The organism is Streptomyces sp. NPDC002206 (genome assembly GCF_053593595.1).
The window spans coordinates 1-55924 of the sequence record NZ_JBSFCW010000023.1 but is presented as its reverse complement, the minus strand read 5'-3'; the positions used below and the strand labels follow the sequence as shown (position 1 = coordinate 55924).

At 67.9% G+C, this 55924-nt stretch carries 50 protein-coding genes and 8 pseudogenes (1 of these 58 cut by a window edge); 18 read left to right on the top strand and 40 right to left on the bottom strand.

What is annotated here, in order from left to right; translation table 11 throughout:
• Positions 1-16, top strand: the 3' end of a protein-coding gene (locus ACWCP8_RS30110) for a hypothetical protein (RefSeq protein WP_451119264.1). The gene continues 1127 nt to the left of window position 1, outside the view; only the last 16 of its 1143 coding nucleotides appear in the window; the start codon falls outside the window, past its left edge; it ends in the stop codon at positions 14-16.
• 804 nt (positions 17-820) lie between these two features.
• Here the strand turns inward: ACWCP8_RS30110 and ACWCP8_RS30105 are convergent.
• The 9 genes from ACWCP8_RS30105 to ACWCP8_RS30065 all read right to left on the bottom strand — a co-directional run bounded on the left by ACWCP8_RS30105 (position 821) and on the right by ACWCP8_RS30065 (position 9983).
• Positions 821-2428 carry an MFS transporter gene (locus ACWCP8_RS30105; RefSeq protein ID WP_451119262.1) on the bottom strand — a complete coding sequence of 536 codons (1608 nt, stop codon included), beginning with the start codon at positions 2426-2428 and terminating at the stop codon, positions 821-823.
• Positions 2429-2601: 173 nt separating this feature from the next.
• Positions 2602-3075: a MarR family winged helix-turn-helix transcriptional regulator gene (locus ACWCP8_RS30100; RefSeq protein ID WP_451119260.1), complete on the bottom strand. Its 474-nt coding sequence runs from the start codon at positions 3073-3075 to the stop codon at positions 2602-2604.
• A 394-nt stretch (positions 3076-3469) separates the two neighbouring features.
• Entirely contained in the window at positions 3470-4732 is a 1263-nt protein-coding gene (locus tag ACWCP8_RS30095) for a PP2C family protein-serine/threonine phosphatase (RefSeq protein WP_451119351.1), read from the bottom strand.
• Positions 4733-5029: 297 nt separating this feature from the next.
• Positions 5030-6319: a DUF4241 domain-containing protein gene (locus tag ACWCP8_RS30090; protein WP_451119258.1), complete on the bottom strand. Its 1290-nt coding sequence runs from the start codon at positions 6317-6319 to the stop codon at positions 5030-5032.
• 103 nt (positions 6320-6422) lie between these two features.
• A complete protein-coding gene (locus ACWCP8_RS30085; RefSeq protein WP_451119256.1) occupies positions 6423-8165 on the bottom strand; it encodes a complex I subunit 5 family protein in 1743 nt (580 codons plus the stop codon).
• Entirely contained in the window at positions 8162-8512 is a 351-nt protein-coding gene (locus ACWCP8_RS30080; protein ID WP_451119254.1) for a sodium:proton antiporter, read from the bottom strand. The genes ACWCP8_RS30085 and ACWCP8_RS30080 overlap by 4 nt, the downstream gene beginning before the upstream one ends.
• 19 nt (positions 8513-8531) lie before the next feature.
• A complete protein-coding gene (locus tag ACWCP8_RS30075) occupies positions 8532-9272 on the bottom strand; it encodes an MnhB domain-containing protein (protein WP_451119252.1) in 741 nt (246 codons plus the stop codon).
• On the bottom strand, positions 9269-9529 hold the full coding sequence (locus ACWCP8_RS30070) for a Na(+)/H(+) antiporter subunit B (RefSeq protein ID WP_356005064.1): 261 nt from the start codon (positions 9527-9529) through the stop codon (positions 9269-9271). The genes ACWCP8_RS30075 and ACWCP8_RS30070 overlap by 4 nt, the downstream gene beginning before the upstream one ends.
• Positions 9522-9983 (bottom strand): monovalent cation/H+ antiporter complex subunit F, encoded by a 462-nt coding sequence (locus tag ACWCP8_RS30065; protein WP_451119250.1) that lies wholly within the window; start codon positions 9981-9983, stop codon positions 9522-9524. The genes ACWCP8_RS30070 and ACWCP8_RS30065 overlap by 8 nt, the downstream gene beginning before the upstream one ends.
• 870 nt (positions 9984-10853) lie before the next feature.
• Between ACWCP8_RS30065 and ACWCP8_RS30060 the strand changes: the two genes are divergently transcribed.
• The 4 genes and pseudogenes from ACWCP8_RS30060 (at position 10854) to ACWCP8_RS30045 (ending at position 14772) form a co-directional block, all read left to right on the top strand.
• The gene (locus ACWCP8_RS30060) at positions 10854-11735 is read left to right on the top strand and encodes a hypothetical protein (RefSeq protein ID WP_451119248.1); all 882 of its coding nucleotides are present in this window, start codon (positions 10854-10856) and stop codon (positions 11733-11735) included.
• Positions 11736-11761: 26 nt separating this feature from the next.
• Positions 11762-12469, top strand: a pseudogene (locus ACWCP8_RS30055) (RNA-guided endonuclease TnpB family protein); the annotation flags it as partial.
• An 82-nt stretch (positions 12470-12551) separates the two neighbouring features.
• Positions 12552-13211 carry a DNA alkylation repair protein gene (locus ACWCP8_RS30050; RefSeq protein WP_451119349.1) on the top strand — a complete coding sequence of 220 codons (660 nt, stop codon included), beginning with the start codon at positions 12552-12554 and terminating at the stop codon, positions 13209-13211.
• A 1213-nt stretch (positions 13212-14424) separates the two neighbouring features.
• Positions 14425-14772, top strand: coding sequence for a hypothetical protein (locus ACWCP8_RS30045; protein WP_356005058.1), 348 nt, complete (start codon positions 14425-14427; stop codon positions 14770-14772).
• Between the two features lie 187 nt (positions 14773-14959).
• Here the strand turns inward: ACWCP8_RS30045 and ACWCP8_RS30040 are convergent, their stop codons facing one another.
• Positions 14960-15253, bottom strand: coding sequence for a hypothetical protein (locus tag ACWCP8_RS30040; protein WP_451119246.1), 294 nt, complete (start codon positions 15251-15253; stop codon positions 14960-14962).
• Between the two features lie 276 nt (positions 15254-15529).
• Here ACWCP8_RS30040 and ACWCP8_RS30035 point away from each other — a divergent pair, with 276 nt between their 5' ends.
• The gene (locus ACWCP8_RS30035) at positions 15530-16492 is read left to right on the top strand and encodes an SDR family NAD(P)-dependent oxidoreductase (RefSeq protein ID WP_451119244.1); all 963 of its coding nucleotides are present in this window, start codon (positions 15530-15532) and stop codon (positions 16490-16492) included.
• A gap of 286 nt (positions 16493-16778) precedes the next feature.
• Here the strand turns inward: ACWCP8_RS30035 and ACWCP8_RS30030 are convergent, their stop codons facing one another.
• The 12 genes and pseudogenes from ACWCP8_RS30030 to ACWCP8_RS29975 all read right to left on the bottom strand — a co-directional run.
• Positions 16779-17243 (bottom strand): hypothetical protein, encoded by a 465-nt coding sequence (locus tag ACWCP8_RS30030; protein ID WP_451119242.1) that lies wholly within the window; start codon positions 17241-17243, stop codon positions 16779-16781.
• 155 nt (positions 17244-17398) lie between these two features.
• Complete coding sequence (locus tag ACWCP8_RS30025; RefSeq protein WP_382843898.1) at positions 17399-17815, bottom strand: gas vesicle protein K; 417 nt, start codon at positions 17813-17815, stop codon at positions 17399-17401.
• A 70-nt stretch (positions 17816-17885) separates the two neighbouring features.
• A complete protein-coding gene (locus ACWCP8_RS30020; protein WP_451119240.1) occupies positions 17886-18071 on the bottom strand; it encodes a gas vesicle protein in 186 nt (61 codons plus the stop codon).
• Between the two features lie 32 nt (positions 18072-18103).
• Entirely contained in the window at positions 18104-18967 is an 864-nt protein-coding gene (locus tag ACWCP8_RS30015; protein WP_451119238.1) for a GvpL/GvpF family gas vesicle protein, read from the bottom strand.
• Positions 18964-19437 (bottom strand): gas vesicle protein, encoded by a 474-nt coding sequence (locus ACWCP8_RS30010; RefSeq protein ID WP_451119236.1) that lies wholly within the window; start codon positions 19435-19437, stop codon positions 18964-18966. The genes ACWCP8_RS30015 and ACWCP8_RS30010 overlap by 4 nt, the downstream gene beginning before the upstream one ends.
• A 57-nt stretch (positions 19438-19494) precedes the next feature.
• A complete protein-coding gene (locus ACWCP8_RS30005; RefSeq protein WP_451119234.1) occupies positions 19495-20652 on the bottom strand; it encodes an SRPBCC family protein in 1158 nt (385 codons plus the stop codon).
• Positions 20645-21241: a hypothetical protein gene (locus ACWCP8_RS30000; protein WP_356005043.1), complete on the bottom strand. Its 597-nt coding sequence runs from the start codon at positions 21239-21241 to the stop codon at positions 20645-20647. The genes ACWCP8_RS30005 and ACWCP8_RS30000 overlap by 8 nt, the downstream gene beginning before the upstream one ends.
• 24 nt (positions 21242-21265) lie before the next feature.
• Positions 21266-21523, bottom strand: coding sequence for a gas vesicle protein GvpG (locus ACWCP8_RS29995; protein WP_451119231.1), 258 nt, complete (start codon positions 21521-21523; stop codon positions 21266-21268).
• 21 nt (positions 21524-21544) lie between these two features.
• The gene (locus ACWCP8_RS29990; protein WP_451119229.1) at positions 21545-22258 is read right to left on the bottom strand and encodes a GvpL/GvpF family gas vesicle protein; all 714 of its coding nucleotides are present in this window, start codon (positions 22256-22258) and stop codon (positions 21545-21547) included.
• 3 nt (positions 22259-22261) lie between these two features.
• Positions 22262-22711, bottom strand: coding sequence for a gas vesicle structural protein GvpA (locus tag ACWCP8_RS29985; RefSeq protein ID WP_356005038.1), 450 nt, complete (start codon positions 22709-22711; stop codon positions 22262-22264).
• Between the two features lie 109 nt (positions 22712-22820).
• Positions 22821-23054, bottom strand: a complete 234-nt coding sequence (gene gvpO, locus ACWCP8_RS29980; protein ID WP_451119347.1) for a gas vesicle protein GvpO — start codon at positions 23052-23054, stop codon at positions 22821-22823.
• 626 nt (positions 23055-23680) lie between these two features.
• Positions 23681-24004 (bottom strand): annotated as a pseudogene (locus ACWCP8_RS29975) (IS110 family transposase); the annotation flags it as partial.
• A gap of 414 nt (positions 24005-24418) precedes the next feature.
• Between ACWCP8_RS29975 and ACWCP8_RS29970 the strand changes: the two are divergent.
• Positions 24419-25138 carry a DinB family protein gene (locus ACWCP8_RS29970; RefSeq protein WP_451119227.1) on the top strand — a complete coding sequence of 240 codons (720 nt, stop codon included), beginning with the start codon at positions 24419-24421 and terminating at the stop codon, positions 25136-25138.
• Between the two features lie 63 nt (positions 25139-25201).
• Here the strand turns inward: ACWCP8_RS29970 and ACWCP8_RS29965 are convergent, their stop codons facing one another.
• The 3 genes from ACWCP8_RS29965 to ACWCP8_RS29955 all read right to left on the bottom strand — a co-directional run bounded on the left by ACWCP8_RS29965 (position 25202) and on the right by ACWCP8_RS29955 (position 28310).
• Complete coding sequence (locus tag ACWCP8_RS29965; protein ID WP_451119225.1) at positions 25202-25810, bottom strand: TIGR03086 family metal-binding protein; 609 nt, start codon at positions 25808-25810, stop codon at positions 25202-25204.
• A 171-nt stretch (positions 25811-25981) separates the two neighbouring features.
• Complete coding sequence (locus ACWCP8_RS29960) at positions 25982-27148, bottom strand: IS630 family transposase (RefSeq protein ID WP_451119223.1); 1167 nt, start codon at positions 27146-27148, stop codon at positions 25982-25984.
• 91 nt (positions 27149-27239) lie between these two features.
• Positions 27240-28310 (bottom strand): protein kinase family protein, encoded by a 1071-nt coding sequence (locus ACWCP8_RS29955; RefSeq protein ID WP_352271267.1) that lies wholly within the window; start codon positions 28308-28310, stop codon positions 27240-27242.
• A gap of 725 nt (positions 28311-29035) precedes the next feature.
• On the opposite strand from ACWCP8_RS29955, the pseudogene ACWCP8_RS29950 reads away from it, so the two are divergent.
• Together ACWCP8_RS29950 and ACWCP8_RS29945 are read left to right on the top strand one after the other, a co-directional pair.
• Positions 29036-29632: pseudogene (locus ACWCP8_RS29950) on the top strand (IS110 family transposase); the annotation flags it as partial.
• Positions 29633-29672: 40 nt separating this feature from the next.
• A pseudogene (locus ACWCP8_RS29945) lies at positions 29673-29975 on the top strand (pyridine nucleotide-disulfide oxidoreductase); the annotation flags it as partial.
• A 27-nt stretch (positions 29976-30002) separates the two neighbouring features.
• Here ACWCP8_RS29945 and recA read toward each other — a convergent pair.
• The 6 genes and pseudogenes from recA to ACWCP8_RS29915 all read right to left on the bottom strand — a co-directional run bounded on the left by recA (position 30003) and on the right by ACWCP8_RS29915 (position 34119).
• On the bottom strand, positions 30003-31079 hold the full coding sequence (gene recA / locus ACWCP8_RS29940; RefSeq protein WP_451119221.1) for a recombinase RecA: 1077 nt from the start codon (positions 31077-31079) through the stop codon (positions 30003-30005).
• A 441-nt stretch (positions 31080-31520) separates the two neighbouring features.
• Positions 31521-31835, bottom strand: a complete 315-nt coding sequence (locus ACWCP8_RS29935; protein WP_451119219.1) for a hypothetical protein — start codon at positions 31833-31835, stop codon at positions 31521-31523.
• On the bottom strand, positions 31832-32305 hold the full coding sequence (locus ACWCP8_RS29930; protein ID WP_352271228.1) for a hypothetical protein: 474 nt from the start codon (positions 32303-32305) through the stop codon (positions 31832-31834). The genes ACWCP8_RS29935 and ACWCP8_RS29930 overlap by 4 nt, the downstream gene beginning before the upstream one ends.
• Positions 32302-32886, bottom strand: coding sequence for a hypothetical protein (locus tag ACWCP8_RS29925; RefSeq protein ID WP_451119217.1), 585 nt, complete (start codon positions 32884-32886; stop codon positions 32302-32304). The genes ACWCP8_RS29930 and ACWCP8_RS29925 overlap by 4 nt, the downstream gene beginning before the upstream one ends.
• A 50-nt stretch (positions 32887-32936) precedes the next feature.
• A pseudogene (locus tag ACWCP8_RS29920) lies at positions 32937-33376 on the bottom strand (helix-turn-helix domain-containing protein); the annotation flags it as partial.
• Between the two features lie 236 nt (positions 33377-33612).
• Entirely contained in the window at positions 33613-34119 is a 507-nt protein-coding gene (locus ACWCP8_RS29915) for an LLM class flavin-dependent oxidoreductase (protein ID WP_451119215.1), read from the bottom strand.
• A gap of 136 nt (positions 34120-34255) precedes the next feature.
• On the opposite strand from ACWCP8_RS29915, the gene frc reads away from it, so the two are divergent.
• The 4 genes and pseudogenes from frc to ACWCP8_RS29895 all read left to right on the top strand — a co-directional run bounded on the left by frc (position 34256) and on the right by ACWCP8_RS29895 (position 39473).
• Complete coding sequence (gene frc, locus ACWCP8_RS29910; protein ID WP_451119213.1) at positions 34256-35485, top strand: formyl-CoA transferase; 1230 nt, start codon at positions 34256-34258, stop codon at positions 35483-35485.
• Between the two features lie 204 nt (positions 35486-35689).
• Positions 35690-37981, top strand: coding sequence for an FdhF/YdeP family oxidoreductase (locus ACWCP8_RS29905; RefSeq protein WP_352271221.1), 2292 nt, complete (start codon positions 35690-35692; stop codon positions 37979-37981).
• Positions 37982-38094: 113 nt separating this feature from the next.
• Positions 38095-38439, top strand: a pseudogene (locus ACWCP8_RS29900) (beta-class carbonic anhydrase); the annotation flags it as partial.
• A gap of 197 nt (positions 38440-38636) precedes the next feature.
• A complete protein-coding gene (locus tag ACWCP8_RS29895; RefSeq protein ID WP_451119211.1) occupies positions 38637-39473 on the top strand; it encodes an acyl-CoA dehydrogenase family protein in 837 nt (278 codons plus the stop codon).
• 67 nt (positions 39474-39540) lie between these two features.
• Here ACWCP8_RS29895 and ACWCP8_RS29890 read toward each other — a convergent pair whose 3' ends face one another.
• Positions 39541-40125 (bottom strand): GntR family transcriptional regulator, encoded by a 585-nt coding sequence (locus ACWCP8_RS29890; protein WP_451119209.1) that lies wholly within the window; start codon positions 40123-40125, stop codon positions 39541-39543.
• 203 nt (positions 40126-40328) lie between these two features.
• Between ACWCP8_RS29890 and ACWCP8_RS29885 the strand changes: the two genes are divergently transcribed.
• A complete protein-coding gene (locus tag ACWCP8_RS29885) occupies positions 40329-41072 on the top strand; it encodes a 4Fe-4S binding protein (protein ID WP_451119207.1) in 744 nt (247 codons plus the stop codon).
• 16 nt (positions 41073-41088) lie between these two features.
• Here the strand turns inward: ACWCP8_RS29885 and ACWCP8_RS29880 are convergent, their stop codons facing one another.
• Positions 41089-42303 carry an RNA-guided endonuclease InsQ/TnpB family protein gene (locus tag ACWCP8_RS29880; RefSeq protein ID WP_451119205.1) on the bottom strand — a complete coding sequence of 405 codons (1215 nt, stop codon included), beginning with the start codon at positions 42301-42303 and terminating at the stop codon, positions 41089-41091.
• Positions 42304-42442: 139 nt separating this feature from the next.
• Between ACWCP8_RS29880 and ACWCP8_RS29875 the strand changes: the two are divergent.
• Positions 42443-43176 (top strand): annotated as a pseudogene (locus ACWCP8_RS29875) (molybdopterin-dependent oxidoreductase).
• On the opposite strand, the pseudogene ACWCP8_RS29870 reads toward ACWCP8_RS29875, so the two are convergent.
• Positions 43086-43782 (bottom strand): annotated as a pseudogene (locus ACWCP8_RS29870) (ISAzo13 family transposase); the annotation flags it as partial. The pseudogenes ACWCP8_RS29875 and ACWCP8_RS29870 overlap by 91 nt on opposite strands.
• A 73-nt stretch (positions 43783-43855) precedes the next feature.
• On the bottom strand, positions 43856-44143 hold the full coding sequence (locus ACWCP8_RS29865; protein ID WP_451119203.1) for a transposase: 288 nt from the start codon (positions 44141-44143) through the stop codon (positions 43856-43858).
• Positions 44144-44471: 328 nt separating this feature from the next.
• Here ACWCP8_RS29865 and ACWCP8_RS29860 point away from each other — a divergent pair, with 328 nt between their 5' ends.
• Entirely contained in the window at positions 44472-45875 is a 1404-nt protein-coding gene (locus tag ACWCP8_RS29860; RefSeq protein ID WP_451119201.1) for an OFA family MFS transporter, read from the top strand.
• Positions 45876-46083: 208 nt separating this feature from the next.
• Here ACWCP8_RS29860 and ACWCP8_RS29855 read toward each other — a convergent pair whose 3' ends face one another.
• The 4 genes from ACWCP8_RS29855 to ACWCP8_RS29840 form a co-directional block, all read right to left on the bottom strand.
• Entirely contained in the window at positions 46084-46779 is a 696-nt protein-coding gene (locus ACWCP8_RS29855; RefSeq protein WP_352272462.1) for a GntR family transcriptional regulator, read from the bottom strand.
• A 358-nt stretch (positions 46780-47137) separates the two neighbouring features.
• Complete coding sequence (moaA, locus tag ACWCP8_RS29850; RefSeq protein ID WP_451119198.1) at positions 47138-48127, bottom strand: GTP 3',8-cyclase MoaA; 990 nt, start codon at positions 48125-48127, stop codon at positions 47138-47140.
• Positions 48128-48250: 123 nt separating this feature from the next.
• Entirely contained in the window at positions 48251-49723 is a 1473-nt protein-coding gene (pntB, locus tag ACWCP8_RS29845) for a Re/Si-specific NAD(P)(+) transhydrogenase subunit beta (protein WP_451119196.1), read from the bottom strand.
• 6 nt (positions 49724-49729) lie between these two features.
• The gene (locus tag ACWCP8_RS29840) at positions 49730-51271 is read right to left on the bottom strand and encodes a Re/Si-specific NAD(P)(+) transhydrogenase subunit alpha (RefSeq protein ID WP_451119194.1); all 1542 of its coding nucleotides are present in this window, start codon (positions 51269-51271) and stop codon (positions 49730-49732) included.
• Between the two features lie 391 nt (positions 51272-51662).
• Between ACWCP8_RS29840 and ACWCP8_RS29835 the strand changes: the two genes are divergently transcribed.
• Entirely contained in the window at positions 51663-52676 is a 1014-nt protein-coding gene (locus ACWCP8_RS29835; RefSeq protein WP_352272469.1) for a 2-dehydropantoate 2-reductase, read from the top strand.
• A 394-nt stretch (positions 52677-53070) separates the two neighbouring features.
• Complete coding sequence (locus ACWCP8_RS29830; RefSeq protein ID WP_352272471.1) at positions 53071-54003, top strand: LysR family transcriptional regulator; 933 nt, start codon at positions 53071-53073, stop codon at positions 54001-54003.
• A gap of 16 nt (positions 54004-54019) precedes the next feature.
• On the opposite strand, the gene ACWCP8_RS29825 is transcribed toward ACWCP8_RS29830, so the two are convergent.
• Complete coding sequence (locus ACWCP8_RS29825; RefSeq protein ID WP_451119191.1) at positions 54020-55615, bottom strand: FadD7 family fatty acid--CoA ligase; 1596 nt, start codon at positions 55613-55615, stop codon at positions 54020-54022.
• Positions 55616-55924 lie beyond the last annotated feature (309 nt).

Sequence of the window (55924 nt, the reverse complement as noted above, 5' to 3'; positions counted from 1 at the left end):
CCTGCGGGCCGTCTAGCCCTTGAGGTGTCTCGTGGGGGTCGGTGATCCTGCGACCCCCACGGGATCGCGCCGGTGCACTTCGGCGTGTCAGGGCCAGACCAGGAGCAGGCGCTCCGCGAAGTCCTGCCACTCGTGCAGCGATTGGGAGCGGGAGGGTACTGACCTGGGGTTTCGCAGCGAGGTGTGAGTTGATCTGGGTTAACTCCTCTCCGTAGTTCTCACGAGTCAACGCTGTTTCCCAGATCCCACCACGTCGAGTGCGTCGCGATCCTTGAGCCAGCCGAGAAGGGCCGCTGACCTGCGGTTTCGCTGAGTGTGCATTATGTGCCCTGTGGGCGTCACGGGCGATATATTGACGCTGAAATGACGCTCTACGAGGTGTCCTGACGCTCGTCACCAGCGAGGCCATGCCGAGGGTCGAGGTCAGGGCGCCCGAGACGTCGAAGCGGCCGGGGTGCCTCTCGGACTCGCTGATGTACATCGATCTACCCGCGTGTGCCGGTCCGAGCCCAAGGGGCCCGGACCGGCACTGACGCCGTGACCCGTCCCTCCCCGGATCCTTGCGGGTACGACGCCCGCAAGAGGACGGATGCTCTCTCGAGGTACTCCTGCACCGGCTCGAACAGGCCGTAGGGCACGTACTCGGCGATCTCCCCGTGCGCGAGCAAGCCCCAAGGGGCGCGCTGGATTTGAACTACGGGTTCAAGGCTCCTCGCTCCGCTCGTCGCGCGCTGGCTAGGGCGGCCCCATACGAGTCGGTTTTCGCGATGAAGGTGTGGCTACCGCGCTTCTGTTGCGGCGTCTGTGACGGACCAAAACCTCATGATGCACCTCCCGTTCGGGCAGGGGATGACTGAGTGCTCCGGACGCCGACCGCGGCAAGTACGGCGCCTACGACACAGAGCGTGCCGGTGATGAGTACGGCGCTGTGCAGGCCGTTCATGAATGCGCGTCCGCTGCCTTCGATGACAGCCGCGCTGAGCTGTGCGGACATGCCGCTGGAGGACGGGGAGACTCCCATCGCCACCGCGTCCCTGGCCTCCCCAAGGCCTTCAGCCAAGGCCGGGGGAACTCCCGTACCGGTCAACTCCCCGGTGAGGGTGGAGCCCACCCGAGCGCTGATCAGGGAGACAAGTACGGAGGTGCCCAGCGCGCCGCCTATCTGCAGGGCGGTGGCTTGCAGGCCACCCGCCACGCCGGCGTCCTTCACCGGCGCGTTGCCGACGATGGCGTCGGAGGAGGCGGACAACACCATGCCGACGCCCAGGCCGAGCGCGACGAACGGCGGCCACATGGTGCTGTAGGAGGAGTGCGTGTCCCAACTGAGCATTCCGAAGGTGGCGCCGGCTTGCAGCAGCATGCCCAGAGGCATGGAGACCCGCGCCCCGAAGCGACCGGTCAGCGCGGCCCCCAGCGGGGAGGCGACCAGGGATGCAAGGCTCAGTGGAAGCGTGCGCACACCGGCTTCGACGGGGGAGAAGCCACGCAGGTTCTGGAGGTACAGCATCACGAAGAAGATCACGCCGAGCATGACGAAGAAGTTGAGCGCCGCGATGATCGTGCCGGTCGTCAGCGTCGGGTTGCGGAACAGCCGCATCGGCAGCAGCGGATGCTCGGTGCGGTTCTCGTACCAGCAGAAGACTATGAGGACCAAGGCGCCGGTGACGACGGCTGCGAGCGTGCCAGCAGACGCCCAGCCCCAGGTCTGACCCTTGACGACACCGAAGACCACGCAGAGCAGGCCGAGCGCCAGCAATACGACCCCTCGAATGTCGAAACGGTGGTGTCCGGTCGAGTTCTTGGTCTGGGGGAGTACGACCGCGCTGAAGACGAGCGCGATCAGGCCGATGGGGGCGTTGATATAGAAGACGGATTCCCAGCTGACGTGCTGGACGAGCAGACCTCCGACGATGGGACCGAGCGCCGTCGACACCGACGCGACCATCGCCCAGATGCCTACTGCCATGCCGAACTTCCGCGGCGGGAAGACGGCGCGCAGCATGCCCAACGTGTTGGGTACCAGCAGGGCACCGAAAAGTCCCTGGGCTGCCCGGAAGGCGATTACGCCCTCGATCGAGCCGGCGAGGCCGATGGCCACCGAGGCGATGGTGAAGCCGGCGACGCCGGTCATGTAGTACGTGCGTCGACCGAAGCGGTCTCCGAGCTTGCCGCCCATGATCAGCGCGGCCGCAAGGGCGAGCAGGTAAGCGTTGGTGACCCACTGCAGATCCGCAGTGGAGGCGCTGAGGCCACGACCGATCGCCGGGTTCGCGATCGCCACGACGGACGCGTCGAGCTGGACCATGAACAGGCCCAAGGCCACCGCCAGCAAGGTCAGCCAAGGATTGGACCGCAGACGGCTGGATACCGCCGCCTGCGAGGAGGAAGTTGCGGGCAGCGTGGAGTGACCCACAGGAGAGGACGGCATGGAGGTGCCTTGTCTTCGAGAGCGTTGGGCGGACATGGAGAGAAGAAGTCGAGGCGGCCGCGGGCCTGCCGAAGGCACCCGAGCGCCTCCCTCCGCGATGAGGAATCCCACCTGCACAGAGAGCAGCCGTGCACGCGGTCCGGTCGCGTCCTCCCAACGGAGGAATCAGGGGATTAAAGGGCTGCGGAGTGAAGGTGGCGCGTCAAAGACGTCAGCGCACCCGTGACCGAGCCAAGGGCACCGATCTCTCCGTCGGTGAGGGAGTGCAGCGCGCGGGCGATATGCGCTTCCTCGATCCGCCGCACCTCGGCGAGTTCGCACTGAGCCATCGCCGTGAGGTAGAGATGCGCGATCCGCTTGTCAGCGGCGTCCTGCTTGCGCTCGATCAGTCCCCGTTTGGTGAGCTGGGAGACCATGGCGCTCACATTATTGGGCTTCATCATGAGAGCCTCGGCGGCCTCGCGCACCGTCGCGCCCTCCTGCTGGGCGACGAACCGAAGAAGTGCAACCTGTCCCTCAGGCGGCTTGGGGGAGGGGAAATCCCGCACGACCCGCCGCTCCAGAGCCCGGTGCAGCGCAGGCAGGCACGCCGCGAGCACGGAGGCCACACGGTCGATGTCCTGGACAGATGCGCTGGGAGCAGGCATACAAAGAAAATATGTATGACGTCATAGGTATGTCAAATGCCCAGGGCTGGACCTGCCTGAATTGGAACTCCCCCCTGCGCTCGGGTGCGAGCGTTGCCATCAGGCGTCGGTCACCAGGCCACGCCCCCTGCAAGCTCTGGCAGAACTGCTGCGCCGGGTCGGCGTCGCTACCGTGGTGGATGCCATCGCCTACTGGTGGGGGAGCAGCGCCTGGGCGGATTCCATGGCTATCGGCTCTCAGCGGCTTCCAGGGCCGTCGTGGGGACGGTGGAGCTAACAGCGGGCCGTCCTCCGGCCTTCGGCTCCGGCACGTACTTGTAGATGGTGATCCGCGATACGTCATGGACATTGGCGGCCGGTGACCGGCGGTGAGAACTGTCGTCCTCCGCCGCTGTCACAGGCGGAGGACGACCAGGGCGGTGTCGTCGGTGGCACCGGCAGGTGGGGTCAGATCGGCCAGGAGGGCGTCGGCGAGAGTTTCGGGGTCGGCGCTCCGGTGGCGTGTGAGGGAGTCGGCAAGCCGCGTCAGGCCGGCATCGATGTCCTCACTGCGGCGTTCGATCAGCCCGTCGGTGTACAGCACAAGGGCGGCCCCCTCGGTGAACGCGGTCTCGGCCTGGGGGCGGGGGATGTGTTCGGGGCGGGCGCCGAGTGGGGGGTCGGTGGCCTGGTCGAGGAAGTCCACGGTGCCGTCGGGGTGCAGCAGGGCTGGTGGAAGGTGGCCGGCGCTGCTGTAGGCGATGGTGCGGTTGGTGCCGTCAATGACGGACAAGACGGCTGTTGTCGATTCCGCGCCGTCGACCGAGCGGGCGTACAGGCCGAGGGCTTCCAGGGCCTGGGCGGGGCCGTTGGCGACGCGGGAAGCGGCGCTGAGGGCGCTGCGTAGCTGGCCCATGACGCAGGCAGCGGCCAGGCCGCAGCCGACGACGTCGCCGACGGCCACCGCGATGCGGTCGCCAGGCAGCTCGACGAGGTCGTACCAGTCCCCGCACACGTTCAGCCCCCCGACCGCCGGGCGGTAGCGCACTGCTGCGCGGTGATGCCTCACAGGCCCGGGGGCGGGGAGCATCGCCTCTTGCAGCCTCAGTGCGACTTCGTGTTCGCAGGCGTGGGCCTCGCGCAGCCGTTCGTTGACCCCCTGCAGCTCCCCGGCCCGGGTGTACAGCTCGGCTTCCAGTACCGTCGGCCGGTCACCGGTGCCTCGGTCAGGGCGGGTCCGGATCAGCTCGGTGATGTCCTCCTCCCGGTGCAGCAGCAACGCCACCCGCCCGTCCGGGCCGAAGACGGGGACGTTGACCGGACTCCAGTACCGCTCCTCCCACACCCCGGGCCGGTCCGGGTACTCCACGTCGTAGCGGTGGAGCGTCATGGCGTCGCGCTCCCCGGTGGCAGCCACCCACCGCAGCGATGCCTGCAGCTTGCGCATGCCGGTCACGGCGGGATCCTTGGGGTCGTCGGGGAAGGCATCAGAGAGGTGGCGGCCCACCACCTGGTCACGGGTACGTCCCATGCTGCTCAGGAACGCCTCATTGACGTCGACGTACACCAGGTCCGTGGTGAACAGGGCCACCGCGCTCGGCAGCGCCTGGAATACCGCCTCGTAGTCGAATCCGGATGCGTTCACGATGCCCCCTGCCCGCGACGCCACGTCGATCATGTGCTCTTTCACGATAAGCACCAGCGGCGCTCCGGGCAGGTCAGCACTCCAGGGCACCGCAGCCGCCGGGCGGTGGAAATGGCAGTACCTGTACGGCATCGACACCCAGGGCAAGGCGATGCTCGCGCACACCAGCGACTGCCGACTCACCGCCAGCCGCCCCGGGCCCGCCACCGGCGAACAGGCACACGTCACCGCGTACGGGAGGCCGGTTGTGTTCCGCGCCGGCACCTCGTCGGGGACAGGTCCGGCCTGGCGGTACGGGACGCTGGGTCCCGGGGCCACGCGTAGGTCACGTCAGGCAACGGCGGTAGCTCCGCTCTCCGGGAGCAGCTCGGGCATCCCCTCCACCAGCACCACGACCCCGACCACCTCGCCGGCCTCGGAACGACCGACCCAGACGGGATAGGTACCGTCCCCTGTCGTCGCGAAGGCCGCCAGCTCGCCGCCGGAAGCCTGGTCCCGGGTGCGCAGCAGGTACATGGAGTCGTTGATGTCCTCGTACACGTCCGGGTCCAGGTCCGGGTCTCCCTGGATCAGCCCTTTCTCGAAGAGCGCGAGGAGCGGCTCCCAGGCCCCGGCGTCAGCGAAGCAGCCCGTGGCACCGTCGGTGTCGAAGCCGAAGATTTCTTTCTCCTGGAGCAAGCGGGGGTCGTCGTCGGCCCGGAGGGCCATCTCCCAGGTCGCGGCGGGGATGTCGTTGATGAGCACGCGGACGGCCATGGTGTCCGTACGCGTGACCTGGCTCCCCTCCCACTCGCAATGGTAGGTGTGGCGGGCCTGCGCCTCGTCCAGTACGTACTCCCCTGGCGGGACCGGGACCGTGATGTGCGGCCCCTTGCCGTCGTCGCTGTCCGGGCCGGAGACGGCCAGCAGCCCGCTGGGCACGCGCAGAGCTCCGATCCGACGCGGCTCCACGACCGTCATCTCGGGGTGGTACCCGTCGGTCACACGCACGCCGGGCCGGAACAGCTCAGTGATCGGCCCGGGCTGCGCGGGGCGGGGCGGACGCCAGCAGGTGGCGGGCGCCAGGCCGCTACTGTCGTTGGCCGCCTCGGTGATCACGAAGACCGGCGGTTCCGTGAGCCCATGGACCTGGGCCGAGAGCAGCGGCCACTCCCCGAAGACAGGCCGGTCCGTCCAGCGCTCGTCGTCGCGGACCCTGGGCACGGTGACGTACGAGCCCCCGCCCTTGCCCTGGGGCTCTTCCGTCCGCCGGCCCCTCCCGTCCGGGAAGAGCTCCACGGTGACGCGCGGACACGCCTCGTCGAATTCCGCCATCTCCGGGCCGGTGTAGCTCCAGCCGACGGTGTACCGGCGCAGCAGCCGCGCTGGGTCGTCCAGCAGCCGCATGTCCAGGTCGTAGGTACGGCGGCCCTGAGCGTCGTAGACCCACAGCCCGACATAGTGGTCCCGCCAGGAAACGAGCCGGACCTCCAGTGGAGCCTCCCGGCCCGCCGCCCGGTACACCACCACGTACGGAAGCCCGGCGGCATCCCGCTCACGAGCCTCCCCCACTGATATCGGCCGCCAGGGCAAGCGGGCCTCCAGGTCCCACGCCTGCGCGTACTCCACCTCGACCACCATTGCCGCTCCCCGCTCCCGCTCGCTTACGTGCTGAGCTGCAACGTAACCGCCGTCTGTGACAACGGCCCTACCGAGCCGGGCAGCGGCGCCCAGAGCGAAGGGGTCACCCTGTAAGGATGCCGGGCAGCGAGAGCGCGCCGATGAGGGTTGTGCCGGCCAGGAGCCAGACCACGTAGTCGCCGATGTGCCCCGAGTGCATGCGCCGAAGCGGTGTTGTCCAGCAGTGAGCCTCCTGACGGGCGGGGCCATGTACGGCCGCTGCGGCCAAGCCCACGGCGAGTGCAGCGGAGACGAACCCGAGGATCGTCCCGGCCGGAGTCCAGCGAGGTGCATGATGGGCGCCGAACGCGTCGCCCACGGACGTGGCAAGCCATGGCGCCAGACCGGCCGCGACAGCTCCGACGAGCAGCGCGGTGGGGACCGCGGTCATCGTCACGGGCACCCGGCCGATACGGCCCTTGGTCTCCGGCTCCTCGTCCTCACCCTTCGTCTCGGGTGCCGGTTCGGCCTCGGGTCGCTTCCCGGCGCCGAGGAACACCCGTGCGGCGACCCGGAGCACCGCTCCCGCGGTGACTGCGGATACGGCCACGAACACAACGGCGAGGAGTCCGCCCGCAGCTTCTTCCGTGACCGCTTTGCCGAGGCCCGTGCCAAATGGGGGCAGCCCGGACAGAGCCAGCGCACCGGTCGCGAACAGGACGCCGACCCATCGCAACTCTTTTGCCCGACCGTACAGTTCGTGTTCGTCGACACTCCCGTACCGGTCGAGGAGGATGCCCACGCAAGCGAACAGGGCGGCCTTCGCCCCTGCGTGACCCAGGATGTAGACCGCGATCCCGCCGGTTGCCTCGGGGCGCAGGAGGCCGATTCCGATGAGGAAGAGCCCGGTGTGGGCGACCGTGGAATAGGCGAGGAGCCGCTTCACGTGCCGTTGCTGCCAGCACATCACCGCGCCGATCAGCGCGGTCAGCACGCCGAGCGTCACCAGGGCGCGTTCAGCGTCCGGTGCGGGGATGCCGCCGGGCCCGGCGAAGATCGTGTAGTACACCCGCCACACGCCGTACGCGCCGAGTTCGACCATGACTCCGGACAGCAGCATGCAGACCGGGGTCGGCGCGACGGCGTGTGCGTCGGGCAGCCAGAAGTGAAACGGGACGGCGGCCGCCTTGGTGAGGAGACCCGTCAGCACCAGGACGAAGGCGCACAGGGTCAGTGCGTCGGGCCCACCGTGTGCGTCGAGCCGCTGTCCGATCTGCCGCATACCGAGCTCACCGGTGCGGGCGTACAGAAGGACGATCCCGGTCAACGTGGTGTACGCGCCGAGGGAGTTGATTACCCCGAACGTGAGCGCGCCCTGCACGGCCTTCGCTTCTTCCACGCGATAGCCGGTCAGGGCGTACGCCACGACGCTCATGAGTTCGAAGAAGACGAAGGCGTTGAAGAGGTCACCCGTGAGCGCGAAGCCGCACATGCCCGCCTGGAAGAGCAGCACGAGAGCCGGAAAGGAGCCTGCGTGCCGGTGCGGTGGCTCGTCGAAGTAGCGCCAGGAGTAGACGAGTACCGCGACGACCAGGACGGAGACGAGCGCCGCCAGGCCCACCCCGGGAACATCGCCGACCAGGACGATGCCCACACCCTCGCCGTCGCTCGGGCGCCAGCCGCCGACCCATTCGACAGCATTCGGCGAGGCGTCGATGAGGAGCGCCATGGCCAGACCGGAGGTGGCCACTGCCACGGTGCAGCCGATCGACTCGGCGGCGATGCGTGGCAGACGCCGTCCGGCGGCCACCAGCACGGCGGCTCCCATCAGCGGCAGTGCGACGACCAGGGGCAGCAGATGGCTCATCCGCGCAGCTCGGTCAATTCGTCGGGGTTCACCGTGCCGTGTCGTTTGGCGACTTGTATCACCAGGGCCAGCAGGAGAGCGGTCACGGTGGCGCCGACCACCACGTCGGTCAGGGCCAGTGCCTGCACGACGGGGTCCACGAGCGGTCTCGATCCAGGCTTCACGTCGGAGAAGACGGGCGCGGTGCCGCCGTCGCGATAGCCCACGGCGAGCAGCAGCACGTAGGTGGAGGACTGGCAGACCGCCAGGCAGCCCACCGCATGAACGAGGTGGCGGCTGGTGGCGAGGCCGTAACACCCGACCAGGAAAATCCAGCCGGCGACCAGATACGGCAATACCGACATCATGACGTGCTCATCCCCCCACTCATTTTTTGCCTTCCTCCTCGATCTCCACGGCCTGGTCGAGGAAGCGGGCGAGCAGCACCACCACGGCGCACGCCACTTCCATGCCGACGGCCATGTTCAACAAGGGCACGGATCCGCCCGAGGCGAGCGTGTTGAATGTTCCGTACGGCATCAGCGTGTTGGCCAGAAACGAAGAACCCGCGATGAGACCCGCCAGGCCCAGCACGAGATACGTCGCTTCGCCCACCGCGTCGCCGACCTCGTACACGCTGACCGGGCGGATCCGCTCCAGGGCGCGGTAGTCGGCCCCGATGTAGAGCAGGTGGAGCGCGGTCGCCACGATGACCCCGCCCTGGAACCCGCCGCCCGGGCTGAGCTGGCCGTGTGCGACGACATAGAGCCCGACGACGAGGGCGACGGGCAACAGGATCAGTGCGTACCGTCTAACGGGGAACGCAACATGGACCGGCGCGGGAGGCACCTGACGCTCCTCGCGGGTCTGTCGCAGCAGCACCACGGTTCCGAGCACTGCTGCGAAGAGGATGGTCTCCTCGCCCAGGGTGTCGAAGGCTCGCTGGTCGAAGTTGACGGCCGAGATCACATTGGCGGTGCGGTGGGCGAGCGCCGCCCCGACGGCACGGTCGCCGTAGGGGTGGCTGTCACCGCCGAAGCCCGGCAGCTGCAGACAGGCTGCCCCGAACATGGCGGCGAAGCCCAGGCAGCCCACGGCCAGGATCCACATCCGTAGTCTGCGGCTCATCGGCCGCCTTCGTTACGCTGCCCGCGGCGGCGCACCTTCCGGACGGACAGAAGGATCAGCAGCGGGGTCAGTGCCGAGCCCACCGCCAGCTGTGACAGGGCGACGTCCGGCGCCTGGAGGACGGTGAACAGCACCGCGAGCGCCAGGCCGAGCACCGAGAGAACCAGAGCCTGACGGGCCGGGTCACGGACCGCCACGGCGGCGGTCGCGGTGGTCGCGACCAGGAACAGAGAGATCACGATGAGGCCGTCAGTCACGTCGGGCCTCGCTCGGCTCCAGGTAGGCGCCGGACAGCGTACGCGAGGAAATCACGTTTCCGGCGACGAGCAGAACTCCGACGACTACGAGCTTCACTGCCGCACGCCCCGGGCCGGCGGCCACGCACGACGCGATCACGACCGGCACGGTGGCGGCGACCGCCAGCACGGTCGGCAGCTGTGCCTTTGGCGGGGCCTCGCTCAGTTCGTCGGCGAGGAGCCGTGCGTACACGAGCGTGCCGACCGGGCCCAGCACGGCGAGGACCAGAGCGAGATCGGTGTAGGCGGGGCGGCCGTAGCCCTGGGCAAGCAGCAGCATGACCAGACAGACCACCGAGGTGCCGAAGTTCTGGGCGACGACCCTGCGCCCGAGCGGTCCGGTCGCCACACCCCACACGACCGGGAAGAGACCTGCCACCAGGAGTACGGATGCGCAGGCGAGCCATGCGTTCACCAGCCGCTCACAGCCCGGCGTGCCGCGACGGCCGCGAGTGCCCCCAGCAGTGCACATCCGAGACCGGCGAACACCTCCAGCGATTCGATCCTGCTGATGAGCACCAACCAAAGTGCTGACAGCGACACTTGCCATACGAGGATTTCGGCGACCAGGCTACCCAGCCGTCTCCCCGTCATGCGAGCGCCGGAGGGCGGGCCGCCGCAGGAAACTCTGTGATGCGCAAGGTGTCTCCTCGAGGTCGTCGTGCATCGCTCGTGCTCATCCGGTGCCCGGTGGGGCTTCAGACATTCCCCGGCCGTAACGGAAACAACTGGAAGCAAAGCAGTTCCAGGCGGAGGGAAGCGAAGGAACGCCCATGCCTACGCCTCGGATCGGGGATGAAAAGACCTGTCTGGCCCTGCGACGCGAGGAGAAGGCAGCCAGGATCACCAACAGCGCAGCGGCTTCCTGACAGGTGCGGTCGCTGCCGGGCCGGCAAGGCAAGTGGGTAAAAGAAGTCGTCTTATTTGGTCAGTCGGCCTGTAGCAGCTCCCGCACGCGCGCAGGGCTGATGCGTTCTCAGGTAGTGAGATGAAGGATTTCGCCGGATCCGGGTAGGCCGTCGTTGACATGCCCGGCCGAGAGTGGCTCACCGACCGCCTGCCCCTCTCGTGCCCGCGCTTTCGGTGTCGGCTTTCCCTGGAAGGCGCCGCCGGAACGCGGCCGTGTCGCGCCCAGCCGAGGCGTGGTGCACGGCGCCTATGAACTGGTCCCGTTGAGCGGCCTTCGGGGCACGGTACCCTCTCGCACGTCGCGCGCTGTCGCTGCAGGACACACCGACCGCATAGGGATGTAAGACAGGGATGCGAGCAGAAAGGTTGGGACTCCATGGCTGAACGTGCCGTCGTGCGCCGGATCGGCGCCGCTGTCGTGTCCCTGGCCGCGCTCGGGACGGCGGCGGGGCCGGTGTGGGCGCAGCCTCAGCCGGCGTCGGGGGATCAGACTGCCTTACGTGCCGAGGTTGCCATGGCGGCCGTCGCGGGCAGCACCCGGAGGGTGGCCGGCGGACTGCCGCCCACCGGCCACCGGAGCCAGCCGCCGCAACGGCCCGGGACCACCACCCGCGTGTTGCCCAGCACCGCGGTCCGCGGCGTCGACCTGGCGCACCCTGGCAAGGCCCTTTTCGTCGGTGTGTCCCAGTCGTCGCTGGCCGACTACACCCCCGAGCCGCCGGCCGACTACACCCCCGTCACCGATACGGTCAAGGGCAGGGTGGGGCACACCGTCGTGGTACGGCTCGGTGTGGCGAATCTGGGCCCCGGTCTCCCCGACGGCGATCCCGGCGGCACCTTCGCGGTGGTGCCGCCAGCCGGGACCACGATCACGTCCATTCCCTGGGAAGGGGACGACGACCACCGGAGATACTCATGCCAGCCGCCGCAGGACAAGGACAACTACTTCTTCCTGTGTGACCTCTCGGAGTGGGGTGTCCCATGGCCCAGCAGGTCCCCGGTCACCATCGGTTTCCACATCCGCATCGACAAGCGGATCCCCGGCGCCAAGGGCTCCATCACCGTGTACGGTCCGAATGACCCTGTGCCCGGCAACAACCGCGCTGTGATCCCCGTCGAGGCCGCACCCGCGCCGCTTTGGCGGTGGCAGCATCCGCTCTGGCGCTGGCAGGATTGGGCGCTAGCGGCGGGGGTACTGGCCCTTGTGGCCCCGGCGGGCAGATGGTTCGTCAGGAGACGGCGGGAGGACGGGTCCTGATAGGGCTTGGTCAGGTTCGTACGCGGCGGCGTTTGATCTGCATGCTGTGCGACGACCACACCGTCAAGCCGCTCCCCGCCACGGACGCGGCGGTCGGTGTCGATGTCGGTCTGAACCACCTCCTGACGCTCTCCACCGGTGAGAAGATCGCTAACCCGAGGCATGAGCGCACGGACCGTGCCCGGCTGGCGAAGGCCCAACGCGCCCTTGCGCGCAAGGCCAAGGGTGACGGCGCCAACCGCAGGAAGGCCCGGCTGAAGGTCGCGAAGATCCACGCCCGGATCGCCGACCGGCGCCGTGACGGCCTGCACAAGCTGACCACTCGGCTCGTTCGTGAAAACCAAACGATCGTGATCGAGGACCTGACCGTGCGAAACATGGTCAAGAACCGGAGCCTGGCCCGCGCCATCAGCGACGCGGCATGGGCCGAGTTCCGCAGCCTGCTGGAGTACAAAGCCCAGTGGCACGGGCGGGAAGTGATCGCGGTCGACCGCTTCTTCCCCTCCTCCAAGCTGTGCTCCGTCTGCGGCACCTTGCAGGACAAGATGCCGCTGCACGTCCGTACCTGGACGTGCGCCTGCGGCACGACCCACGACCGGGACGTGAACGCCGCACGCAACCTGCTGGCCGCCGGACGGGCGGTGTCGGCCTGTGGAGCTGGTGTAATACCTCAACGGAGAACTCCGGGCGGGCAGTCGGCGATGAAACAGGAAGTCTCACGGCGCGAGCCGTAAGAATCTCCCTCCCTCAGGAGGGAGAGCGCCAAAGTCTGAATCTCGCACGTGATGATGACAGGAGGCTGGGGTGGCCGAGACGATGGTGGCCGAGGTGATGGCCGAGCTGGCCGAGCTCGAGGACCCGAAGACACGCGAGGTGAACGAGAAACACGGTGACGATCACGGTGTGAACCTCAGCAGGCTGCGCGCGCTCGCGAAGCAGCTGAAGACGCAGCAGGAACTCGCGTGCCGGCTCTGGGAGACGGATGACACCGCGGCGAGACTGCTGGCCATCCTGATCTGCCGCCCGAAGGCGTTCGAGCGTGACGAGTTGGACGTCATGTTGCGCGAGGCGCGCACACCGAAGGTGCACGACTGGCTCGTGAACTACGTGGTGAAGAAGAGCCCGCACTCCGAAGAGCTGCGCCTGGCCTGGTCCGCCGATCCGGATCCAGTGGTCGCGAGTGCCGGCTGGGCGCTGACCACCGAACGCGTGGCGAAGAAGCCCGAGGGCCTTGACCTCGCAGGACTGCTCGACGTCGTCGAGGCGGAAATGAAAGATGCCCCGGATCGCCTGCAGTGGGCGATGAACCACTGCCTGGCTCAGATCGGGATCGAGCACGTCGAGCACCGCACCCGTGCAATCGACATCGGTGAGCGCCTGGAGGTGCTCAAGGACTACCCGACTTCCCCGGGCTGCACGTCTCCGTTCGCGCCCATCTGGATCACCGAGATGGTGCGCCGACAGCACGAAAAGTAGGCAGTTCGCGCTCACGCTCGTGCCGCTACTTTCTCAGAACGCGACACCCGAAACGAATCGGCCGTGAAGGGCCTCACGTCGGCTACGACCGGAGAGCACGCCTGGCCTGCCCGAGTCGGTTGAAGCGACCCGGCCGCTCGCCGTGGTGCAGACGTGTGACCAAGCGTCGAGACGGTTGGTCCGTAAGTCGAGGATCCTTGAGGCGAGTCACTCGGGAGACCTCTCCGTGGGACAAGACGCTTTTTGCGAGGAACGCACCGAGGAAGACCTCCCCGTAGAGGCGTAGAGGGTCGGGATCGAGGGCGGTTGCGCACGGCCGAGAGGGAACTCCTCAAACGCGCTGCGCGGCTGACCAGCCTCGGGGCGGAGCCCCGATCGACGGCATACTCGTCGGCCGCCGGGGTACTCGCGCCACACGCCACCCCCAGTGCGAGGAAGCGAGAACGCCGTGAGCGAGCACCGCCCGAAAGCCCCTGGGAACAGCGGGGGGCCGACACCGAAGCCGATACCGAGGGACCTTCCCGATCAGCAGGTCACTGCCGACGAGGATCCCTGGGACGTCCCAGGCACCTCGATTCACTCCACCGCCGACGAGCAGCCCGACCCGGAGATCCCTGATACGGACGAGGCCGGCACCGGCCGGAGGGGCGCCCCGCACTCCGGCAATCGTCCGGGGCATCCCGTGCCCGACGAATCGTCTGCCTGACGCTCCGCGCGCCGCGGAAGCCCCGGCAGGTGACGCTGGGCGGAACGCCCGCGACTGTTGACAGGAGTCCGGCTGCCCGAGAGGACACGTAATGGGTGTGGGCACCTGGGTCAGCGACTGGCCCGTCTACCGACAGCTGACCGGCTCCGACCCGCTGACGCGTGGTAGGGCGGCCATATCCACGCACGTAGCAGCTCAGGCTGCGCACCAGCACCGCCGAACGGGCGCGGCAACGGCCGAGAGCCTGGCGACCGAGGCTGCCGAATGACGCCTCGGCATGGTTGCAGAGACCTGCGCGAAGGCTGCGCGGGCACGCTCATGCGTACCGCCCGCGCCCCTGACCCTGGCGGGAGCCGCGACCGCGGCGCTGGCCGGCGGCCGCACCGGTCGGCCGGCGTGGTTGGTGGGCTCGCACTGCTCGCGGGTTCGGTCTGCACCCGCTTCGGGGCCTCCGCGGAGGCCCCGAGGTACACCGTCGTACCTCAGCAGAAAGGAGAGTGACCCCCGATGGTCACTGTGTCTCTCACCGGAGCGTCCAAGGAGGACGCTGCCATCGTCTTCGATGTCCTGCGGACGGCGTTCCCTACCGATCGTCCCCCCGACGCCGTGCCCCAGGAGCAGCCGGGGGACCACCCTGCCGTGTGGACCTCGCAGTTCGAGCCGACGCAGGACCGCATCCCGACCGGGTCGACCCCACCACTGGAGAGTTCGCCCACCGCCACTTTGCAGGGCGGCCATGTCGCCGTGGACCAGCTGTGCGACGCCCTGAGCGCCGCGTTCGCCGTACACAAGCAGGGCACGGCGTCGGGGGACCAGGAACAGGAGGTCGACCTGCAGCTTCGGACGAAACGGTAGTGACACAGTGACCGCGCCTCGCGGCCCCATGCCCGCCTGAGCTCCCGCGGCCCGGCCTAATCATCAGTCGCCCGGACCCCGCGCTGCTTGACATCTATAGGGGCATCAAGCGTGCCTACGTTTTGCACGGCACCGCCGTCGTCGCAGCCGTCCGACTATGGCTCCGGGGCTGAGCGAATCCGCTGTCTCAGTCCCCGAGGAACCACAGGTACAGGTGCTGTCCGTCGAGAACCGTCCGGCCCAACTCCAGAATCTCGCGCGCAAGCTCATCGGTGACCACACCCGGAGGTAGCTGCGGTATCTCTTCCAGCAGGGTGGACACCTGCCGACTGTTGAAAACGGTGTCCGCGTACGGCAAGAGGTGCCCCAGCATCGGAAAGACCGACTGGTCGAGACCGGCCAGCTCCGGACCCCAGACCACACCATGCTCAGCGCGAGCTGCGATCGTGCCGTCTTCGCTACGGACCTGGAGGTTAATCATGGTCAGAGCTTATGGCCTCATGATCCGCCGGACAGGCCCCTGGCGCGTTTGGAGGACCGCAACCAAGCGGGGGAGGGGCTGAACCCGTTGTTCTGGCCGCGCCGCAGTGCGGGAGCGCGGGTCGAATTCCGGATGGTTCCGCCCGGGCAAGTCCGGTACCGGGATAGCCAGCGTCGGTGATGGTGGTGATCCGGCACAGACGCAGCGGCTGGACCCGGATGTTCGCCGTCATCGGCCCTTGACCTAGAGCGCGGTCCAGCATCTAGCGTCTCCGTCATGACGACACCTCAGCACAAGATCGGATCAGGCTTCGGTGCCCGGAGCACCGCGGACGACGTCCTGAGCGGGATCGACTTGTCCGGCAGCACCGCGATCGTCACCGGTGGCTACTCGGGACTTGGTCTGGAGACAACCCGCGCCCTGGCGGGTGCCGGAGCCCGCGTCGTGGTCCCCGCCCGGCGACGGGCGGCCGCTCAGGAGGCGCTCGAGGGCATCGACGGCGTCGAGACCGACGACCTCGACTTGTCCGACCTCGAAAGCGTCCGCGGTTTCGCCGAGCGGTTCCTGGCCTCGGGTCGCAAGGTCGACATCGTGATCAACAACGCTGGGGTCATGGCCTGCCCCGAGACGCGGGTCGGCCCGGGGTGGGAGGCGCAGTTCGCCACCAACCACCTCGGTCACTACGCGCTGATCAACCATCTCTGGCCGGCGATCGCCCGCGGTGGCGCGCGTGTGGTCGCCGTGTCCTCCGGCGCCCATGGCATCACCGGCGTGCGCTGGGACGACGTGCAGTTCGAGCGTGGTTACGACAGATGGCAGGCGTACGGGCAGGCGAAGACGGCCAACGTGCTGTTCGCCATGCAGCTCGATGTGCTCGGCCGCGACGCCGGAGTCAGAGCGTTCGCGCTGCATCCGGGCAGCATCCTCACCCCGCTGCAGCGCCACCTTGCGAAGGCGGAGATGGTCGACGCGGGCTGGATCGACGAGAACGGCAACCCGACCGATCCCACCTTCAAGACGCCCGAGCAGGGCGCGGCGACGCAGGTATGGGCGGCGACCTCCCCCCAGCTGGCGGGCATGGGCGGCGTGTACTGCGAGGACTGCGACATAGCCGAGCCGGCCGGCAACGGCTCGGAAGGCGGCGTGCACGCACACGCGACCGACCCCGAGCAGGCCGCGCGCCTGTGGGCGCTGTCGGCCGACCTCACGGGCGTCGACGCTTTCGCGGCGGCAACCTAGCCCCGGACGTCGCAGGTCACCGTTTCAGGTCTGTGGCCAGCCGGCCCCGGGCCGGTCGCACCATACGAATCAACGACCCGCGAGGTACGGGCCTGCTGTCCCTCAGCCAGAAGGCGCGGGCGGGGCGCGACAACGGTTCCTGGACCATTCTGGGTCCAGGAGGATGGTGTCAATTCCGTTGCGTTCGCACGGGTGTACTGCTGCCTTCTCCGCGCACAGGACGCCCCCGTCTCGGCCGCACGCTGTGCGGTGAAACGGGGGCCGTCTGTGGTTCAGAGGGTTCTATTCAGAAACGGCCTCCGGTGAGGCGAGTCACCGGCCCCAATTTCTGCTTGGCTGTGCGGCGCCCGGCGGCGAAGGCGACGCCTGCGACGGTGGCACCGGCGCCCGCTGCAACGGCGTTGCGATGCTTGACCGCAGTCCATATCGTGAGCGCCCCTGCGGTGACCATGCCGCCGACGGATGCGGCGGCGCGCCTGCCGCTCTTCACCCCGGCGGTCGCGGCCCGGCTCACCTGCTGGGTGGCCGTTGAGATGGACCTTGTGCCGGCGGCGGTCGCCTCCTGCGCGTCGGAGGCCGACGATTTCGCGGCTTCGGCGGCGCGGGCGCTGCCCTCTTTTGCACGCCCACCCGCCGCGGTGGTCTTCTTGCCGGCTGCACGGGTCGTGCGACCCGCACCAGCTCCGGTGGGAGACGACGCGGAGTTGGACTTGCTTGTTGCCTTCTCGGAATTCGTGGCCTCTTCAGTCATGGTTCTCGCGTTTCCTTTCCTTGTCTGACTAAACGTTCTGATGCACTGGGTGTCATTCCTCGCCGGTGTCGGGACGTGCTCGTCTGCGCAGATGTCCTGGCGAAGCGCTTTGTCTCCGGCTGGATTGCTGACGTCTACGCACAACCATGAGTTTCTCATCCGCCGTCCCGAGGAAGCAGTGAGCCCAACGGCCCCAGGTCCAGGTTGAGATCATCCATAGTGAGTTCGTAACGGTCGCACAGCTCGGACATTCGGTCCTGGAGGATCATCAGCGTCATTCCGATCCGTTCTTCCTGGTTCTCGTTGAGATCGCCCTGGTCGACGCGGTGGAGGGCAGTGCGTTCCATGAGCTGCCGGAGCAGTTCGACAATGGTCAGCACCAGTTTCATAAGGTCGCGTTCCACGGTCTCCGGGTTCGTCTTGAGCCGTTGGGCGATGCCTCCGTCCGTCTCCGCGCTCGCAGGTGCCGGGGTCAGCTCGAATGCGCGTGCCGCAGCCATGGCGACGTCCTCCAGCGCGGTCCCGCATGCTTGTTTGCGCGACCGAATCGGCATGCTCTGCCCGTGGGTCATGATGTTGCTCCTCGTCCTGAGCGCGAAAATCGCACGATTGCTTCGGTTGGTCGCGCGGGGAGGCGGGGGATTACCACGGTGCGGGGCTGTCCACGGAAATCGAGCGGATCACGGCGCGCAGATTGATATGGACCAGATCCACGTCCGCCACGGACAGCACCAGATCCCCCGTGAGTACGGCACCCCCGGTGAGCAGACGGTCCAACAGGTCGATCAGGGCGACCTGACGGACCGCCAGGGCGTCTGTGGGATCCAAGGGCGCGGTTGTGCGGTCGAGTGGATTGGCGGTCATGTCCGGCCCTGGTATTCCGTCGTGACCGCACCTACGAAGGAGTACGGAGCCCACGGGCCCGTCAGTTCGAAGCGCACACCGGGCACCTCGCCGTTTGCCTGGGCTACGGCTGCCCGGAACTCCGCTTCTGATCGGACCGGCACCAAATAGGCGTCGTTCGCTATGTTCTCGCCGGCTCCAGAGGCCAGCTCCCCCTGCTGCGGCCGGTGAGACACGCGCGAAGAAGCCAGGCGGGTGAGGTGTTCGGCGATTCGAGATGCCGCCGCTGCGGCTGCCCTGTACGCGTCCTGCCGGCCGCGCCGCTGTGCCTGGCGGCGGCGGAGATATGCCTGCCCGGGTCCCTGCAAGGCTGAACCGGGCTTCTCCGCGCCGGGCTGCTCCGACGCTGCCGAGGAAGGGTCGGCGTACACCTTCACCCCGAGCTCCACGTGCCCCTCCAACCAGGAGAGGAGCCCGTGGAGTTCCTCGCTGCGCGCTTCAAGCATCGATGCGACGCGGCTGTCGTCGAGGTAGACCGTGGCCAGTCGCATGGGCAGGACAGCTGTGCTCCGCGAAGCGGCCTCCACCACTGCGTCGTGGGTGCGTGCAATCACTTCGAGGCGTTCGAGGTCTTCCAGCTGTGCTGTGAGGCCCTCGGTGCCGAAAGTCGCCTCTGGCACGGAAGAGACCACCGCCGCCAGGCCGGCCGCGCACACGGTGTGCGGGCTCCTGCCGCCCAGACCGGCAAGGGAAGCAATCGCTTCCTCCGCAGCGCTGCCGACTCGGCTGACGGCGTAGACGTACGAGATCAATGCCTCCGGGGGGCTGCCCGGTTCGTTGGGATCCACAGTGCTGGGCGCGAGATGAGGCGTTGTGGTCACTGCTCCTCCCTCCCGTCAGGACGAGGGCTGCTGGGAGATTTCTCCGCCGTTGCTGATTCGGCGAGAAGACCCTTGCCACTGCTGCCCGACGATGGCAATCCGACCGCGGTCCGTAGCTCGGCGAGTTCCGCCCGCAACAGTGCGTTCTCGTCGGCGAGAGAGCCGGCCGTGCCTCCGGTCGACCCGCTTGCTTCGTCGCGAAGGGGGCGGGCCCTTGAGGACAGCGACGGATCGTGCTCCCACCAGTCGATGCCCATCTCTTTGGCCTTGTCCACCGAAGCTACGAGGAGCCGCAACTTGATGGTCAGCAGCTCGATGTCGAGCAGATTGATCTGAATGTCACCGGCGATGACCACGCCCTTGTCCAGGACGCGTTCGAGAATGTCTGCCAGGTTGGCGGACGAACCCTGCTGGCTGTACGGGGAAGCCCCGCCTGGGGAGCCCAGTCGAGGGGCCAGTGATTCGGACACGTGTCTTCTGCCTTCCCTGTGGGGTGCGCCGGCGTCGGATTCGGAGCGCAGGAGGTCTCAGCTACGGACGCGACGCCGTTCGTCGTCGCGCGTCACGCCCTCGTCGTCGTGGGAGTAGTCCTCGCCCGTCTCGTCGTCGCCGTCGAGCGGCTCGTCCTCGTCCTCGTTCTCGTCGACGTACTCGTCGTCGGGGACGTCTTCGGCGCTGGACTCCTCGTCGGGCTCTTCGGACTCCTCGTCCTCGTAGGCCTCCGGTTCCTCGTCGTCGTAGGCCTCGGGTTCGTCGTCGTCCTCGTCGCCTTCGGTAAAGGCGTCGTCGTCAGCAGGGTCGGAAGCATCGTCGGACTGGGCGGAGTCGTCGTCGGCCACTCGCTCCTCTTCCTCCACGGCCTCCTCGTGCCCGACCGTCACCTCGCCGTCGTGGATCTCTCCACGCCAGCCATCGGTGGCTTCACCTCGCATCATGATGAACTTGCGGTAGAGCTTGAGGTCGAGACGGGCGCGGCGTCCCTGAGCCCGCCAGATGTTGCCGGTCTTCTCGAACAGGCCCTTGGGGAAGTACTCCAACACGAGAAGCACGCGCGTGAGGTTGTCGGTCAGACGGTGGAAGGTCACGACGCCCTTGACGGTCCCCTTGGCGCCCTCAGTGGTCCAGGTGATGCGCTCATCAGGGATCTGTTCGGTGACGTTCGCCTTCCAGCTGCGGGTCGACTTTGCGACCTTCACCTTCCAGTTGCTGGAGGTGTCGTCGGCCTTGTCGACACTCACCACGCCCTTGGCGAAGGTGCTGAACTCCTGGAACTGCGTCCACTGGTCGTACGCCTCGCGGACCGGCACGCCCACGTCGATGTCCTCGACGATCGTCACGCTCTTGGACTTGCCGCCACCGCTCTTTCGCCCCTTGCCGAACAGACTCTTCACCTTGTCCTTGAGCGTGTCCTTGAGATGCGAGGCACCGACGGTCAGGGCGGCCTGCCCGGGGGACTTGCCCTCGCTCAGGGCCTTTCCGCCCTTGGCGAGGCTGCCGGCGAGCCCGCCCAGTCCCTCCTGCGGGTTCGCGAGCTTGGCAACGCCCGAGCCCAGCGAGTGACCGAGGCTGGTGACCGCGTGCGCCGCGCGTGCCTGCGCGTACTCCTGGAGCGCTTCCTTCAGTTCCTCTGCGGCTGGTGACTTCGTCACCTGATCCTTGATGGTCTTGAACGTGGAGTCAGTCACGGCCGCCTCCACGTTCGCTCGTCCGGCGAGCCGAACCGGTGGAGGTCCGGGCCCCCTTCGAAGCGGCCTTGCGTCCACCGGAAGCAGCCGTCTTGCCTGCCGCCCCCGTGCTCGACCGTGCTGCACCGGACGTCTTGCTCACAGCTCGCTTGGTGCTTCGCTCAGCGGGTGCGCTGCGCCGACGAGCCGGCTTCTTCTCGGCCGCTTCGTCATCGGGGGATGTTGTGTCGCGCTGCTCGTCCTCGTCGCTCGCCTCATCTTCCGCAACGTCGTCGTCGTGATCGGAGGGACGGGCATCGTTGAGAGCAAGGGTGCGCTCATGCAGCGAGTCCGTCATGCCGGACACGCGGTGGGTGAGCGCAGATGTTGCCGCCGACTTGGTGGCATCGAGGAGCTCGGTGCGCACCTGGTCGTTGAGTACGCCCCACACAGGTGACTTGCTCACCACTCGGCTCAGCTCTCTGAGATCCAGCGGGATCTTCTTCCCTGCCAAGAACATTCCGAAGCCGATGGCCATCTTGGCCTTCTTGGTCCTGCCGAGCAGGTAACCACCTACGAGGGCCAGACCTATCTTTCCGCTGTTGTTCATCTGTGGTGCCTTCCTGCGTCGTGGTCAGGATTCGAGGCCGAGCCTCTGGCGCTCGGCCATGATCTGCTCCAGTCGGTCCAGCAGTTCGTCCTCTCGCCGGTCGAATGTGTCCTCGCTGACGCGCCCTTCCAGCAGATCCTTTTCCAGCTGGGCGAGTTCATCCCGTACGGGCGCGGGGTCGTAGTACTCGCGCTCGGCGGCCAGGACCAATTGGTCGACCACCCAGACCGTGCCGTGGACGGGGGCGAGGGGGAACGTCACGATCTGCGTGATGAGGCCCATGCTCGGTGCGCTCCTCGCGGGTCAGACGAAGCTGTACGGGGGCAGCGGGCCGTTCAGCTTCAGGTGGTAGGCGTCTCCGAGCCGCTCGGCCTCGCCGTGCACGGCCTCCGAGAACGCCGCTGCGTCGTCACGCTTGAGCAGGAAGGAGATGTTCAGGAAACTGCCCTTGGGGGGATCGGCGGGGGACACCCGAAGAGCGGACGCGGCGAGCCGTGACGTCAGGGCCCTGTTCGCCTCCTCCTCCCGGGCCGAGACCTCGCCGGCTATCAGTTCGCCCAGGGCCATGCGGTCCTCATGGGCCGCAGAGCCGTTTCGGGTCAGCTCGTTGAGCTTGCGTATCCGCTCCGAGCCGGACACGATCTCCCGCAGCAGGTCGTCTTCATCGCGTGAGGCCTTGAGGTTGTACTCGATGCAGCAATCGAGCTCTTCGAGCCGCTGGGCGTACGGATCGTGCTGCTCGCGCAGCGCGGTCAGCACCGCGTCGTCACTCGGCCCCACGATTCCGAACCGCATGGGCAGAGCGGCGCCCTCCGCCAACAGCTGCTCCAGGACGCCCTGGTGGGCCAGAACGTCTCGGCGCTTGGCGCGCAGGCCCTCCGGGGCGTCGCTCACCACGGCGGCGAGCGTCTTGAACGCGACCGAGCGCAGCGGCGCCGCAGGCTCGCCCACGCCCTTCAGGGTGTCTAGGTGCAGCGGATGGTCGGCCTTGGTGATGGCGTACAGATAGGTGGGCACGAGTCAGTCCTCCTTGCTGCGGCTGGTACGTCGGCTGGTGGAGGAGGAGGTCTTGCGCGCGGGTCGCGTCTCCTCCTCCTTCTCCTCGTCGGAGCCGCGGCTGCCTCGGCCGAACGACTCCCCGAACGCCTCGACGGCGCCGGTCAATGCACCCTTGGACTTCCCCTTGGCGCCGCTCTCCGTCGCTTCGCCGACGATGTCCGTCAGCTGACTGGGAGCCTTACGGCCGGACTCCAGGTCCAGTCGGTTGCATGCTTCCGCGAACCGGAGGTACGTGTCGACGCTGGCGACGACGACCCTCACGTCGATCTTGAGGATCTCGATGCCCACGAGGGACACCCGGACGAAGGCGTCGATCACGAGCCCTCGGTCGAGTATGAGTTCGAGAACGTCATAGAGATTGCCCGAGCCGCTTCCGCCGCTCGACGCGTTTGTCTGCTGAACGACACTCATGTTCTGCTTCCTTTCCGGTGTACTCCTTGAGACCTCGTAAGAGGACAGGACCCAGGCGTCGCCGGTGGACTGCGCGCAGTGGAGGCATGACCGAGGCCTCCGGTGGCCCTCAACTGTCGATGTGGCCGCGCGAGTAGCGGCGGGTGCGTTCGTAGCCGGTGAGCTCACCGCCGCTGTCCATCCGGACGCGGTAGGAGGCCATGACACTGGTTGTGTCCGGTACGCGCTCGATTTCCACCACCTCGACCTCGGCTGTCCAGCCGTCGTCTGTGGCATTCATGGCCGAGACGGAGGAGGCTTCGCGCCCAAGCAGCTCAGCAAGCTGATCGGCCGCTCGGCGCATGGCCCGTACGACAGATATCCGCTCCTGATCGCCGGACTTGCTGCTTGTGCCTTCCTGAGTCGTCATGTTCTTGTCCGCCGCCTGTCCTATCTGTTTCGTGCCTGAGTCGAGTCCGCTCGTGTTGCGCGCTGCATTTCGCGTGCCCGGTGACCGCGTACCTATGCAGTCGGGAGAGGAATCTGCCGAAATCCGGTCCCGTAAAGTCCCCTGCCAGCAGGCCGCATGACGCAGGAAGACGCCGGTCGGGCCACGTCATCGGCATACGTGTGACGATCCGGGAATCCTGGCAAAGAAGTTGCCGCTCGGGCGCCCGAGCGGCATGAAGGAAGGGGCTGGAGACCTCGCCGTGTCGCCAGGTCGGGTCCTGCAAGTAGGGCTTTCTGCTTGCGTCGCGGCGCGATGATCCGGGTGCGGGGCGAGGGAAGAAATAATTCGGGCTATCCGTGTGCGGTGATGGAATCGCCGTTGCCGGTCGCGGTAATGGGCAGGCTTTCTGTGGGCCGGCGGCGGTTGATCGGCGGGACTCGATGGTGGGCGCCGACTGTGGGCTGAGGCGGCGGTCAGCACCTGGAGCGCGCTCCGGGCGGCGGTGGCCTCCTGGCTCGCCCGGTGCCGGGAGCGCGGGGTGCACGAACGGCGGCGACCTTGGCGTCGGTCTTGCCCTCGCCGCGGTAGCTCTCGGAGGCGCGGTGGATGGCCCGGCCGGAGATGTAGTGCACCGACTGCTCGTGGTTGAACAGGATCGTGATGGCCAGGGCGGCGCCGCCGTCGGCCAGGTCGATGCCCCAGGTCACCTCGTCTCCCAGAGCCAGGACATCGGCGAGGAGTTCGAGAAGTTCAGGCTCGCCGTTGGCGACGCGTCGTGACAGCAGCCGACGGCCGCTCTCGTCGATCGCGACGTAGTGGTGGTGAGTCTTACCTGCGTCGATGCCGGCCCAGATCATGGCCATGTGGTGCCTCCGTGCGGTGTGCTGCTGGTTCCTGCCACGGACGACCTCGCTGTCGATTCCCTACTCAGCGATCATTCGCAATTCCTAATTGGCAGCCGAGTCGTCGTGGGGTGCCGGGCGGTCAATCAGTGGAAGCCACAAGCGGCAGAGCCTTTTGAGCCACACCCGGCACCCCTGGGCGGGTCAACCATACGAAGGGCTCACCACATCCCGCAGAACAACGTAGGGAGCCTTTTCCAACCCCAGCTTGAGCAGGTCACGTGGAGGGTGAGGAGGGTCTGGACGAGTGTGGTGATGCGGGAGGTGCTGCACCGCTTCGTGAGCGAGGAAATCGGTCGCGCCCCGTGAGGTGAGTCGTTAACCTCCGCCGGAGCGCAGTGAGGTACGACACACGACCGCGAAGGGGAGCCGTTCATGGAGATCGAGGGCGTACGGACCGACCGGCTGGGCCTGCTGCTCGACCAGTTCGACAAGGCCAGGGAGATGGCTGGGGTGCGGCTGGCGGGGCTCGGCGACGAGGAGTATCTGTGGGAGCCGGTGCCCGGCTGCTGGTCGCTCCGGCGGCGCGCCGAGGCGACGACGCCGCGGGCGTTCGGGCCAGGCGAGTGGTTGCTGGACCTGGGCGCCGCGGACATCCCGGCGAGCGAGTACGCGGAGGTCGCCCGGCAGGCGGCCGGCGGCCTGTCGGTGGAGAAGATCGCCGAGGACTGGAGCGTGACCGTCGAGCGCGTCAAGCAGATCTTGGCCCACACCGGCGAACCGGAGCCGGACGAGACGCCGGTCACGACCATCGCGTGGCGGCTGGGCCACCTGCACTACGAGTTCGCGGGCACCTGGGAGTGGACCTTCGGCGAACGACGGCAGGACCCGAAGCAGATGATCGACTTCTCCCCCTCGGCGGCCTTGACCCTGGAGCGCTTCTGGCCGGTGGTCGACCGCTGGCGCGCCGACGTCGGCGCCCTCACCGAGGACCAGCTCGACACGGTCGGCCTCTCGCAGTACCCGTACGGCTCCCACCCCGAGGAACCGTTCATTTCCGTGCTGTGGGGGGCCAACCTCGAATTCATCCACCACATGGCCGAGATCGCGTTGCTCCGCGACCTGCGGCGGGCGCGCTTCACCACTCCCCGGTAGGCCCGGGCGCGCCAAACACCACCCACGTCTCCGGGATGGTGCACACCGGATGCAGTTGCAGAACTATCGCGTGGGTCGGGTCCATCGGGGGTCCCTGCCGGTCAGGCCCAGTGCGCGGTCGAACAGGGGCGCATCGGCCTCTTGCGGCACCTCGTCGGCGAGAAGGCGCAAGCCGCGCATACGGGGTGCCTCACGTGCGTAGGTGTCGAACGCGGCACTGGTCAAGGACGCGGGGATATTGATGGGCTGCCCGGTGGCTACTGCCGTGTCCCAGGCGTGGATGGCGAATTCGGCGATGAGGATCCCGGCGAGCGCGGTGGCCGCCATGGGCGGTCCGCCAACGCTCGCCTCCCCTTCCCACGCCGCTGGTGCGGACCAGGCACTCACTGCCAGCTCCGCCTTTTCAGCCATCAGCCCAGCCCAGTCGGACTCCGGTTGTCCGGCGAGAAAAGGCATCGGGTCGGCAGTCGGCAGGCTGGGATCCGGTGCCGCCCGGGTGCCCGCGTCCCTCGTCATCAAGAGCATCATGGCGATGTGATTCACAAGGTCTCCCACCGTGAATTCCGAACATGGGGTTGGATCTTGGTACTGGTCCACCGACACACCGCTGACTACGTCAAGGGCCAGATCGATGCTCTGCGCCAACAAGTCCACTTCGGTCGATTGCCTCATGCGGCGTTTCCTCCTTCGTGTGCCCCAGGCCGGGGCGAACGGTCCTAATGAGATGGTCTGTCGGACGATGTTGTATGTGGTGATCGCACGTTGGGCTGTGTATGGCGCGTCGTCCAAACGGCTTGTGGGCGGACGCTAAGTGGTCGCGTTCGGAATTGCTTCGGGGGTTGATCAAGCTGTCAGTGCGGTGGAGGATTCTTCCTGGTGATCGGCGGTGTGTCGGTCGAGCCTGGCCAGCAGACCGTCCAGGTCGGAGGTGGTGAACCTCCACTGGAACGGCTGTGCCGTGGCGTTGTAGCGGTCTTCGAATGCCCCAAGCCGGTCCCCGACCTGGGCAAGGTCGGTGAAGTCGTTGGGCGAGACGACCTTGCGCTGCACGACGGAGAAGTAGATCTCCACTTGGTTGAGCCACGAGGCGTGCACCGGGGTGTGGACCATCACCGCGTTCGGGTACGAGGCCGACAACCGGGCGGCGGCCTTCTGCCCGCGGTGGGACGAGCCGTTGTCCACGATCCAGAACACGCGCTTCGCGCTGGCGTACGGCTCCTGGTTCATGACCTGGGCGACCAGGTTCATGAACGGGTCGATGCCGGACCTGGGTTCGGTGCGGCCGGACATCTTTGCGCGGTGGACGTCGTAGGCGGCCAGGTAGGTCAGTGCCCCGCCGCGGCCGTAGGTGTGGTTCACCCGCATCGCTCTTGCCTGGCCCGGGGCGAGCGTGGGGTGGCAGCGGCAGCGGGCCTGAATGGAGGTCTTCTCGTCCGCGCTGATGACGTATTCGTCCGCGCCGAGCGGCTCGCCGTCCCAGCTGCGGGCGTAGAGGTCCAGGACGCGGGCCGCCTTGGATCGGAAGTCGGGGTCGGTGATGAAGACCCAGGAGCGGTGCTGCCAGGGTTTGATCGCGTCTTGGTCGAGCCAGCGGCGCACGGTGGAGGCCGACACCGACGCGGCGATGCCCCGCGACATGGGCTCGCGGGCCAGTTCCGGGCACGACCAGCGCGACAGCGGCGCGCCGGTCTCGGCGGGAAGCTGGCAGGCCAACGCTTTGACCTGCGCGGCTTGCGGGGGTGTGAAGACGGGGGGCCGGCCAGTGCGCTGACGGTCGAGCAGGCCGCGCAGACCCAGGTCGGCGAACCGGCCCCGCCATGTGCGCACGGTGTCGACGTGCACTCCCGCCTCGACGGCAATACGCGCGTTGGGCCTGCTCCGAGCCGCCAGGAGCACGATCCGCGCCCGCACCCGGTCCCGGTACTCGGACCTGTGACCGTATGCGGCCTTCTTCAGTCGGTGCCGCTCGGCGGCGGTCAGGACTATGGGGCGCGCGGCGGCAACAGGCAAGGCAGGCAGGCCGATCGGCAGAAGTAGATCAGGGCGGCCATAGCCTGCCGCATCCGGTCCGACGCTGACGTCTAATGTCCGCCCAGGCCCGTCAGACGATGGAAGAGCTGCCCAAAGTGCCGATCCGGCCGATCTCCTCCATCGGATACGGGGTCTGCCTGCTCTCGAGTTGGAACTTGCGGTAGAAGTCTGTCATCACCGCGGCGAGCGGGGCGTGGCGGGTGAGGATCGCCGCGACCTGCGGCGGAATTCCTTTCGGGTGCTCTCCTTGGGCGCATGCGCGCACGAACGCACCGCGGTCTTCCCCCCTGTAGCCGTACAGAGCGGTGATGAGCCAGATCACCAGATGTGTGACGGAGTAGCAACGGTCATAGGTCTGGTGTTCGGCGAAGAAGTCGGCCTCTTCCTTGGACAGGTCGAACCGGGAGGAGATTGCGAGGCCGTAGTCCGCAAAGAACAGACGCTCACCGTCGGTCAGAATGTTCTGGAAGTGGGCATCGAAGTGCAGGAGACCGTGGGCGTTCATGAACGAGGTCCCGGCCTGCAATTGCCTCACGACCATGGCGCAGGCTCTCTCGGTCGCCTCGTCACCGGCTTTGACCTGGACGCCCAGCCAGTCGTGCAGGTTCTGCGGGATGTACTCCAGGAACAGTGCGATGCTTGCCGAGGAATCTCGCAGAGCCTCGATCCGGCGGCGCACCTCGGATCCGCCTCCCCAGTAGGTGACAGCCTTCTCCACGTCGGCCAGTTCCTCGGGGAGCGACTGCCCGGGGTGCGGCAGGACCCGCGAGTGGTACATCAATGGGAAGCCCTCATAGTCCTGTGCGAGCACCCAGTTCGTCGTCATGGTGTGCACGGCCAGCTCCCTCCAGGCTCCAAAGCCCGGCCCCCCGATGACCCCGACACCGAAATGGGAGAAGGCAGGTAGCTCGAAGAGGTTCGCCGTGGACCGGACGTTCTCCGGCTGCCTTTCCAGATCGCTCAGCGGCACCCGCTTGACGAAGACCGGGGTTCCACCGATGTCCAGCAGCGCCGATGTCCCGCCGATACCGGATCCCATTGGCTCAGCCGCATCCACGAGGTCGCGCAGTTCAAGATCACTGCACCGGGCCAACGCTGCGGAGACGGCACTGTGAGCCGCCAGACGCGCATCGCGCGACATGTCAACGGTCTCGACGACTGCCTCCACGTGGGCATCAACCTCTCTGAAACACCTGGGCGTCTCCGACAAGCACGTACGCGCGACGCACAGCCTTGCGGTTCGACTCTTGGCACGTGCAGCGGGCATCAAGGATCCGTTTTGCGAACACAGATCCGAACCCCCTTTCGGCTGCACTGTACGTGAAGACGACAAAGAGATCGGGCGAACGCGATGCCTCGGCAAACCACCACTGCTCAGCGGCTCGGAACTGGGCTGTCTTGCAGTGGTCGAGCTTCATCGCACTGTCCTTCGACGCTGACCGGTGAACACACCCGTCAGGCCCAGCGGGGCCAACCCCCGAAGAACTTCCGGAGCCGACCACTAAGCTTGGCTTTAAGGTCGTCGACTGTTCTTTCGGGTGTCTGTCCACGGCCGGGTCCTGGCCCTTGTTGAGAACCTTCACCACGATGTCCCGGTCGGGCGCCACAACCCCAGGTCCGCCATCTTGTGACTGGCATCCAGGACGCTTACCTATCCCCGCTGCACTCGTCACCAGCCGTCGTGATCTCGCGTGCGGCATTGGGCCGTCCTCGCTGGATTGCGTCGACGACGGCCTGGCGCTCACCCATGCCAGGACCACGCACTGGTCGCACCGAGAAGGTGAACCGCCGACTTGTATGGGGGTAGCGGGACGCGGTCGGGTTGGCCGCTCGTAGTGTGCCGTAGGACGCCGGACCGGGTGACTCGTGAACCGTCTGCCGCTCTTCGGGGCTGGCTCTCCCGGGGTATGTCGCCGGTCAGGTGTCCGTCCGCGGTCTGACTCAACAGAGGCGTGTCCCGGCCGGTTGGTTCCGGAAGTCGGCGTGTCGGCCGTGGATGCCCTGTCGTCCGACCGTGAGGAACACTGTCCCGTGATACTGCTTGGTGTTGACCCCCACAAGTCCACCCACACCGCCACCGCCGTCGAGCCGGAATCAAACCAGCAGGTCGGGACGATGCGGATCGAGGCAAGCCTGACGGACTACCGGCGGCTCCTGGCCTGGGCCAAGCGGTGGCCGCAGCGGAAGTGGGCGGTGGAGAACGCCAACGGATTGGGCCGGCATCTCGCTCAGTGGCTCATCGCCCGCGGCGAGAGTGTCGTCGACGTGCCTGCCGCGGCGACCAGTCGGGTGCGCGAACTCTCCCGCGGTGGGCGGCGCAAGAACGACCAGATCGACGCCGCGGCCGCGGCCACCGTCGCCTATCTGCAGGGAGACGGACGGGATGTGAAGTCGGTCTTCGTCAACGTCTTCGGCGGCATCCCCGCCTGCGACGCGGTCGCGGCCGGCATCGTGCAGGCCCTGGGCGAGGCATGGCGTGGAGGCAACGCAGCCGAACCACCTGGCCGTGTATGTCACGGGATGGGTCAAGCGGGTGCCGATCGGTCTGATCGGGCACGCCAAGGGCGACGCCAACGAGACGGTGGCCTGGCTGCTGGAGGACCACATGGCGGGCCGTCTGGCCGCTCCCGACCAGCCGGATCCTGACGCGGTCGTCGATTTCCTTGCCGAGCGCGGTGTCCGCCGCGTCACGCGAAAGGGCTGGTATCGCACGGACGCGCACGAGCAGGTCCACGGCACGGAACAGGGACGCGAGCGGATCAAGGTCGTGGAGCGTGCCGCGATGCTGGACGCGTCGGAAGCCTGACCTCCGGCCGGGCCGCGCCCATGCCTGTCAGGCGGCGCTTCCCGTCGAGGTCCGGGCGGTATCAGGGACCGGGACGGTGCCCGTGCCCTCGGCGACCGCGGCCATCGCCGATACCCCGATTCCGAGCTTCTCGAGGATCTTCTTCTCGATCTCGTTGGCGAGGTCGGGGTTGTCCTTGAGGAAGTTGCGGGCGTTCTCCTTGCCCTGGCCGAGCTGGTCGCCCTCGTACGTGTACCAGGCGCCGGCCTTGCGGACGAATCCATGCTCCACGCCCATGTCGATCACACCGCCCTCGCGGCTGATGCCCTGGCCGTAGAGGATGTCGAACTCCGCCTGTTTGAACGGCGGCGCGACCTTGTTCTTGACGACCTTTACGCGGGTACGGTTGCCGACTGCGTCGGTCCCCTCCTTCAGCGTCTCGATACGCCGGATGTCCAGACGCACCGAGGCATAGAACTTCAGCGCCCGGCCACCGGTCGTGGTTTCCGGTGAACCGAACATCACACCGATCTTCTCGCGCAGCTGGTTGATGAAGATCGCCGTCGTCTTCGTCTGGCTGAGCGCGCTGGTGATCTTACGGAGCGCCTGGCTCATCAGACGGGCCTGCAGACCCATGTGGGAGTCGCCCATCGCGCCCTCGATCTCGGCGCGTGGCACCAGGGCCGCGACGGAGTCGATCACGATCAAGTCGATCGCGCCGGAGCGGATCAGGATGTCGACGATCTCCAGCGCCTGTTCACCGTTGTCCGGCTGGGACAGGATGAGGTTGTCGGTGTCGACGCCGAGCTTTTTGGCGTACTCCGGGTCCAGCGCGTGCTCGGCGTCGATGAACGCCACCGCGCCGCCGGCCTTCTGTGCGTTCGCTACTGCGTGCAACGTCAGCGTCGTCTTGCCGGAGGATTCCGGCCCGTACACCTCCACGACACGGCCGCGCGGCAGACCGCCCACACCGAGCGCCACGTCCAGCGCGGTCGACCCGGTAGGGATCACCTCGATGGGCTCGTTGGGCCGCTCGCCGAGGCGCATGACCGCGCCCTTGCCAAACTTCCGCTCGATCTGTGCGAGCGCGGTGTCCAGCGCCTTCTCGTGATCGGTTCCTGCCATGAGCTTCACCCGGTCCGATTGAGTGGCACGCCGCACGTCGGAGAACGTGAGCGTCTGGTGCCGACAACGGACGTGTCGGATATCCCAAAAAACGAACATCCGATCGATTTTCGTGTCCAGTGAAAGGTACCAAACCGAGGGAAGCGGGACGGGTCGCGCGCCGGACCGCTCCGGACGCAGAGCGCGCCGCCCGCTTCCCCTCGCTGAACCATGGCGTCGTCGAATGTCGTCACTGCTTCCGAGAGTGCGTTCCGCCGGCTTCGTGACGTACGAGACCTCGCTGCGGCTGGCCTCCTCGTTGGCCTGGGGCGTACTCAGGTGGCCGTGCCGATCACGAGGCCGCAGTCACGTAGCCCTGCTGTCTGTCGGTAACAGTGAACGGCAAGCGTCCCAGACCGCATGGCAGTGCCGTCGGGCCGAGGTCTGCGAAGGCCGGTGCGGCTATCGGGGGTAGAAACCGGTGATGCGGTAGAGCTGTTGGTGGTAATGGATTCTGAAGCCCGTGACCCACTGCTCGGACAGGTCATCCACGACGATTAGTCGCGGGTCGGTGCGCACGGTGGGGCGGTGCAGGGGCATGGCCACCGGCACTGGGCGCTCGCCGAACGGGGACCGGGCGTGGAAGGCAGGGGTGGTCACCATGTGCCCCACGAGGGGACCGGTCGGGTGGTACTCGGCCGGCAGCTGTTGCAGGAGGCCGTCTAGTTCGATCGTGACGGTGCGGTGGCGCTGACCGGGGGAGGGGGGCGAGTTCATAGGGCCACTGCCAGGTGGCCCGTGGGCGGGAGGCCGTAGCGCATCCAGGATCTGAGGGCACTGGCGGTGTGGATCTGGCCGGTACCCGTGGCCCGGTAGCCGTCGAAGACCCAACGGGTCACTTGCAGGAAGGTGCCGTGGCCGGTGCGGAGATCGAGTTCAAGGTTGAGGAAGACAGGGCGCTTGGAGATGGCGAAGCCTTGCCAGGGGCGCTCCCAGCGCAACAGCGTGCCGAACTGCGGGTCGCTCCAGACGATGAGGCGCCGTGCGCGGTGAGCGGCACGGCAGTCTAGGATCCACAAGTCGGTGTGTGCTTCCCGGCCGGTGACCTCGGCGGGGGGAGGCGGGCGGGCCTGTACCTCAGCCCGCTTGCCGCAATGCAGTTGGCAGTCGGCGCGGCGGTTGCCGAGGGAGATCTCGGTGACCACGCCCCATCCCTTGATCTCCTTGTGCCATGCAGACCCGGTCACAGGGTATCTGCGTAGCACAGGAGTTCGGCGTCGTCCTCGTCCAGGCCGAGGGCCTGCGGCCCGATTTCTGTGAGCAGGTCGGCGACGGTGAAGATGCCGGGAAGGTTGTCGATGCCGGCGACCAGGCGGTCGTAGCGTTTGACCAGGGCGAGGATGCGGTTTCCGCGGAGTCGGTGCTTCTTCGCTCCCTGGGTGGGCTCCTTGGCCTGCTGGTCGAGTCGGTCGGCCTCCCTGAAGTCGCGTTCGGCAAGAGGTGGCAGGACGTCGATGATGCGGTCGAGGTCTTGCAGTACGAGCTGCCGTGCGGTCTTCTCGGTCAGTTCGCCGCCTTCGCCGAGTACGACCTTCGCGACGACGTTGTCGTCGGTGGCGCCGGCGCGTGGGCCGGGAACGCTCACGCCGTCCGGGTCGGCAGGGGTGGTGCCGCAGTCGGGGCCTTGGGGGGCGGGTTCGGTGTGCGGGGGGCCAGGTGGTCCGGCCAAGGCGGCGACTCGGATCTCTTTGGAGACCTTGTTGAAGCAGGTGGTGCACATCGACTTCACCGCGCGGTCGAACACCGCGTGGTACTCGGCCGACAGCACCTTGACCTTCGATCGGACGATTCCCTGGAGCCGGGCGAACTGCTCACTAAGGAGACTTCCTCCTCGCGGAGCAGGATGCGTAGGTCCTCGTGGTTGATGTCGTCGACCACCCCTCGGCGACCAGGAAGTCCGCCAGCTTGGATAGGCTCCAGGTCGAGAACGGCAGGTCGTGCTCGGTGGGCTTGGACTTCGCGATCTTCTTGATCTTACGGCGCTCCGGCAGCGTGAACGTCTTCGGCCGGCCACCGGAGTGCTTCGGATACGGAGAGTCGAAGCCGTCGGCGTTGAAGTTGTGGATCACGTCGCGGACCCGGTCGTCGCTGGTGAACGACACCTCGGCGATCTTCGCCACCGGCATGCCCTGCGCGGAACGCAGCACCATCTGGGCCCGCCGGCAGGTCACCACCGACCCGGTGCCTCTGCGGATAATCCGCAGCAGCCGCCGCCCCTCATCGTCATCGATCTCTCGGACAAGCACTCGTTCTGCCACCCGGAAAGAATGACGCCCACGCACCGTCCACCACAGCACCCGGACGGCGCGTCACATCACAACAGGGCAAACGTTGCCTGCTACGGCACGAGCTACTGGTACGTGCGGTGACGCAGGGGCCGGCGGGTGAGCGGCTGCCCGGGAACTTCCCGGACTACCACCTCATGCCGTGAGGCCATGCTTCATGTCATGAGAGTGCGCTTCATAGGGTGAGGTGAGGGTGGGCGGCGTCCGTGTCAGGGCGTCGCCCACCGGCCTTCTCGGTGATCTCGTCCGCCAGCCAGCGCGCGACGCCTCGCGGACAGGGCGCAGGCAGGCCGAGGACAACATGGCTGACTCCGATGTCGACGAGTTCGGCGACCGTCGTAGGGGTGGCACCGGGATCGTCCGCGCTCGGCGATGAACTCCACGCTGTTGTGCGGCGGGCCGGGGATGTTCCAGATATCGGCCTGTTCGGCACCCAGCCGCAGCAGTTGCGTGCCCCAGCCGCCGATCAGCAGCGGAGGCCCCGGCCGCTGCACCGGCTTGGGCTCGTTCCACGTACCCCTGAGTCGGTAGTGGCGCCCCTCGAAGTCGAAGACGTCCTCGGTCCACATCCGCTTGAGGATGTGGACGGTCTCCGCGAGGCGTGCGATGCCCTCGCCGGGCGGGACGAGCGTCAGCCCGTACGCCTCGTACTCCGTGATCGGCCCGCGCGGGACCGACCTGCACGGAGACCGTCCCGTTGCCGACGGGCCGGTCAAGTTCTTCCAGACGCCCTCTGGACATCCCTCGCGTCTGCCGCCACCATAAAGGCGACTCCATACAGTATGCAATCTACAATATGGAGTGAACGGTGAGGCTCGATGACCCTGACGACGTACAAGTGAGGCGGCGATCATGACGAAGGCTCTAGAAGGTGTGCGCGTCCTCGATATGACGCACGTGCAGTCCGGCCCGTCCGCAACGCAGATCCTCGCGTGGCTCGGTGCCGATGTGGTCAAGGTCGAGGCACCGACCGGAGACATCACCCGCAAGCAGCTGCGCGATCTCCCGGACGTCGACAGCCTCTACTTCACGATGCTCAACAGCAACAAGCGCAGCGTCACCCTCAACACCAAGACCGAGCGTGGCGGAGAGATCCTCACCGAGCTGATCCGGCGTTCCGACGTCATGGTGGAGAACTTCGCCCCGGGTGCGGTGGACCGTATGGGGTTCACCTGGGACCGCATCCAGGAGATCAATCCGCGCATCGTCTATGCCTCCATCAAGGGCTTCGGCGAAGGTCCGTACACCAACTTCAAGGCGTACGAGGTCGTCGCGCAGGCCATGGGCGGGTCGATGTCGACCACCGGCTTCGAGGACGGGCCACCGCTCGCTACCGGCGCCCAGATCGGCGACTCCGGCACCGGAATGCATGCCGTCGCCGGCATCCTCGCCGCCCTCTTCCAGCGCACCCACACCGGCCGCGGCCAGCGCGTGAACGTCGCGATGCAGCACGCCGTGCTCAACCTCTGCCGCGTGAAGCTGCGCGATCAGCAACGGCTCGCGCGCGGCCCGCTCGCAGAGTTCCCGAACGAGGACTTCGGCGACGAGGTGCCGCGCTCGGGCAATGCGAGTGGCGGCGGGCAGCCGGGCTGGGCGGTCAAGTGCGCACCGGGAGGCCCCAACGACTACGTATACGTCATCGTGCAGCCCGTCGGCTGGAAGCCGATCGCCGAACTTCTCGGCAGGCCCGAGCTGGCCGACGATCCCGAGTGGGCGACGCCGGAGGCCCGGCTGCCGAAGCTGGGCAAGATGTTCCAGCTCATCGAGGAGTGGACCAGCACTCTGCCCAAGTGGCAGGTGTTGGAGGCGCTCAACGCCCACAACATCCCGTGCGGCCCGGTCCTGTCCACCAAGGAGATCATCGAGGACGCCTCGCTCGCCGCGAACGAGATCATCGTCGAGGTCGAGCACCCCGAGCGCGGCTCGTACGTGACGGTCGGCAACCCGCTGAAGCTGTCCGATTCCCCCGTGGAAGTGACCAGCTCGCCGCTGCTCGGCGAACACAACGAGGAGATCTACCTCGGCGAACTCGGCCTCTCTCACGAGGAGTTGCCGTTGCTCAAGGCGCAGGGCGTGATCTGACCGACGGCGGCGAGCACCACACCCGACTCCGTCCCGGGCGCGGCGTAACCCGCCGCCCCCGGGGCGGCTCCATTTTTGGGCGGCGCCTGTTTGATAGGCAGCGTTTATCACTTGGAAGTTGTTACCTCTTTGACTACTTCCGACGGACTGGCCGAAGCTGATCTCAGAGCGGGAGTTCGGTGACAGAAAGGCACAGGCCAGAACATGAGCACCATCGAAGATCCGGCAGATCGGCTGGAGGTCACCCCGCCCAAGACCTGGGCGACCGGACTGCCCGCGGTGACGCACGCGATGCAGTACTCGCTGGGCCAGACCTCGGTCCGGCGGACCGCGCTGACCCTGCTGAACATCAACCAGGCCAAGGGCTTCGACTGCCCTGGCTGCGCCTGGCCGGAACCCGGCCCGGGGCACCGCGCCAAGAACGAGTACTGCGAGAACGGCGCCAAGCACATCAACGACGAGGCGACCTCGCGCCGGGTCACCGCCGACTTCTTCCGTACGCATTCGATCTCCGAGCTGGGCCAGAAGTCCGACTACTGGCTCAACCAGCAGGGTCGGCTGACCGAACCCATGGTCAAGCGGCCCGGTGCGGACCACTACGAGCCGATCGGCTGGGACGAGGCGCTCGGCCTGCTCGCCGAGGAACTGCGCCGGCTGGACTCGCCCGACGAGGCCCTCTTCTACACCTCAGGCCGGCTCAACAACGAGGCCGCGTTCCTCCTGCAGCTCTTCGCGCGGGCCTTCGGCACGAACAACCTGCCCGACTGCAGCAACATGTGCCACGAGTCCAGCGGCTCAGCGCTGACGGAGACGCTGGGCATCGGCAAGGGCAGTGTGAGCCTGGACGACATCCACCACTCCGACCTGATCTTCGTCGTGGGCCAGAACCCGGGGACCAACCATCCGCGCATGCTCTCCGCCCTGGAGGAGACCAAGCGCAACGGCGGACAGATCGTCGCGGTGAACCCGCTGCCCGAGGCCGGACTGATGCGGTTCAAGCACCCGCAGAAGGCCCGCGGAATCGTCGGCCGGGGCACCGACATCGCCGACCAGTTCCTGCAGATCCGGCCCGGCGGCGACCTCGCGCTCTTCCAGGCGCTGAACCTGCTGCTGCTGGAGGCGGAGGACGCCAGGCCGGGAACCGTGCTGGACCACCGCTTTATTGAGGCGTCCACGACGGGCTTCGACGAGTTCGTCGAGCAGGCCCGCAAGGTCGCCTGGGAGGACATCCTCACCGCCACCGGACTGACCCGCGAAGAGATCGAGAAGGTAGCCGAAAAGGTTCTGAACAGCGAGAAGGTCATCGTCTGCTGGGCGATGGGGCTGACGCAGCACAAGCACGCCGTCCCCACCATCCGTGAGGTCGTCAACTTCCTCATGCTGCGTGGCAACATCGGCAGGCCCGGGGCGGGTGTCTGCCCGGTGCGCGGCCACAGCAATGTGCAGGGCGACCGCACCATGGGCATCTGGGAACAAATGCCGCAGCCGTTCCTGGACGCGCTGGAGCGCGAGTTCGCCTTCACCCCACCCACCCGGCACGGCCTGGACTCGGTGGACGCCATCCGCGCCATGCGCGACGGCGAAGCCAAGGTCTTCCTCGGAGTCGCGGGAAACTTCATCCGAGCCACCCCCGACAGCGACGTCACCGAGCGGGCGATGCGGCGCTGCCGCCTCACCGCGCACATTTCTACCAAGCTGAACCGCTCCCACACCGTCTGCGGCGAAATTGCCCTGATCCTGCCCACGTTGGGCCGCAGTGACCGGGACATCCAGGCGGGCGGCGAGCAGTTCATCACCGTCGAGGACTCCATGAGCGAAGTGCACGCCTCCCGTGGCCGCCTGCACCCGGCCTCACCGCACCTGCTCAGTGAGGTGGCGATCATCTCTCGGCTGGCCCGGCGGACCCTGGGGGAGACCCCGTCCCTTCCCTGGGAGAAGTTCGAGGCGGACTACGGCACGATCCGGGACCGTATCTCCCGAGTCGTACCGGGCTTCGAGGACTTCAACGCCCGGGTGGACCGGCCCGGCGGCTTCCGGCTGCCCAACCCGGTGAACGAGGGGATCTTCCCCACCCTGAGCGGCAAGGCCGTCTTCACCTGCAACGACTTCGAGATGCCGCACGTACCCGAGGGGCACCTGCTGTTGCAGACGCTGCGCTCCCACGACCAGTGGAACACCATCCCGTACGCCATGAACGACCGCTACCGGGGCATCCACAACGCTCGCCGCGTGGTGCTCGTGAGCCCCGTCGACCTGGAGGCACTCGGGCTCGCCGACCGTGACGAGGTCGATCTGGTGAGTGTGTGGCGGGACGGCGTGGAACGCCGCGCGGAGAAGTTCCGGGTGGTCGCCTACCCCACCCCCCCCGGTTCCGCCGCGGCGTACTACCCGGAGACCAACGTCCTGGTGCCGTTGGACAGCGTGGCCGACATCAGCAACACACCTACGTCGAAGGGTGTGGTGGTCCGCCTGGAGCCCGCCGTCGCCGTGGGCTGAGACGAACGCCCGAGACACATGAGCGCCGCCCCCAGCACCGCGCTGGGGGCGGCGCTCATGTTCTGTGCGGCCACAGGGAACCCCGTGCGGGGCTCTGGACAACGAGCCGAGCTGGCGACTGCCACACCATCCGCAACGCCGGCGGTGGGGTCACCGACGACACGATCCGCTCCCTCACATTCATCCAACGGGCGCTCAGCACCCGCAGCGTCATCCTCATCCACCACACCGGCTGTGGTCTGCAGAGCCTGACCGAGGACTTCCGGCACGAGTCGGAGATGGAGGTCGGGCAGCGGCCGGCGTGGGCGGCGGAGGCGTTCAGTGACGTGGATCAGGACGTACGGCAGTCGATGGCGCGCGTGCGCACCTCACCGTTCCTGCCCCGCACCGATGACGTCCGGGGCTTCGTCTTCGACGTATTGACCGGGCTGCTGCGGGAGATCGACCCGCAGGCCTGAGGCCCCCGGCTGGTGTGGGCCTGGTCGGACACCGGCATCGATGACCCGGATCGCGAAGTCGTGGGAATTGCCTTCGCCGCCCTCTGGCGCACCCCGAGACGGAACGGCATACTGTATGCAATTCTTGGTCGCCCCGCCTCCCGTGGTGTTGAGGCACCCGATGTCGGACCAGAACCCACTCCCGAGGGGGTCACCCTGTGTCTTACCGCACCGCTCTCGCCCACGTCCTGAGCAGCGCCATCGCGCCCTCCGCCGAAAAGACCGGCACGGAGGGGCGGTTTCCGCGCAGCTCGGTGACGGCCCTCGGCCGCGCCGGGCTGCTCGGACTCACCGTGTCCGCGGAGTTCGGCGGCGGCGGGTTGGGCCTGCCGGACGCCGCGGAGGTGGTGGCGCAGGTCGCGCGCGCCTGCCCGGCGACCGCGGCCGTACTCGCATCCCACTACGCGTCGGCCGCCGTCAACGAGGCGTACGGCAGCCCCTGGATCCGCCGTGAAATCGCCGTCGGACGTCATCTCGGCAGCCTGGCTCTGGCAGAGGACGGTTCTGGCGAGCAAGGCGCGCAGGCCGAGCTCCTGGCCGCACGCTCCACCGCCGCGCAGGCCGACCTCTTGGTGCCACGCGGCAGCGCCGCCCGTTCCGGCGACGTGGTGGCCCTGCGCGCCCGTAAACATCAGGTGGTTGCGGCGGGAGAGGCCGACAGCTACGTCTGGTCCTCCCGGCCGCTCACCGCGCCGGACGGCCTGACTCTCTGGATGGTTCCGGCACACGCCCCCGACTTGTTCGTCCCGGCCCGGCCGGACGGGACAGGGCCGTACGGCAGCGCGACCTCCACCGTCTTCGCCGACCCGGTACTGATCCCCGCCGACGCGATGCTCGGACCGGACGGGGGAGGACTCGACCTCGTGCTGCGTACCGTCCTGCCGTGGTTGCTCGAACTGCAGGCCGCCGTCGGCACTGTCGCCATCCACCCGGCAGCCGCGGGCGCTTCCCCCGGGCCTGCTCGACGTCCCACTGATTCCCTTGCGGCGTCCTGAGGTGCGTTGTCCTGAGCCCGGTCGGCGCGCAGCACGGCGACTCTCGCCGGGTCGGGGTCCCGTCGGGTCAGTCCTGGCCCGCTCCGGCCGCGATCTGCTTGCGGTAGAAGTCGGTGGTGCGTTCGGTGTGCTTGCGCATGATCTCGCTCGCGCGGTCCGCATTGCCCTTGGCGATGGCCTTGATGAGCTGGGTGTGTTCGTTCCACGCCTCCGAGCCGCGGGGCTGGGCCATGGGCGTGTAGTACCAGCGCACCTTCTGGCCCACCAGCGAGATCAGCTCGGTCAGCACGTCATTGCCGGCCACGGAGGTCTCGGGCTCTGCGTTCTGAGCGGCGAGCTGGGCCGAATAGGTCTCCAACACCGAGCGGACGTTGAGAAGGTGGGCGGCTTCTTCTTGGGTGGGGGAGTGTACGAAGGCGCCCTGGGAGGGGCGCAGGTCGACCCAGCCGTTGGTCTGGAGCCGCTGCAAGGCCTCGCGCACCGGTTGGCGGCTGACGCCGAGGTGTTCGGCGAGCTCGGCCTCGACCAGGTGCTGCCCGGGCTCGAGGGAGCCGTTGTTGATCAGTTCGGTCAGGGCGTCGTAGCCGGCCTGGCGAAGCGGTGCCGGGCGGGCGACGCGGCGGGACGCCGCGGCCGTCAGAGCCTCGCGCATGCTTCCCCGATCTGCCGCCGAACCTGTGGGGCCGACGGCTGTGCCAGTGGTGGCCACCGAGAAGGTTGCCGCGAAGGCGGGAGGCATTATACAAGTTTTCGTATGCAATATGGCGTGTGCTGCGGGGATGCGCCCGAGCCTCACCCGACGGCCGGCGGGGCACCCCGGCGTCCTGCACCACGCCGGTGGCGGACGGGATGCGGGTGAGTACGCAGACGCCCAAGGTGGAGAAGCTCCGCCAGGGCGTCATGGAGCTGTACATCTCCGACCATCCGCTGGACTGTCTCACCTGCCCGGCCAACGGTGAGTGCGAGTTGCAGGACATGGCCGGCGTGGTCGGGCTGCGGCAGGTCCGGTACGGCTACGAGGGCGATAACCACCTCGATGCCGAGAAGGACACGTTCAACCCGTACTTCGACTTCGACCCGTCCAAGTGCATCGCCTGCTCCCGCTATGTGCAGGCCTGCGGCGAGGTGCAGGGCACGTTCGGGCTGACCATCGAGGAGCGCGGCTTCGAGTCCAAGGTCTCGGCGGGCGCCGGCGAGACCTTTATGGATTCGGAGTGCGTCTCCTGCGGGGCCTGCGTACAGGCCTGCCCGACGTCGACGCTCCAGGAGAAGTCGGTGGTCGAACTCGGCATGCCGACCCGGTCGGTGGTCACCACCTGCGCGAACTGCGGTGTCGGCTGCTCCTTCAAGGCCGAGCTGCGCGGCGACGAGCTGGTGCGGATGGTGCCGTACAAGGACGGTGGAGCGAACGAGGGCCACTCCTGTGTGAAGGGCCGCTTCGCCTTCGGCTATGCCACGCACCCCGACCGCGTGCTCAAGCCCATGGTCCGCGACAGGATCACCGATCCGTGGCGCGAGGTCGAGTGGGACGAGGCGATCGGCACGGTCGCGCGGCGGATGCGGGAGCTTCAGGACCGCTGTGGCTCCTCCCCGCCCTGAAGGACGGGGTTTCTCGCTATGCCGTGTGGGCGTTGCGACGGACCAGCCCGGCCCGTAGAACATTGAGTGCTCCCACTGTGTCGGCGTGCGCCGTGTGTCCGCACGACTGGCAGAGGAAGGTTTCCTGTGTGGGCCGGTTCTCCTTGGAGATGTGCCCGCATTCGGGGCAGGTCCGGGAGGTGTTGCGGGGGTCCACGGCGATCACTTCCCGTCCGGCGCTTTCAGCCTTGGCGTACAGGATCGTCAGGAACACCCCCCATCCGGCGTCGGCAATGCTGCGGTTGAGTCCGGCCTTCGCTGCTGCCCCATTGGGCAGGAATGCGCCCGGCTGCTCGGGGTCGGGCTTCGGTGCGGGGGCCCTGCTCATGTTGCGGATCTCGAGGTCTTCGTGCGCGATGACATCGTGGGCCCGGACCAGGTCGAGCGCGGTCTTGTGCGCGTGGTCGAGCCGCTGGCGGCGGACCTTGCCGTGCAAATGGGCGACCTGGTCCACTGCGCGCTGGTGGTTCCTGGTGCGGTCCTTGGCCTTGCGGCGCGGGAACCTGGACAGGGCCTGCTGTGCGGCTTCGAGTTTCGCAGCAGCGCGGTGGCCGTGGCGCGGGTTGGAGACGAACTCGCCGCCCGAGTCGGCAAGGAAGTTGGCTATGCCCAGGTCGATACCGACCACGCTGCCGGTCGTCGGGAGCGGTTCGGGCTGCTCCTGTTCGGCGGTCAGCACGACGAACCACTTGCGGCCCTCACGCTTGAGGGAGACGGTCTTGACCCTGCCGACCACCGCACGGTGCTGGTTGACCTTGACATGCCCGACTCCTTGCAGCCGCACGCGGGTGACAGGGTCGTGCGCGGTGGAGTCCCACCGGACCCCGTCCCCGTCCTTCGGGAACTCCACCGTGTCGAACCAGCTCACCGAACGAAAGCGCGGATAGCCGGGCGTCTGACCGGACTTGATCCGGCGGAAGAACGCGGCGAACGCTTTGTCCAGCCGGCGCAAAGTGGCCTGCTGCGAGGAGAACGACCAGCGCCCCTGACGCTCAGGATCGAACGCCCTGATGTCCTTCAACTGCCCGGACTGCATCCCGTACCGGACGGTGGTCCTCGATACATGTCGGTAGGCATCCCGTCGTTCCTGTAACGCCCCGTTGTAGAGCGAGCAGTGATCCCGCAGCATCTCGCCAAGCGCGATCTGCTGGCCCGTGGTGGGCCGCATCAGGAACTTGTACGCACGAATCATCCAGCCCACCCCCCATTTTTTGGGTCAGTCCGGTCAACATAGCTGGCGCCACTGACAACGCAGAGAACTCCGGCGCTCCGCGCCTCCGGGCCAGGGATCGCATTCCCGCCCGGCCTGAAGGCCGGGATTCCCCGCGAAGATCAGGGATGGATCGAGCTCGATCGGCGCCATCTCCTCGTCGCGGTGCACCAACGAAGAGGTCTACGTCGTACAGAAGATGGTGCGCGCTGCCTTCGGCAACAACAACATCGACACCTGCGCCCGGGTCTGCCACTCCCCGACGAGATATGGGCCGAAGCAGACCTTTGGTGAGTCGGCGGGCACCCGGGACTTCCGTTCGGTGGCCGAGGCTGATGTGATCATGGTGATCGGGGCGAATCCCACGCACGGGCACCCCGTGTTCGCGTGCGGATGAAGCGCCGGCTGCGCGAGCGCGCCAAGCTCATCGTGGTCGACCCGCGCTGCATCGACCTGGTGCGCTCGCCGCACATCGAGGCGCAGCACCACCTCCAGCTCCGGCCGAGCACGAACGTCGCCGTGGTCAACGCCATGGCGCACGTGGTCGTCACCGAGGGACTGGTCGACCGGTCCTTCGTGGACCAGCGGTGCGAAGGGTTCGACGAGTGGGCGGAGTTCATCGCCCGTCCGGAGAACAGCCCGGAGGTGGTCGACCCGATCACCGTCGTGCCGGCCGAGGAACTGCGGGCCGCCGCCCGGCTGTACGCGGAGGCACCCAACGGGGCCATCTACTACGGCCTCGGTGTCACCGAGCACAACCAGGGTTCGACGATGGTCATAGGGATGGCGATCGGGGTGTCCGGCCCAGTGAAATCATGGTCCGGAGCGGTGATCGGATCGCCCTTGGGACGGTAGGTGCGGCCGGGACGGGCGAACTCGCCGATCGCTTCCTTCTGCTTCGCGTCCACGCTCACCACGGGCAGGCCGCGGGCCAGAAGGAGTTCGGCGGCCGCGTTGATATGCCGGAACTGGGCGTCACGGTCCGGGGACTGCGAGCCGGCCCGGGTCTTGGCCATGCCCTGCAGACTGAACCCCCATCTCCCGCAGCAGCCCGCCGACCACCGGAGCACTGACCGGATGCCCCGCATCGCTCAGCTCTCGGGACAAGTCCCGCAACGACGCCGTCGTCCAGCGCAACGGAGACACCGGATCACCCACCTCCCGCGGCTCGATCAACGCCTCGAGCGCCGGCCGCAGACCAGAGTCCCGCTGAGCAGCCGACCTGCGGCCACCGCCTGGCCGGCGCACCCGGCCCAACGACTCCGTCCCGCCGGTAAGTTCGACGCATCCCCGCGCGACGGTCGACTCCGAGACCTCCGCCAGCCGGGCCACCGCCACGATCCCGCCGTGTCCCAGCGCCTCGGCCTCCGACGCCAGATACAAACGACGCTGCTGCTCATCCAGATGCGGCAACAACGCCGCGAACTTCACGTCCAGGACCGCCAGGTCTTCCTCAGAAATCCCCACAACAGACCACGTATCACGGCACGTACAGCAGCCGCACCGAAACCGTCAGTAATTTACTGACGGCTCCTCACCAGCTGGTCTCCTTCGCGAAATACTTCGCGGCCCTCTGCAGGATCTCCCGCTCGAACTCGAGTTCTTTCACCCGCGCCCGCAGCTGCCGGTTCTCCTTCTCCATCGCGGTGGCCTCGCCCGCCCCGGGCCGGGCCGCCTGCTCGGTATCCCGCACCCATGTGCGGAGCGTCTCGTGGTTGATATCCAGGCCCTTGGCCACCGATGCATACGTCCCACCCGGACTGGCGTGGTGCAGCGCGACGGCGTCCGCCCGGAACTCAGGCGAGTACTTCGACGTCCCCAACGGGAACTCCTGTTCTTCGGATCCTCACGATCCCATGATCAGAGTGTCCACGATCAAGGGGTAACGCCCGTATACGGCCTCCGCACCGCCGCCGCCCGGACGTAGGGCCTGCTGCGCCGGGTAATGCGCTAGTCAATCTTCCTGACACACCCTGGACACCTACTTCCGTCATTCCATACCGTATGCAATCTGTAGTGAAGGACTGAGTACAGGAGCTGTCACAGTCCGGGATGCCGCCCCGGACCCCAGCCGCGCACCACCCCCACCGCATGAAGAGGAAGGCACAGGGAGCGCACGCCACACTCTTTTCACGCAAGGGAAGACAAAGATGTCAGCAATACCCCGTGTGGCTCCCGATCCCTACCGGGAAGTCACCGACGTGAACGGCCGCGTATACCGGGTCGGGGAGACCGACCGGTCCATCCTCGGGAGGCCCCGGAAATGGATGGTCTGGCTCCCATGGATCGCGATGATGGGTGTCAGCGTCTACGAGTACGGCTACAGCTCCGCTGAGGAGGTGCTTAGGAACGCCCACGGGTGGACGCTCACGCAGACCTTCTGGATCGCCGGTCTCTGGGCGGTCTTCCAGGCAGGCGTGGCCTTCCCCGCGGGGCGCCTGCGGGAGACGGGAGTCTTGTCGCCCAGGAGGGCCATGCTCACCGGTGCCGTCCTCTCGGGCCTGGGCATCGTGTCACTCTCGCACCTCGGCAACCCCTACATCGTGATGCTCGGCTACTCGGTGCTGGGTGGGATCGGCGCCGGTCTCGTGTACGCGACCTGTATCAACACGGTCGGCAAGTGGTACCCGGACAACAAGGGCGGCCGCACCGGGTTCGTCAACGGCGGCTTCGCCTACGGAACCCTTCCGCTCATCTTCGTCTTCAACTACTGGTTCCACCCGAGCAACTACAAGTTGATCCTCGACCTGATCGCGCTGGGCATGGTGCTCATCGTGGCCTACTGCGGGTGGTTCTTCAGGGACCCGCCGAAGAGCTGGTGGCCGGCGGACGTGGACCCGCTGAACCGGGGCACGACCGAGGACGCGAAGCGGGTCGCCAGGCGTCTGGCCAAGAACCCGCCGGCCAAGGCCCAGTTCACCACGAAGGAGGCGGTCAAGACCGGGCAGCTGCCGCTGATGTGGTTCGCCTTGGTGCTGATCGGCGGCGTTTCGCTCTTCGGCATCAACTTCCAGGTGCCGTTCGCCAAGAGCCTGGGCTTCGGCCCGCTGGTGGCCGCCTCCTCGGCGGGCGTGCTCGCCGTGGTCAACGGCGTCGGCCGGGCGGCCGTGGGCTGGCTGTCCGACTACCTGGGCCGCCGGACGACGCTGACGCTGGTGCTGGTGGTGGCGGGCGTGGCGCAGTTCGGTGTCCTGTGGTCGGGCCAGGCGCACAACGAACCCCTCTTCCTGCTCTTCGCGTTCATCAACGGCTTCGGCGGTGGCGCCTTCTACCCGCTGTTCGCCTCGATGACGCCGGACTACTTCGGTGAGAACAACAACGCGCAGAACTACGGGGCGGTCTACAGCGCCAAGCTGATCGGCGGTGTGGGCGGCGGTGGTCTGGCTGCCTCGGTGGTCACCGCCTGGGGTTACTCCGGCGCGTATTACCTGGCCGGCGGCATCGCATTCCTCTCCGCGGTGATCACCCTGTTCCTGCGGCAACCCGATGCGCCCCGCCGGAGCGGAGAAGGGCCGGCCGGCCGCGGCACGGCCCTGGCCGAGGTGTCCGGCTGAGGGTCCGAGACCGGGGCCCTGGGACGGGCCCCATCAATCGTGCGCGGGCAAAGGAGCCCGGCCCGGGACAGCGGTAGTTCCGCACCGGGTGCTCGCGTCACGGCAGCGGGGCCGGCCGGTGGGGTGCGCTCCCTGCTCCGCCCGGCCCCGCCCTACGACGGTCCGGGTGCGCTTGCACCCGGACCGTCCGGCGTCGTGGCGGCGGGCCTCAGGTACGCCGGGCGTCGATGGCGGCGGCGATCTGCCGGCAGTAGAAGTCGGTGGTTTGCTGGGTGTGGCGGCGCATCAGTTCCTCGGAAAAGTCCGCGTCGCCCTCGGCGATGGCGTTGATGATGGTGGCGTGCTCGTTCCAGGCGTCCTTGCCGCGGGGCCGGGCGCTGGGCGTGTAGTACCAGCGCACCCGCCGGTCGACCTGGGGGATCAGCTCGGCGAGGACCTTGTTGCGGGACAGTTCGGTGATGAAGCCGTGCAGCGCGGCGTTGGCCTCGACGATGCCCCGTGCGTCGTCCGCCGCCAGGGCGGCGATCCCGGCTTCCTGCAGCTCCCACAGCCGGGCCACGTCCGCCTCGGTGGCGTGCAGCGCGGCGCCGCGCGCGGAGTGCGTCTCCAGTACGGCACGGACGCTGAGGAGTTGCGCGGCCTCTTCCTGCGTGGGGGCGTGGACGAAGGCGCCCTGTGCGGGGCGCAGGTCGACCCATCCGTCGGCCTGCAGTCGCTGCAGGGCTTCGCGTACCGGCTGGCGGCTGACGCCGAGGTGTTCGGCGAGCTCTGCCTCGACCAGGTGCTGGCCGGGTTTGAGGGAGCCGTTGATGATCAGTTCGATCAGGCCCTCGTAGACGGCCTGGCGCAGTGGGGCCGGCCGGGTGACCCGGACGGTGGCTGCCGCGGTGCGTGTGTCGCGCATGGGCCCCCTCATTCGGAATGCGGTTGCCCAACGGAGTCAGGACGAAGATTTTAGTATGCAATCTACTGCAAGGCCAAGACCATGGAGTCGGAGTCCGGAAAGACGGCAACGATCGCCGCACGGGATGACGCCCGATCACCACCGGCAGTCCCACCGACGACCGGGGCACGCATGGACCTGCGACTTCACCGGTGCCACGGCCCCGGCCGCGCCGCCGGACCACTACGCCCCCGGGGCCGCCGCGGCCTGCGGCTCCCGGCGCTGCATGCGGTGGATGGCCGGGTCGGCTGGATCAGCCCGGGGCGCGCGGCGCCGTGGCTCGCGTCGCAGGCGAGAGGCAATCGGGCAAACCGGGTCGTCAGCCGCCGATGGCGGACATCGGGCGCTGGGGCTGAAGGAAGGTCGGGGCGTCGAGCCCGGAGCCGGCGTTCTTGCCCCACATCGTGGCGCGCCACCGTTCGGCGATGTCTTGGTCGGGCGCACCGGAGCGTAGGGCCGTGCGCAGGTCGGATTCCTCGCGGGCGAACAGGCAGTTGCGGACCTGCCCGTCGGCGGTGAGTCGGGTGCGGTCGCAGGCGCGGCAGAACGGCCGGGTGACCGAGGCGATCAACCCGACCCGGGCGGGTCCGCCGTCGACCAGCCAGCGCTCGGCGGGCGCGGAGCCGCGTATGGAGGACACCTCAGGGGTGAGGGTGAAGCGGGCGGAAAGTTTCTCGAGGATCTCGGCGGCGGTGACCATATCCTTGCGCTGCCAGCCGTGCTGGGCGTCCAGCGGCATCTGTTCGATGAAGCGCAGTTCGTAGTTGTGCTGAAGGGCCCAGCCGAGCAGGTCGCAGGCCTCGTCGTCGTTGATGTCGCGCATGAGTACCGAATTGACCTTGACTGGGGTGAGGCCGGCCTCGTGGGCTGCGGTCAGGCCGTCGATGACGTCGTGGTGCCGGTTGCGGCGGGTGAGGGTGTGGAAGACCTCGGGACGCAGGGTGTCGAGGGAGACGTTGACCCGGTCCAGCCCGGCGGTGCGCAGAGCTTTGGCGGTGCGGGCCAGGCCGATACCGTTGGTGGTCAGGGAGAGCTTGGGACGCGGGTTGAGGGCGGCGCAGCGCTCGACGATGCCGACCAGGCCCGGGCGGAGCAACGGCTCGCCGCCGGTGAAGCGCACCTCGGTGACGCCCAGATCCGTCGCCGCGATCGAGACCAGTCGCACGATCTCGTCATCGGTGAGCAGTTCGGGCTTGGCCAGCCACTGCAAGCCCTCTTCCGGCATGCAATAGGTGCACCGCAGATTGCATCGGTCGGTCAGCGAAACCCGCAGATCGGTGGCGATCCGACCATAGGTATCTATCAACACGGTTCTGTCTTTCCCTTGGGGCGACGTCGTGGTGGTGGGACGGGTATGCCGCGGCTTCCCCGCCCCACTGCCCAGTCAGCCGCGACGACATCCACGAAGCTTGCGTCAGGCGCGTCAGGCGCGTCAGGCGGGCGTGGGCTGGGCTGTACGGGGGCCCGACCGCGGCGCCGCGGACCCGGAGTCCGCTGAGGTCAGCGCGCGCAGGATGTCCTCCACGCTCTGCTTGGCGTCACCGAAGAGCATGCGGCTGTTCTCGCGGAAGAACAGCGGGTTCTGCACGCCCGCGTAGCCCGAGGCCATGGACCGCTTGAAGACGATGACGTTCTCGGCCTCCCAGACCCGCAGCACCGGCATGCCGGCGATGGGGCTGGACGGGTCCTCGGTCGCCGCCGGGTTGACCGTGTCGTTGGCACCGATGACCAGCACCACCGTGGTGTCGCCGAAGTCGTCGTTGATCTCGTCCATCTCCAGTACGACGTCGTAGGGCACCTTGGCTTCGGCCAGCAGCACGTTCATGTGTCCCGGAAGCCGTCCGGCCACCGGGTGCACGCCGAACCGCACCTCCACCCCGCGCTCGCGCAGGACCTGGGTCAGTTCGGCCACCGGGTGCTGTGCCTGGGCCACCGCCATGCCGTACCCCGGGGTGATGATCACCGACGTGGCGCTCTCCAGCAGCTCCGCGGTCTCCTCGGCGCTGGTCTCGCGGTGGTCGCCCTGCTCGGTGTCGCCGCCTGTCACCGCCTTGACGCCGAATCCGCCCGCGATCACCGAGATGAAGGACCGGTTCATCGCCTTGCACATGATGTACGACAGATACGCGCCGGAGGAGCCGACCAGCGCGCCGGTGACGATGAGCAGGTTGTTGTTCAGCAGGAAGCCCGCCGCCGCTGCCGCCCACCCCGAGTAGCTGTTGAGCATCGAGACCACGACGGGCATGTCACCACCGCCGATGGAGGCGACGAGGTGCCAGCCCAGAGCGAGCGCCAGGACGGTGACGGCGATCATCAGGCCGAGGCTCGGGCTCACCGCGAACCAGATCGTCAGAGCCACGAAGGCGGCCAGCGCACCGAGGTTGAGGGCGTTCTTGCCCGGCAGCGTCAGCGGCCTGGACTTGATCCGCGCCGACAACTTCAGGAAGGCGATGATCGAACCGGTGAAGGTGACCGCGCCGATGAAGATGCCGATGAACACCTCGGCGTGGTGGATCCGCAGCAGGTCGTGGGCTATCCGGGTCTGCGTGGAGCCGTACGCCTCGACCTCGTAGTAGCTGTTCCAGCCGATCAGCACCGCGGCCAGCCCGACGAGGCTGTGCAGGACGGCGATGAGCTCCGGCATCTGGGTCATCTCCACCTCGCGGGCCCGCCACAGGCCCACGGCGCCGCCGATCACCGTGGCGACGACGATCAGCGTGACGGCGCCGGCCGAGATGTCCCGCCCGGCGACGATGACGGTGGCGACGAGCGCCAGCGCCATGCCTCCGATGCCGTACGCCACCCCGACGCGGGCGGTGCGGTGCTGGGAGAGCCCGGCCAGGCTGAAGATGAACAACAGCGCGGCGACGAGATCGGCGGCCTGGGTGGCCGTGGTTGTGTTCATCGATCCTCAGCCTTTCGAGAACATGCCGAGCATGCGGTGGGTGACGGCGAATCCTCCGAAGATGTTCACGGTGGTCAGCATGATCGCCGCGAACGACAGCACGCTGACGGCCACCGAGTCGTGGCCGATCTGCAGCAGCGCACCGACCACCACGATCCCGGAGATCGCGTTGGTAACCGACATCAGCGGGGTGTGCAGGGCGTGATGGACCTTCCCGATCACGTAGTAGCCGATGACCACGGCCAGCGCGAACACCGTGAAGTTCCCGGCGAGTTGGGCGGGGGAGAAGGCGATGAGGAGGAACATCGCGATCACGCCGAGGCCGATGAGACCGTAGCGGGCGGCCGGCGAGAGGCGGGGCTCCTTCGCCTGCGGAGCCGTGGTCGGCGTGGCAGCCGGCTGCACGGGCGCGGCCGACACCTGGACGGGCGGCGGCGGCCAGGTCTTCTCGCCGTCCCGCACCACTGTCACGGACCGCTGCACGATGTCATCGAAGTCCAGCGTCAACTGCCCGTCCTTGGCGGGCGTGAGCAGCTTCAGCAGGTTGACGAGGTTGGTCCCGTACAGCTGCGATGCCTGGGCGGGCAGCCTGCTGGGGAGGTCGGTGTAGCCGATGATCGTCACGTCGTTGTCGGTGACGATCGCCTTCCCGGTGACCGTGCCCTCCGCATTGCCGCCCTGCGCTGCGGCCATGTCCACGATGACGCTGCCGGGCTTCATGGACGCCACGTCCGCCGCCGTGATCAGCCGGGGTGCCGGGCGGCCGGGGATCAGCGCGGTGGTGATGATGATGTCGACGTCCGCGGCCTGCTCGCTGTATATCTCCGCGGCGCGCCGGTCGTACGCCTCGGACGTCGCCTTGGCGTACCCGTCGGTGCCGGATTCCTGCTCCACCTCGACGGCGAGGAACTCACCGCCCAGCGAGCGGACCTGGTCGGCGACCTCGGCCCGTGGATCGGTGGCCCGCACTACCGCGCCCAGGCTGCCGGCCGCGCCGATCGCCGCGAGACCGGCTACACCTGCACCGGCCACCAGGACCTTGGCGGGCGGCACCTTGCCTGCTGCGGTGACCTGGCCGGTGAAGAACCGTCCGAAGACGTGCGCCGCCTCGATCACCGCCCGGTACCCGGCGATGTTGGCCATCGAGCTGAGCACGTCCATCGACTGGGCCCGGGAGATGCGGGGCACGGCGTCCATCGACAGGACGGTGATCGGCCGCCGCGCGAGCTCGTCCAACAGGTCGGAGTTCAACGCGGGGGCGATCAGCCCCACCAGGGTCGCCCCGTCACGCAGCTTCTCTATCTCCTCGTGCGAGGGCGCGTTGACCTTCAGGACGACATCCGCCTGCCAGGCGTCGCCGATCCGTGCGCCCGCCTCGGCGTAGGCCTCGTCGGAGAACCCCGAGGCCGTTCCGGCCTCCGATTCCACGATGACCTCGTAGCCAAGTCCCAGGAGCCGGCGGACACTGTCCGGTGTGGCCGCCACCCGGGTCTCCCCGGAGGTGGACTCAGTGACGACACCGATCTGCTGTGGTGGTGAATCCGGCATTGCTCTCCTTTTCCGTCTTTTCCGACTGGCATCACGGCGGCGTTGCCGGCCGAGTCGTTGCCCGCAATGCGACTGCCCCGGCCACCCGTTGCGACCTGGGCCTTCACCTGCCGGCGGACGTGCTCAGCGGCGCATGCCTCCTGACTGCGTACTGGTTACGATGCCCGGTCAGCACCGGCACGGCATGTACGGCGAAGCGGGCGAGGATGCTCGACGGCATGTGTATGCATGATCGGTTCGGCTACCTTCGTGAGGCGTTGGAGCCGGCTCGGGTCGACATCGGTCTGGGGTGAGCCCACTACCCCGAGCGTGCATCCTTCTGCGAGAGCACTGCATACAGTATACATTATGCATACAGTATTCACCCCCCTCAGAATCGAGAGGAGCCGCTGTGAAAATTGCAGTCCTCGGAGCCGGTGCGATCGGCGCCTACGTCGGAGCGGCACTGCACCGTGGTGGCGCTGACGTCCACCTGATCGCCCGAGGTGAGCATCTGCGTGCGATACGTGCTCATGGGGTCCGGGTGAACAGTCCGCGCGGCGACTTCGTGGCGCGACCGAACGCCACGGACGACCCGAGCCAGATTGGTCCCGTGGACTATGTGTTCCTGGGACTGAAGGCACATGCCTACTCGTCCTCCGGATCGCTGGTCGCCCCGCTGTTCGGTGACCGGACCGCGGTGGTGGCCGGCCAGAACGGCATTCCATGGTGGTACTTCCACAAACTGGCCGGTCCCTATGGGGGGCGGCAGATCGAGGCGGTCGACCCGGGTGGCGCCACCAGCAAGGTGCTGCCACCGGAACGGGCGATCGGCTGTGTGGTCTACCCCGCAACGGTCATCGAAGCCCCCGGTGTCATCCGGCATCTGGAGGGCACCCGGTTCTCCATCGGTGAGCCGGCGGGCGGAACCTCCGACCGGTGCACGGCCTTGAGCGAGGCCATGATCGCAGGCGGGTTGAAGTGCCCGGTGGAGCCGAATCTGCGCGACGACATCTGGATCAAGCTGATGGGCAACGTCGCATTCAATCCGATCAGCGCCCTCACCAGGGCGACGATGGTCGAAATCTGCCGGCACCCGCCCACCCGGCGGCTGGTCGCCCAACTCATGGAGGAGACCCTCGACATCGCGGCCAGGGTCGGCAGCACTCCGGACATCTCGATCGAGAAGCGGCTGCGGGGTGCGGAGGGAGTGGGACACCACAAGACCTCGATGCTTCAGGACCTGGAGGCCGGCAAGCAGTTGGAACTCGACGCCATCGTGACAGCGGTGGTGGAGATGGCTGACATCTCCGGCGCTGAAGCGCCCATGTTGCGTGCGGTCCACGCTGCCACCGACCTGCTGGCGCGACGCTCTACGGCAGGTTCGGGGAACGGCGGCGCCGTGCAGAAGGCAGTGCTCGCCTAAAGCGGGATGTCGCGTATGCACCGGGAATACCGACAGATCGCCGGTCCGCTGTCCGGACGATCGCTGAGATGGTGCGGTCTCTGGCCCCGTCGCGACTGCGTCGGGGCCAGAGGCCGGATCGGGGCGACCCGGCGCCCCGAGGCTGTCTCCACCGCCATTGGCACCCGTACGGGGTGACGTCCCGCAGCCGCCGCACCGGCTTCGCGGGCACGAGTCAGGGCCGCGATGCTGCTCTCGGTAAGCTTGGCTGGTCACACCGCAACCAGCTTGTCCGTCGTCGGCCGCCCGGGGACGTTCTTCACTTGCGGGGCGTTGACCAGCCGACACCGACGGCCTTGCGACTCCAGCAGGAAGTGCTGGCGCAGCCGCGGCCCCAGGCAGAGAGGAGTCGTTCGTGCTGTTCCGCCAGCTGGAGTACTTCGTGGCGGTGGCCAGGGAGCGGCACTTCGCCCGGGCGGCGGAGTCCTGTTACGTGTCGCAGCCCGCGCTCTCGGCGGCGATCGCCAAGCTCGAGCGGGAGCTGAACGTCACGCTGATCAACCGCGGGCACAACTACCAGGGTCTCACCCCGGAGGGCGAGCGGCTCGTGGTCTGGGCCAAGCGGATCCTCGCCGAGCAGGAGGCGTTCAAGGCCGAGGTGGCCGCCGTCCAGTCGGGCATCACGGGCACACTGCGGCTGGGCACCGAACCCACCGCGTCCACCACCCTGGTCCTCCCCGTCGCCGCGTTCTGCGCGGCCCACCCGCTGGCCAAAGTGCAGGTCCGCTCCCGGTTGTCGACGACGGAGCTGCACCGCCAGCTGCTCGCGTTCGAGCTGGACGCCGCGATTGCGCACTTCGCCCCGCACGACCGGGAGAGCCTGCAGGTGATGCCGCTGTACGAGGAGAGGTACATGCTCCTCGCGTCCAGCGACCAGCTCCTGCCGCAGACCGACACCATGAGGTGGGCGGACGCGGCTACGCTGCCGCTCGCGCTGCTGACGCCCGACATGAGGATTCGCCAGGTCATCGACAGCGCGTTCGCCGAGAGCGGGGTCACGGTGACCCCGCAGGTGGAGACGGACTCGGTGGCCGCCCTCTATGCCAGCGTGGGCGCCGGCGCGGCTGCGAGCATCCTGCCGCACACGTGGCTGCAGGCCATGCCGATGATCGGGCGGATGCGGGCCGTGCGCCTGGTCGAGCCGGACGCCAGAGCGCAGGTGTCGGTGGCGATCCACGCCGCGACCCCCGGCTCGGTCGCGGCCCGGGCGTTCATGAACGCGGCAGCGGGCTTGTCGCTGGACGAGTTCTTCGACGAGCCGCTGACGGCCGAGCACCGCGTCAGGTGAGACCGGACCCGCGGGGTCAGTGCGCGTACAGGGCGTCCACCGCCGCCCGGTCCAGCCCTCCCTTGGCCGTGTGCGGGAGCGAGGCGACGATCCGAATCCGGTCGGGGACCTCGAAGGGGGCCAGGCGGCCGCGGCAGTACCGCAGGATCTCCTCGGCCCCGGTCCCCTCGCCCCCGGACAGGACCACGGCGGCGGCGACCCGTTGCCCGTACGTCGCGTCGGGTACGGCGAACACGGCGGCCTCGGCGACCCCCGGGCATCCGGCGAGGATGTCCTCGACGTGCTCCGGCGAGATCTTCTCGCCTCCTCGGTTGATGAGGTTCTTGATGCGCCCGGTGAGGAACAGGTAGCCGTCCTCGTCCAGTGAGCCCAGGTCGCCGGTGCGGAACCAGCCGTCGGCGAAACTGTGCGCCGTCTCGGCCGGGTTGCCGAGATAGCCGCGCGCCACCGTGGGGCCCTGCACCCACACCTCGCCCTCGGCGCCAGCTGGGCACGGCCGCCCGTCCTGGTCCAGGACACGGAGGTCCACCCCAGTCGCCCGGCCGACCGAACCGTGCTTCAGCGGCCCGTGGTGCGGCAGCGGCTCACTGGTCGCCTGATGCGCGGCCTCCGTCATGCCGTACGCCGACAGCAGGGGTGCGCCGAGCGTGCGCTCCAGCGCCCGCTGGGTGGCCGTGTTGAGGGGGGCGCTGCAACTGCGCACGAACCGCAGCGACGGGACGCGCGGGTCCGTGAAGTCCTTCGCCGACCGCTCCAGGAGGATCTCGTGGATGGTCGGGACCGCGGTGAACCACGTGGCGCCCGCGACCCGCATGTCGTCCCAGAAGGTGTGCGCCGAGAACCGTCCCCGCTCCGGCAGCAGCACGCAGCCTCCGCTCGCCAGGGTGGACAGCAGCGCGGCGAACAGCCCGTGCCCGTGGAAGAGCGGCATCGCCGCGACCGTCGCGTCGCCCGGCCCCAGCTCGTACGTGGCGCAGATGCCCCGTACGGAGGCGGCCACGTTGGCGTGCGTCAGTGGGACCATCTTGGCCCGGTCGGTGGTCCCCGCGGTGAACAGCACCAGGGCGTCGTGGCCCGACAGCTCGTCCGCCGCGCCCTGTACGCGGGGCACCGCACCGGCGCCGGTCTCCAGCGCGGCCGTGGCCGTCCCGGCGCGGGAGACGTCCACGCGCAGGGTCCAGGCGGGGACACGGGCCCAGACGGCCGGCGGCGCGGCGCCGCCCGCCGGCGGACCGAGCAGGATGGCCCGTACCCCCAGCGCCTCCAGCCGGGCAGACATCTGCGACTCGGGGAGAGCCGGGTCCACCGGGGCGACCACCAGCCCGGCCCGCGCCCCGCCCAGGAGCGCCACGACGAACTCCGCAGTGTTGGCGCAGACGAGGCCGACCGCGTCCCCCCGGCGCAGCCCCGTGCCGGCGAGGCGCGCGGCCATGCCGTCGGCCAGGTGGTCGAGGGCGCCGTAGGAGAGCTCCATACGGTCGCCGGTGACGATGAGCGCGCGAGCGTGCGGACGGTCGCGCACCTGCCGGTCGAGGAGATCGGTGAGGCCCGTGATCGCTGGCGGCCGGTACCGGTCGGGGTCGCGCACGGATGCAGTGGCCGGAACGGCCATGACCGCACCTCCTCGCGCCAGGGATGTTGAGCCGTCCCCAGCGAGACTGGGCGGGGTGTGAAGTGTCCGTCCAATACGCACTGGTGAACAGCCGATAGCGGAGGTCTATCAACGGAGCCCCGGACCCCGTGGCGTGCCTCGATAGATGCTGTTTATCGGCTGGTCGCCGATAGGTCTTGGACGTGGGGAGACGGGCTGCGGAAGGTGAGATGAGAAGCCGCACTGCATGACTTTGTCCAAGGAGGACCTCGGACCATGACCGCCCCCTCACCACTGGAGACAGCGGCGAACGCCGACGTACCGGCCGAG

Excerpts from the sequence above, each read along its gene's own strand:
- ACWCP8_RS30105 (WP_451119262.1), bottom strand. The coding sequence starts at position 2,428 with ATGCCGTCCTCTCCTGTGGGTCACTCCACGCTGCCCGCAACTTCCTCC.
- ACWCP8_RS30100 (WP_451119260.1), bottom strand. The coding sequence starts at position 3,075 with ATGCCTGCTCCCAGCGCATCTGTCCAGGACATCGACCGTGTGGCCTCC.
- ACWCP8_RS30095 (WP_451119351.1), bottom strand. The coding sequence starts at position 4,732 with ATGATCGACGTGGCGTCGCGGGCAGGGGGCATCGTGAACGCATCCGGA.
- ACWCP8_RS30090 (WP_451119258.1), bottom strand. The coding sequence starts at position 6,319 with ATGGTGGTCGAGGTGGAGTACGCGCAGGCGTGGGACCTGGAGGCCCGC.
- ACWCP8_RS30085 (WP_451119256.1), bottom strand. The coding sequence starts at position 8,165 with ATGAGCCATCTGCTGCCCCTGGTCGTCGCACTGCCGCTGATGGGAGCC.
- ACWCP8_RS30080 (WP_451119254.1), bottom strand. The coding sequence starts at position 8,512 with ATGATGTCGGTATTGCCGTATCTGGTCGCCGGCTGGATTTTCCTGGTC.
- ACWCP8_RS30075 (WP_451119252.1), bottom strand. The coding sequence starts at position 9,272 with ATGAGCCGCAGACTACGGATGTGGATCCTGGCCGTGGGCTGCCTGGGC.
- ACWCP8_RS30060 (WP_451119248.1), top strand. The coding sequence starts at position 10,854 with ATGGCTGAACGTGCCGTCGTGCGCCGGATCGGCGCCGCTGTCGTGTCC.
- ACWCP8_RS30050 (WP_451119349.1), top strand. The coding sequence starts at position 12,552 with ATGGTGGCCGAGGTGATGGCCGAGCTGGCCGAGCTCGAGGACCCGAAG.
- ACWCP8_RS30045 (WP_356005058.1), top strand. The coding sequence starts at position 14,425 with ATGGTCACTGTGTCTCTCACCGGAGCGTCCAAGGAGGACGCTGCCATC.
- ACWCP8_RS30040 (WP_451119246.1), bottom strand. The coding sequence starts at position 15,253 with ATGATTAACCTCCAGGTCCGTAGCGAAGACGGCACGATCGCAGCTCGC.
- ACWCP8_RS30035 (WP_451119244.1), top strand. The coding sequence starts at position 15,530 with ATGACGACACCTCAGCACAAGATCGGATCAGGCTTCGGTGCCCGGAGC.
- ACWCP8_RS30030 (WP_451119242.1), bottom strand. The coding sequence starts at position 17,243 with ATGACTGAAGAGGCCACGAATTCCGAGAAGGCAACAAGCAAGTCCAAC.
- ACWCP8_RS30025 (WP_382843898.1), bottom strand. The coding sequence starts at position 17,815 with ATGACCCACGGGCAGAGCATGCCGATTCGGTCGCGCAAACAAGCATGC.
- ACWCP8_RS30000 (WP_356005043.1), bottom strand. The coding sequence starts at position 21,241 with ATGAACAACAGCGGAAAGATAGGTCTGGCCCTCGTAGGTGGTTACCTG.
- ACWCP8_RS29995 (WP_451119231.1), bottom strand. The coding sequence starts at position 21,523 with ATGGGCCTCATCACGCAGATCGTGACGTTCCCCCTCGCCCCCGTCCAC.
- ACWCP8_RS29985 (WP_356005038.1), bottom strand. The coding sequence starts at position 22,711 with ATGAGTGTCGTTCAGCAGACAAACGCGTCGAGCGGCGGAAGCGGCTCG.
- gvpO (WP_451119347.1), bottom strand. The coding sequence starts at position 23,054 with ATGCGCCGAGCGGCCGATCAGCTTGCTGAGCTGCTTGGGCGCGAAGCC.
- ACWCP8_RS29970 (WP_451119227.1), top strand. The coding sequence starts at position 24,419 with ATGGAGATCGAGGGCGTACGGACCGACCGGCTGGGCCTGCTGCTCGAC.
- ACWCP8_RS29965 (WP_451119225.1), bottom strand. The coding sequence starts at position 25,810 with ATGAGGCAATCGACCGAAGTGGACTTGTTGGCGCAGAGCATCGATCTG.
- ACWCP8_RS29955 (WP_352271267.1), bottom strand. The coding sequence starts at position 28,310 with ATGTCGCGCGATGCGCGTCTGGCGGCTCACAGTGCCGTCTCCGCAGCG.
- recA (WP_451119221.1), bottom strand. The coding sequence starts at position 31,079 with ATGGCAGGAACCGATCACGAGAAGGCGCTGGACACCGCGCTCGCACAG.
- ACWCP8_RS29935 (WP_451119219.1), bottom strand. The coding sequence starts at position 31,835 with ATGAACTCGCCCCCCTCCCCCGGTCAGCGCCACCGCACCGTCACGATC.
- frc (WP_451119213.1), top strand. The coding sequence starts at position 34,256 with ATGACGAAGGCTCTAGAAGGTGTGCGCGTCCTCGATATGACGCACGTG.
- ACWCP8_RS29905 (WP_352271221.1), top strand. The coding sequence starts at position 35,690 with ATGAGCACCATCGAAGATCCGGCAGATCGGCTGGAGGTCACCCCGCCC.
- ACWCP8_RS29890 (WP_451119209.1), bottom strand. The coding sequence starts at position 40,125 with ATGCGCGAGGCTCTGACGGCCGCGGCGTCCCGCCGCGTCGCCCGCCCG.
- ACWCP8_RS29880 (WP_451119205.1), bottom strand. The coding sequence starts at position 42,303 with ATGATTCGTGCGTACAAGTTCCTGATGCGGCCCACCACGGGCCAGCAG.
- ACWCP8_RS29860 (WP_451119201.1), top strand. The coding sequence starts at position 44,472 with ATGTCAGCAATACCCCGTGTGGCTCCCGATCCCTACCGGGAAGTCACC.
- ACWCP8_RS29855 (WP_352272462.1), bottom strand. The coding sequence starts at position 46,779 with ATGCGCGACACACGCACCGCGGCAGCCACCGTCCGGGTCACCCGGCCG.
- pntB (WP_451119196.1), bottom strand. The coding sequence starts at position 49,723 with ATGAACACAACCACGGCCACCCAGGCCGCCGATCTCGTCGCCGCGCTG.
- ACWCP8_RS29840 (WP_451119194.1), bottom strand. The coding sequence starts at position 51,271 with ATGCCGGATTCACCACCACAGCAGATCGGTGTCGTCACTGAGTCCACC.
- ACWCP8_RS29825 (WP_451119191.1), bottom strand. The coding sequence starts at position 55,615 with ATGGCCGTTCCGGCCACTGCATCCGTGCGCGACCCCGACCGGTACCGG.